Consider the following 57,671-nt stretch of genomic DNA (forward strand, 5'->3'; position numbering starts at 1 on the left):
ACCAGAAGTCAAATGACAAGCTATTGGTAAAACTAGATTGGAACATCAATAAGGATCACAACCTATCTCTACGTTACAACCGTTTGTCAGCTTGGAAAGATATCCTTCCTCACCCAGAGGCAATCATTGGTAGAGGCCCACAACCTTACCGTTTGCCATTCGCTAACTCTTCTTACACGATCAACAACAACATTGATTCGTGGATGGCCGAGTTGAACTCTCGTTTCGGTAACAAAGCTTCTAACAAAATGCAAGTGGGTTACTCAAGATTCAGAGATTTCCGTAGCCCATGGTCTGAGCCATTCCCAGTAATCGACATTTTCGACAACAACGGTAACTTGGCGATCACTGCAGGTTCTGAGATGTTCTCTACGAACAACGTGTTGGATCAGGATGTATTCCAGTTCAGAGATGACTTCACATACTACACGGCTAAACACACGATCACAGCGGGTACAAACATCGAGGTATTCAAGTTTAACAACTCATTTAACTTGTTCTACTACCCATGGCATATGTTCTTCTCTGTAGAGGACTTCTTGAATACTACAAAAGAAGATATGGACTTCAATGCTCAGGTAACTGCAGCTCAAGAGAACGATTACGCAATGGCTGAAGTAGATGTAGCACAAGCAGCATTCTACGTACAGGACGAGTTCCAGGCAACAGACAACTTCAAGTTGACACTAGGATTGAGAATGGATATTCCAATCTACCTAAGCGAGATTGCTTACGATGCTACTACTGCTGAGTTTGACGGATGGGTTGACGCAGAAGGAAATGCTGCGACAGTAGATCCATCTACTTTCCCTAAGGCTAGACCACTATGGTCTCCAAGAGTTGGTTTCAACTGGGATATCGCAGGTAACCAAACAAAACAATTGAGAGGTGGTTCAGGTATCTTTACTGGACGTATTCCATTCGTATGGTTGGGTAACCAAGCATCTAACCCGATGATCGCTCCAGGATATACATTCCAGGTGAACGATACAGAGGATAACTTCAAGTTCCCTCAGGTTTGGAAAACAAACATCGCTTACGACCACTCATTCGGTAAAGGATGGTTCGCTTCATTGGAAACAATCATCTCAAGAGACTTGAACGCAGTAGTTCATAGAAACTACAACATGTTGGCTCCTTCAGAAAATGCAGAAGGAACTGGAGATGACAGACCAATTTTCGCAGACTTCACTGAGCAAAACATCTATTCAAGCTCACCTGACGCAATCGGATTCCTTGATGCAGGTGCTATCGTATTGGAGAACGTAGACAAAGGTTACCAGTACTCTGTAACAGCTCAAGTGAAAAAGCAATTCCTATTCGGAATGAACATCATGGGTGCTTATACATTCCAAGAGTCTAAAGACTTCACGTCTATTCCTGCGGAGATCGCTGCGGATGCATTCCAGCGTAACCCTCAGGTAATGGGTCCTAACAACTCTCAGTTTGCACACTCAAGATATGGTCTTCGTCACAGATTCATCACTTCTGTAGACTATAGAAAAGAATATGCAGGTGGTAAATTGGCGACTTCAGTAGCACTATTCGGTGAAGTAGCAAAAGGTAACAGATACTCATTCACTTATGTAGGTGATATGAACAACGATGGTATCGCAACGAACAATGACTTGATCTACGTTCCTGCTGATCAAAATGATATCGTATTTGCTGATGCAGCTACTGCAGATGCACAATGGGATGCGTTGAACGCTTTTATCGAGCAAGATCCTTACCTAAGCACTAGAAGAGGTGAGTATGCAGACAGAAACGGTGCAATGCTACCTTGGTTCTCTCAGTTTGATATCAGAGTACTTCAGGATTACAACTTCACTGTTGCTGGTAGAAAGAATACACTACAGTTGTCATTGGATATCTTGAACGTAGGAAACATGTTGAACTCTGACTGGGGTGTAAGACAATTGCCTACAACAGTATCTCCAATCAACTTTGAAGGATACCAGGATGGTACATACATCCCTACCTTCTCTTTCGATACTAACTTGACAGAGTCATTCTCTAACGATGTATCAGTAATGTCTAAGTGGCAAATGCAGGTAGGTGCTCGTTGGATCTTCTAATCCATCGGACTAACAACCTATCTTAACAAATAGATCAAAAAGCCTTGCTCCTCATGTAGCAAGGCTTTTTTTATCTTCTTTTCCCCTTTATTTTTTAACACCTTTAAACACTAACACTTATTAAGGATAAAAAAAGACATAAAATGACCTTTTCTGAACCCTTAATCATTAGCAGTTATTACCACTCTCTCCCCTATTTAAGCATTCACTCTCAGCCCTCTCCTTCCAATAGATATTCTATAAAACCACTGAGACACCATATAATACAACTATAAGCATCTAAAAAACCTACAATTCCCAACGTCATCACCTTCCTATAACAAAATAAGAAATCTACAATACTCTTAGTAAAGAACATTCTTAAAACACCCTTTTACAAACAACACAAGGTATTCATTTTCAAATATTTACAAATTCACAATAGTATTATTTTAAGATCTTTTGACATATTTTTGCCCATGGACAAAACTCCAAAGAATTAAACTCTAACTATAATAAAGACGATGCACATTAGAATTTTACAATTCGCCTTTACTGTAATAGCCTTAGTCCATATCAGTGGCATGCAGGCATTTGCTCAAAATACCACTGCGGCAATTAACGGCGTAGTAACTGACAGAAATGGAGAGCCTTTACCAGGAGCGACAGTCATCGCTATCCATGGTCCATCCGGAACACAGTATGGTATCTCTACACTATTTGATGGTAGCTATACCTTAAGAGGTATGAGAGTTGGAGGCCCTTATAAGATCTCTATCTCATTTATTGGTTACCAAAAACAAGAACTAGATGGTGCTTTCCTTAAACTAGGGGAATCCAAAAAAATGAGCTTCGTACTTGTCGAAGATGCCGTTAATCTGGAAGAAGTAGAAGTCACTGCCAACGCTGGAGCCGACATTAACTCAGAAAGAACTGGAGCTTCTACCAGCGTTTCCAGCGAACAACTTAAATCCCTACCGACCATTAGCCGTTCTACCTCAGACTTTACTCGTCTGACTCCTCAATCCAACGGCAACTCATTTGGAGGTAGAAACAGCCTTTATAATAACTTCTCCCTTGATGGATCCATCTTTAACAACTCTTTTGGGTTGGATGCAGCCACTCCGGGCGGTCAGGCAGGCGCACAACCTGTATCACTGGATGCCATCGAACAAGTACAGGTATCCTTGGCTCCATTTGACGTAAGAGAAGGAGGATTTACAGGAGCAGGTGTCAACGCTGTAACCAAATCAGGTACCAACGAATTCAAGGGTACTGTATATACCTTCGGTAGAAATGAAAATATGATTGGTAACAAGGTTGCAGGTCAACAAATCGAAAACCTTGATTACTTCACACACCAAACAGGTTTCTCTTTAGGAGGACCAATCATTAAAAACAAACTATTCTTCTTTGTTAACGCAGAAGCAGAAAGAGCTAACGAAAGAGCACACGGCTTTGTTGCTAACCGAGACGAAGAAGTAGGTGGAAACATCACTTCTGTGAGCTATAACGATATCATGGCTGTCAAAAACCACCTATGGAATGAGTGGGGCTATGATGCTGGAGAGTTTGAGAACTTCAACCACCAAAAGTCTAATGACAAGCTATTGATCAAACTGGACTGGAACATCAATGATAGTCATAACTTCTCCCTAAGATATAACCGTCTGTCGGCTTGGAAAGATCACCTTCCTCACCCAGAAGCAATCATTGGTAGAAGTGCAACACCTTATCGTCTGCCATTCTCTAACTCTTCTTATACGATCAATAACAATATTGATTCTTGGATGGGAGAACTGAACTCTCGATTTGGCAATAAGGCCTCCAATAAACTACAAATAGGCTACTCTCGATTCAGAGATTTCCGTGATCCATGGTCAGAAGCATTCCCGGTGATTGATATCTTTGATACCAACGGACAGCTAGCCATCACAGCCGGATCTGAGATGTTCTCAACACATAACACCCTGGATCAGGATGTGTTCCAGTTCAGAGATGACTTCACTTACTATACTGCCAAGCATACCTTTACGGCAGGTACCAATATCGAAATATTCAAGTTCCGCAATGAGTTCAACTTGTTCTACTACCCATGGCATACCTTTGGTTCGGTAGATGAGTTCTTGAAGACAAGCAGAAATGATATCGACTTCAATCAGGAAGTAGCGGACGCCAATGCAAACAAGGAAATTGCGATGGCAAAAGTAGATGTAGCACAAGCAGCGTTCTATGTACAGGATGAATATCAAGCGACGGACAACTTCAAGTTAACGTTTGGCTTGAGAATGGACATTCCTATTTACCTTAACAAACTGGCTTACGATTCAACCACTGCCGAATTTGATGGCTGGGTAGATACAGAGGGAAATCCTGCAAAAGTAGATCCTTCTACTTTCGCCAAAAACAGACCATTATGGTCTCCAAGAGTTGGTTTCAACTGGGATATCACAGGGAATCAAGACAGACAATTGAGAGGTGGTTCGGGAATCTTTACTGGACGTATTCCTTTTGTTTGGCTAAGTAACCAAGCTTCCAATCCAAGAATCGACCCTGGCTATACCTTCCAGGTTAACGACACAGAAGAGGACTTCAGGTTCCCTCAAGTATGGAAAACAAATATTGCCTACGATCACTCATTTGGCAAGGGATGGTTTGGTACTCTAGAAGGTATTTTCTCCAGAGATATCAATGCAGTAGTTCACAGGAACTATAATATGCTGGCACCATCGCAAAATGCAGAAGGCACTGGAGACAATCGACCAATCTTCGCAGGACCGGAGGAAAATAATATCTACTCTAACTCTGAGGATGCCATTGGCTTCTTAGATGCGGGAGCAATTGTATTGGAAAACGTAGACAAAGGATATCAATACTCACTGACAGCTCAGTTGAAAAAGCAGTTCCTGTTTGGTCTGAATATTATGGGAGCTTATACCTTCCAGGAGTCAAAAGACTATACGTCTATTCCTGCAGAAATTGCTGCGGATGCCTTCCAGCGTAACCCTCAGGTAATGGGGCCAAACAACTCACAGTTTGCACATTCAAGATTTGGACTTCGTCACCGATTCATCACTTCTGTAAATTATAGAAAAGAATATGCTGGTGGTAAACTAGCTACGTCAGTTTCCCTATTTGGTGAGATTGCCAAAGGAAACAGATACTCTTATACTTATGTAGGAGATATGAACAGAGATGGTATTGCTACCAACAATGACTTGATCTATGTTCCTGCTGACAAAAATGATATCCTATTTGCTGATGCTACTACGGCAGATGCACAATGGGCAGCCTTAGATGCATTTATCGAGCAGGATCCTTACTTAAGCACGAGAAGAGGAGAGTATGCAGACCGTAACGGCGCTATGCTTCCTTGGTATTCTCAGTTTGATGTAAGAGTACTTCAAGACTATAACTTTAATGTAGCAGGAAGAAAGAATACACTTCAACTATCATTGGATATCTTGAACTTTGGTAACTTATTGAACTCTAACTGGGGAGTGAGAGAATTACCAACAACAACTTCTCCAATCACATTTGAAGGCTATCAGGAAGGTACAAATATTCCTACGTTCTCTTTCGATACCAGCCTGAAAGAGTCGTTCACCAACGATGTATCTATCTTGTCTAAATGGCAAATGCAGGTAGGAGCTAGATGGATCTTCTAATATTTTACCATTATTGTTGATCGCTTACAGGATCGTTTCAATCAATGTATTCGTAAGGGATAACAGATACGCTAAAAAGAGTCTGTTTCATAAATAAGTGAGACAGACTCTTTTTTTATTATATTCGTGGCCATCCAGACTTAATGATGGTCTAATCTATAGAAATACTGGTCAAAGAATATAGGTGAATCGTGAAGCAATATAGACTTTTTATAATCATATTAATTACTTTCTTGAACTCGGGAGGAAGCTTCTCTTTTGGACAAGAGCATAAAAAAAACTTTAGCCAATTATCTGGTAATACACAGAAAATGGCTAAAGCAGAGGCTAGATCTTATAAAAAAGAAGGCTTTCAAAATATTCCTGGAGACCCTTCCCTACAAACGCAAGTAGAAAATTTCTATCTGGCTTTAGACCGTCAAGGTCATTCCCTGTATGTCGCTCATAGCGAAAGTGATGACACACATTTTCAGTCCGCCAAGAAAAAAGCCCAACAAGCCTGTATACAAGAGATCTCCCAACAGATAGAGATGGTATTTCTATCCAAAATTGAACGAAATATTCAACGTTCTTCCCTACCTCAAAAAGCAGGAATACTCAAGGCATTGAATACCTACAAACAACAAACTTTACCAAGCACGGTACACCAGCACCTGGAGCCCATTCTTATCCTAAAAAAGGAAGGTATTGATACACTTACGCTATTGGTGGGGGTAAAAGCAGTCATGGAAAAGGTCCATCAACAAATCAATAAAGATCTTTTTGAGCAGCTTCATATGGCATATAACCTAAAAGAAGAAGAGTGGAAGAACATTGTTAAGTAACGGTAATTGTTTATTGCTTATCGGTTATTACCACAAATTAAGCGATAAGCAATAAACGATAAACTTATGTTCAATGAGGTATGTCCAGTTCTTTCCGCACCACCTTATTGATCACATCCTCTACCTCTGGTACCGCATCGTACAATTGTCTGTAAGAATTTATTACAAAGTAATGAGGCTGAAACTTATCCTTGATATAAGGAGTTCTCATAATCGCTTCCACATCAAAGGGAATTCGTTTAGGTTCCTCACTATGAAGGGAAAAATCGGACTCCCCTCTAGAAGATAATATCCCTGCCCCATAAATTCTCAACCCTTCAGGATTTTCAATAAGTCCAAACTCCACTGTATACCAATATAGTCTAGAGATCAACTCAATCACCCATTCATTGTCGATATGTTTCAGCGCTATTGTACTTAATCCTTGTAGAAAGTTGACAAAGTCTTTATTGGTCAATAAGGGAACATGTCCAAAAACATCGTGAAACATATCAGGCTCTTCCAGATAGTCTAGTTCACTACGTTTACGAAACCAAGTAGATGCTGGGAAGAACTTATTCTGCAGCAGCTCAAAGAATGATTGATTATCGATCAACCCTTTAACGACTTCCAGCTGCCATCCCGTTTCACTGAGTAGGACCTTATTCATTTCCTCAAAGTTTGGAATATGGTCTTTACGAAAGCCTATACACTTTACGCCTTTCATAAACGCCTCATCGGCCAACCCTGGCAAAAGTCCCATCTGTCGTTCAAATAGCAAGTTCCACACTTCCATATCCTCGGAAGTATATTTCTCGTATGCTTGTCTCATATATGATATTGATTGGTTAGTAAATATTCCTGTCAATGGAATACCATAAAAATAGTACAAAAAAAATAAAGAATAAACTAAAGCAATTACAAGTACCTCCAAGTTATATCACTGTGAAATTTATTATTTACAAAATAAAAAACTCATTCACAGTCATTGTAAGTATCTTCCATCTCAAAGCCCTTAATTAGAGATAACAAAATAAGAGACATATTACTTAAACCTAATAATCCATTTAGTCAACCTATTATACTCATGTAGATATCAAGAATTTTAATGATAGTGGTAAATTGTTTGTTCATTTGGAAACCTATCGCTCTTTGAGTGCTAGGTTTTTTTTCTATGGTAGATTCTTATATACCTCTAACATTCACTTTGATATTATGTTAATTCCGGAATAATTTATAATTTACAATTATTTAAACGTTCTTGTGGTTTGACATTACTTTACTTAGGTATAGCGCACAATTGCTTTACTTCAAGCATTGACAAACCTATATCAAGAGCATTTTTGATTAACTAAATAAAGTTTAATAACAAACTTCACAGACAGATAAATAGGCATACTTTGAAATTCAGTGAACTAAATCTTGACGAAGCACTTATCGATGCTGTAGAAAGCATGGGATTTGACGAAGCAACCCCCATTCAGGAGCTTGCTATTCCCGCTATTTTAAATGACGAAGATCTGATTGCCTGTGCCCAAACAGGTACCGGTAAAACTGCAGCCTATATTCTCCCTACTCTTCACAAGATTGCTGTTCAAGCGGAAGAAGGAGGTATTCATACGATTGTTATTGTTCCTACAAGAGAACTAGCATTACAAATTGACCAACAATTACAAGGATTTTCCTACTTTACCTCTACCTCTTCTATTGCGGTATATGGAGGTGGTGACAGTAACTCCTTTAGCCAACAGCGTAACGCATTAAAGCAAGGAGCTGATATTGTGATTGCTACTCCAGGAAAGTTGATTTCCCAATTACGCTCTGGAGGAATCAATCTAAGCCACTTAAAACAATTTGTTTTGGATGAGGCTGACCGCATGCTGGATATGGGATTCTTTGAGGATATTATGGAAATTTCTAGCTTTCTGCCGGAAAGCAAGCAGACTATCCTATTCTCTGCAACCATGCCTCCTAAAATCCAAAAGCTTGCAAATCAGTTATTGAAATCTCCTACAGAGATCAATATTGCAATCTCCAAGCCCGCCGAGAATATCACTCAAGGTGCTTTTCTACTCTATCCAAAACAAAAGGTAGAGATGATCAAGTACCTCTTACAGGATGACGATATCGAAAGTACCATCATCTTTACATCTACAAAATCCGCCGTAAAAGAAGTCGCTAAGGCTCTTCAAGGATTGGGACTAAAAGCACAAGGGATTAGTTCTGACTTACAGCAAGATGAGCGGGAAGAGGTATTGCGTCTATTCAGAGCGGGTATCACTCGTATTCTAGTGGCGACAGATGTAGTTTCCAGAGGGATTGACATCGACACCATTGAACTAGTGATTAATTACGATGTACCAAATGATCCAGAGGACTATGTACACCGAATAGGGCGTACTGCTCGTGCCAATCGAGAAGGTGAAGCGATCACTTTTATAAGTACTTCAGACCAGGATAAATTTCTCCGTATTGAAGAATTATTGGAAGCCACAATTCGAAAGGTCAAGAACCCTGCACATATTGGCGATGGTCCAGAGTATGCACCTAGAAAAAAGAGAGCTTCTTCATTCAAGAAGAAACCAAGAAGATCCTCAGGAGGAGGTAATTCTAGAAGAAAAAATAAATCCTAGCGTATCTTTTAAAGATACTACTCAAGCGTGTACTCTTATAAAAAAAAGCTCAATGCAAACGCATTGAGCTTTTAAATATATATTAGGAGAAAACAGATTACAAATCTACCGATTGAGTTATAGTCTCAATCTTGACATCATTAAACATCGGCATACTCTTCAACTGCTTGATCATATCTTCTTTTTCTAATAAAGCTCTCCTTTTATTAGAGATCTCTCCAAAAATATATTTAGAGTAGAACTGAAGATCATTAGGCTTCAAGCGGTACGTATTTTCATCCCCTCCTTTTCGCATGGAATAGGTAATAAATGCCTCCTTTCCACCGATATAAACATTATCTTTTGGTTGCTTGGTCTCTACATCATACAGATTTTCAAAAATCTTCTGTGCATACTTCTCATCGTTAAACCTCGTCAACTTAGATTCCCATATTCCTTTTTCTTGCTGGTCAATCACAGCAATCCCTTGATAATGCCCATCAAAATAGGCTCCATAACGCCCCTTCACATTATTCAACTTTCGGATATCTATACCTATCAATGTTCCTCCTCCCTGATAAGGAACCATATTGAAAAAGTCTGTCACCACTTTTTGAGACAAAATTGATTCCAAACCTCCCATTTTCTTTACAATCCCTTTCATTTTATTGATATCACTAGAGGAATGTTGTATTAATGCATAGTAATTATGCCTTTTATTCGCCAATAAAAGATATCGTTTGTACTCATAAGGTCTTGGAGAAACCACAACCAGGTAGCCATCCCATGTAATACTACCTTTAACTGTAAATTTCTCTGTCTTTTCAAAAGAGTGGCTTCCCGAGTTTAGGATACGAATAATGATCTTACTAAGCTTAAGCTCATTTTCATTTCCTTTGAACAAATGAATATCATAAGAATGTCCCGTCAATCGGTCTTTCATAGACGCCACCAACATCTTATCGACACTCTCTGCTATATCTTTTAACCGAACCCCTCTCGGCAAACGGAGATCCATACGCTTCATCGTAGGAATTTCACGATAATGCTCTTCATCTCCAGGAACAATCAAGGTAAAGTGTTCCAAAGACATAAAAGGAGTCATTGGTATCTGTCGACATAACTCTTCCAACGATTGCTCTAGTTGTATTTGCTTTTTTTTCTCCTCTCTCAAGACATCTACATCGTAAGGAATCACATGTTCCGTTTGTTTACTATAATTTGCGACTTCCAAACTCGTAATCCCCAAACGATCCGTATACTCTCTTTTGATGTACAATACTTCATCAATGCTATCAAATGCGCCTGTCAATACTTTGTACCACTTCCCTTCTTTAGGCTGATCGACACATATCACATAAGCGGGCACCCCCTCTTCCAGCAAGCGTTGCTTAAGACTCTCTGCCACCTCCCAATCTCTACTTTGACCAACCAAAATAGAAAAAGGTTCAATCTCATTGAACTGCCCCTCGCTAATACAAGACGTAAACAACAACAGCATTGTCCCTACCCGAACAATCATATTTCTAAAACACTCTTGTAGAAGTTTCCGTACCATTAGTTAGACTCAATCTAGTTTACACTACGACAATATACTATTGTGTAGTTCCAAAAAATACCTTCTCTAATTCGTTAAAATGTTACAATATAATCTTAAAAAATTAAAAAAATGGAAATTAAATAGGTAATAAAGTTTAATGAATGGTTTTAACAACTCAGTTATCAATTGAGGAAGTTGTTTTAACTTTAAACAATATATCATCAGCATTGCATGGCACCCATCAACATATTGTGACTATAAAAAGCCCGCTAATCTCACCTCATAAATCACATCTCCAATCTCCAGCATTCTAACGACTTCCAACCCTTTACTTACCTGTCCAAACATGGTGTATCTACCATCCAAATGTGGAGCAGGCATTGTCGTGATAAACCATTGTGCACTTTCTGCATCCTTACCAACAGAAGCCAAGCCTACGGTTCCTGTTTCAAACGTATGGGCCGTAAACTCTGAACGGGTCGTTTCATCCATACTTCCAAAGCCATCTCCTCTACTACAGCCTCCTTGCACAACAAAGTTAGGAACTACTCGATGAAACACCGTATTATCAAAGAACTGTTCCTCTATCAATTGGCAAATGTTCGCTACAGTACCTGGTGCTTCATCGACCAATAAAGTCACTTCTACTTCTCCCTTAGAAGTTGTAATGATTACTCTCTGTTGTTTTGGTATCTCTGCTACGTACTGCCAATCAATTGTATTCTGCTTATACTCATTAACAGGCGCCTGAAAAGGTTCTCCCTTAAGAGAAGCCCATGTCTTCTGTAATTCCAGATAAGCCTCTACATCTCTCGGCAACTGAAGCGCTTCCATTACTTGACGAATAAAGTCCGTATTTTCCAAATGCTTGTAATACTTATGTTTGGGATTTCTAAGCGCACGTGCAGCAAAATAAACGGCAGCGATATCTCTGCTCTCTATCGCTTCTTTCAGTAATATGGCAACTTCTTTTTCTACATCAGGACGTCTCTTCAAAAGACGCTTATATTGTGTTGAATGATTTACAAGCATCACCAATGATTCCATAGAGGCTGATAGCATAATAGGGTTAGTCGTTTCCTTAATGACCTTAACGATCAATTCATAATTCAAGGAAGAGGCAGCCATCGCCCTGAGATACATCCCTTGCTCATAAATATTGTTGCTCTCTTGATAAATTGCCAATAGGTAATCATTCACCTGCGTATTGGATGGATCTGTCGTCAATAATGCCCTTAAGTATAGTGCTTTGGCCCTGGCATTAGTAATTGATTTAGCATATCCTAAGAATGACTCTAGCTGACTAGAATCGATTCTTCCCTGAAAATATTCTGCTGCTACTACTTCCACATTTGGGTTTTGGCCTTTTAAGAGTGAAAGCATTTCTTCAAGGTAACTCTCCTCCTTATACACCTCTAGAGCTCTGATACAAGCAATTAGTAACTCATCTGACAAATGCCCTGATTTTAGTTGACTCAACAAAAAGTCAGATACTTTTTGATTCGGCAAAAGGCTCGCCATCGAAGTGATGATATTGGACTTGATTACGTCTTCTGTTTCTTGTAGATAAAGGCGTATCAATTGTGTCTCTTTATTTTGTAACCACGCCTTAGCTTTTACTCTTCCCAAATAATAGGCCGACATTAGCTTTAAATCGTAAGGTACCTCTTCTTTTAAGTAACGTATAGCCCAGTTTACCCCTCCTTCAGACATCAACCCCCTCAAAGCAGCACGGTATAAGCCCCTCATTCGGCCATAATCCAGTTGAGTATTTCCTGCTGAAGCATAACGCACCAAAAAATCCTCTCCTATACTAGAAGCACACTTCCCTATTGCCTCCAATACCTCTTTTTGTACCTCTGGATACTCCTCAAGCTTAGGTATCATGACAATCAGTTGACGTTCCGTTGGGACTCTTCCCATCTGCCCAATAGCAAATGCAGCAGCTTTTCTAACTTCTGGATCAGGGTCTTTTCTCAAAATCTCAAACAAAGACTCCTCCGCTTTAACATCTTGTATAGAAGCTAATGCATGTACCGCTTCTTTACGGTACAAGCTCTTTGGATGAGTCAAATAATAAAATAAAGAATCTGTTTCCCTACGATCCTTATGGGAATGTATTTTCTGTAAATTTCGATCAGAAAATTTATTACTCCCTCCCTGATACGAAAAATAATCCTTTACGGATGATGCTTTTGTACAGCTCCCTAATAACAAAGTAAGTAAGAGTAATCGTAAAAAGTGTTGAAGCATATTACTATATCTTATGATTGTTTGCTTTATAAACACATAAGTGATATTTAATAAGCAATGTTTATTTTAATAACAAATTAAATGAAATATAGTGGAATAGATTGTATCTTTGTACTTATCTAACAATTTCAAGTTAAAAAAATAATCCTGTTCTTCAATTGTTTTTAAGAAGTTGGAAAATTTACGAAAGATCATACATATTGATATGGATGCATTTTATGCTTCTGTAGAACAGAGGGATAATCCTGCTCTTAGAAATAAACCTATTGCTGTTGGAGGCTCCTCTGACAGGGGTGTAGTGGCTGCAGCTAGCTACGAAGCCCGAAAATATGGCGTACACTCTGCCATGTCCTCTGTAGTAGCCAAACGACTTTGTCCTGATTTGATCTTTACCAAAGGACGATATGAGGTATACGCTGAAGTATCTCGACAGATACGTGCTATTTTCTTTGAGTATACAGACCTAGTAGAGCCTTTATCTTTAGATGAAGCCTATCTGGATGTGACTGAAAATAAAAAGCATATGAAGTCCGCTATTGCCATTGCACGTAATATTCGTTCAAAAATCCAATCTCAATTACAACTCACCGCTTCTGCGGGAGTCTCTTACAATAAGTTTCTTGCCAAGACTGCCTCTGATTTAGACAAGCCCGATGGATTGTCCGTTATTTTGCCGGAAGAAGCTATGTCTTTTCTGGAAACCCTGCCTATTGATAAGTTTTACGGGATAGGAAAAGTTACTGCAGAAAAAATGAAACGTCTAGGTATTTTTAGGGGAAAAGAGCTAAAAATGTGGCCAAAATCAGACCTCCTGCATATGTTCGGAAAGTCCGGGCACTACTACTACAATATTGTAAGAGGTATCGATCATAGAATGGTTACTCCTCAGCGAGAACGAAAATCTTTCGGAATGGAAAGAACCTTTTCAGAAGACATTACAGACTTTATTACCTTACAAGAGAAGTTATTTCAAATGGGAGAACAACTTTGGGAGCGCTTCCAGAAAAGACAACAACAAGCAAAAACCCTAACCCTAAAAATTAAGTATAGCGATTTTCATCAAATTACTCGTAGCAAGACCTCTTTAGAGGTTATACCCTCACTGGAAGAAATAAAAAGCATGACAACAGAAATGCTCGCTGAGTTCAAGGAAGATGATTTCCAAATCCGATTGACTGGCATATCCTTAAGTAACCTCAGCTATACCGATGAAAAAAAAGAACCGCAACTCACGTTACGGTTCTAGATAGCATGGTACATATCCTATTAATGGCTAATTAGGATAAATGGTCTTATACAATAAGTGATAAACATCTGATGCAGCCACTTCTTCGGTCTCGAGATTAGAGGAAGCATAAATAGGCCAATAATCCTTAGACTGAGGACGTACTCCATGAGACCCCTTAACAAAGCTTCCTTCCAAAGGGATTACATCCAACAAGGTTCTAAAACCCATTTTCTTTAGCAATAATTTCCCTATTACTTTCGCCTTAGGATACTTGATTTCTGGGTCAATAAACAATTCTGCCGGATCATACCCAGGCTTACGGTGTATATCTACCGTTGGCGCAAAATCGGGCGCTTTTGCATCATTCAACCAATAGTAATACGTAAACCAAACATTTTCTTTAGCTATAGCAATCAACTCCCCTGCTCTATCATGATCAACGCCTAAACTCTTTTTCCCATCAGCATCCAGCACTTCTGCAATCCCTTCTTGTGCTTTCAGCAACTCCCTAACTATTGGGATATCCTTAGCATCTTTGACATAAACATGTGCCACTTGGTGATCTGCTACCGCAAAAGCCCTACTTGCACCCGGGTCTAGTAACTCTTTTCCCAACTCCTCTTTTACCGTAATAAACCCGTGTGTTCTAAGTAATCTATTTAAGGCTATAGTGGTATCTACATTCGTAATTCCATACTCTGACAGCACTACAACCTCTACCGATAGGCTTTCAAAATAAGTAATCAACGAGTGCAGTAACTCATCCAGCTCTTTCAAGTCTTGAGCAATTTTCTGATAATCATGCCCATATTTTTGTAAACAATAATCTAAATGAGGAAGATAAATAAGATTCAAAGTTGGCGCATGCCACTCATCCACCAGCATAGCCGCTTTTGCGATCCATTGACTAGAATTAATCGAGGTATTAGGCCCCCAAAACTCAAAAAGAGGAAATCTTCCTAGTTTTTTCTGTAATCGATCCCTAAGTGATAAAGGATTGGCGTATACATCTGGGATCTTTCTTCCATCCGCTGTATATATCGGACGAGGTGTTACAGAAAAATCTGCTGAAGAGTACATATTATACCACCAAAACATATTGGCACAGGTAAAAGAAGGGTCCTCTTCCTTCAAGCGTTCCCACAACGTAGTTTGTTGTACAAGGTTTGCTGACTGTCTCCAAAACTTCACTTCACATTCCTCACGGAAATACCAACCATTTCCTACGATGCCATGCTCTTTTGGAGCACATCCGGTTAAGTAAGTATATTGAGCTGTGGTGGTAACAGCAGGAAATGCCGGTTGCACTTTTGCATACTTATTATTATCCAGCCATTGGGATAAAAAAGGCATCATGGCTAAAAGATTAGATGAAAGCCCTACGACATTCAATACGGCAGTTCTATTCATAACTATCTATTTTCTGCAGTTCTACATGTTCCAATACCCATTGGATTTCTTTCGCTATTGAAGTTTCCAAGGATATTTTCATATCATCTGGCAAAACACTCCAAGTATAAGTCTCCACCTCTAAATGAGAGCAGAATGGTTCCTCTAACCATAATTGTAATACTGTTATTACCTCTTGCTGAGTGGATTGAAGCAATCCTTTATTTTCAAAAAATAAGGGGACGTGATAATGAATTCTCCACTCCTGTGGTATAGGCATGACACTCCGCTCTTCTGTCAATACTTCAGGAAGATCTTTAAATGCCAATACTTTTCCGGTAGGCCCTTGTACCCTCACCTGATGTAAATACGTATCCTCACGATATGCTCTGAGCTGATCCAATACACTAGAGAACTCTTCCTGCCTTCTAATAACTGCCCCAAGTGCTGCACTTAATTGTATTTTCCCCACCTTAATCTCCTCCATCTCCAATAAAGTCAGTACTTTTTCTGGCTCTTCAAAGACTAATGCAAAATGACAGACATCATAACAAACACGAATATAGTCTTTTACCCATGGGCGAAAGGCAACAGAAGCCTTAGGAAGCAAATACTCATTGAAGAAGTGAATGATTTCGGAAGTGTTTTCCAGTATACCATCTGGTTCCGGTTCAATATCAATATGTATCTTCTTTCCTGTTGCCTTATAGGCTTGATGGCAATACTCTGCCACACGCAAGAAATGTATCGCAGCATTCTCTTTTGCTTGAGTCAGCGCCTGTTGTTCTGGATAGTTATATCGATATGCAATCGGACAAGTAGAAATACTACCCTCTTCAACTTCTTCTGGTAAAAGTGCTAACAAAATATCCACTAACTGTAAGGTATACGCCAACCTATCTTCCGTAGTCCAATCAGGGGCATATACCTTGTCCTTGACAATAGTCTGATGGAATTGACCATAAGGAAAACCATTAATCGTGTAAACGTATACATCCTGTGCTAGCATCCAGGTTTTAAATACTTGCAGATGATCATCATTTAACAAAGTGGCTGCTGCTTTAGCTGAAAGTCTAAGTCCTATTCCAAAAGACTTATCAGGAGCACACTCTTGCTTTACTTTTGGAATATATTTTTGAAGGGCCTCAAAAGTCTCTTCCCAAGTTTCTGCCGCATGAATATTCGTACAGTAAGACAAATGCCCTTTCTCTTTTATCTTCATAATAATGAGTTAATTAATATTTTTCAGCTAATTCCTTTTCTGCATATTCTCTCAATCTATTGATCGCCTTAATTAATAAAGGTGTATCCATACAGTGCACTTCTACTCCCCTTCCGATCTGCTCCAGTAACATAATTGTCAACTCCCCTCCCAAATGCTCCTGAAATTCCTGTAACCCTTCCAATACCAAAGGGAAATCATCCTCCACCAACTTCTCTTCCAAGGCTTTATGATAAATCGGTAATTGCAATACCTGCAACACTCCCATAATTCGTTCCCACTCCTGCTCTGATAATCGTTCTGTAAGGTAAGAGTAAGTGACATCCAAAGCGATCCCTATGGCTACAGCTTCACCATGTCGCAACTGATAATTCGTCATTTGCTCTAACTTATGCGCTGCCCAATGGCCAAAATCCAAAGGTCTAGAAGTTCCTTTTTCGAATGGATCTCCACTCCCACCGATATGCTCCGAATGCAACTCTGCGCATCGATATACCACTCGTCCCATAGCTCCCAAATCTCGATTAACCAATGCTGGAGCTTCTTTCTCAATTTGCTCAAAGAACTCTCTATCCTTGATCAAGGCTACTTTTACAGCCTCTGACACACCTCCAAACCAATCCCGATCACACAAGGTCTTTAGGAACAATGTATCATTAATTACTGCTTGAGGAGGTGCAAAGGCTCCTAGAAAGTTCTTTTTGCCAAAAGCATTAATCCCATTCTTCACCCCTACACCTGAATCATCTTGGGACAATACAGTTGTAGGAATACGGATATGACGCACTCCTCGATGTGCTACAGCTGCAGCAAACCCCACTGCATCAAGAACTGCTCCGCCACCAATGGCAATTACGTAAGCATGTTTATCGATAGCGTAATCATTAATTGCTGATAACACCGTTTTCAGGGGTGATAAGGAATTCTTCACACCTTCTCCACCTTCCAATAATAATATTGGTGCAAGCAATTCCATATGATCATCATACTGATCACAATAATCCATAATTCTTTGCTCTAACTGGGGATGAGCCTCCGCCACTCCTGTATCTACCACAAAAAAGACCTTTGCCGGTTGATCTTTTTGTAGGCTTTCAAATAGTTGACAGAGTAACTTATTGGATATGGAAAATAAATCGTTGGTAAAGATAACTGGGTAATCAAACCTTACATCAAATTGTTGTTGAATGATCATCATGGGTTATAAAGTTTTATATTTCGATCTCGTGAGTAAGTGCTTATTTGAAATCAGAAGAATTTCATTGTAAAAGATATAGTTCTGACGAACTCTAAGTAATAGAAAAGTACTTCCCTAAAAGGTATACTACCGGTAAAAGTGCTATTATGATTAAAGCATGTGTCATAGAGGAAAACCCTGCGACCAAAGCAGCATCATATACCATTAATCCCATAATCCCCATCTTTACTGCCTTTCGAAAGTTCATAGGCACTGGTTCAACAAACGCACCAATCAACGGTAACCCTAATACATAAGTCAGCAACACAATAAAGGGAGATGCTTTCACTAAGCTAAAAGAAGTGAAGAAAGGCATAAATAGTAAATTGAGGAAGATGATCGCAAATACAAGGATTGCTTTTCGAATAGCACCTCCCTGCTTATCCACATATACCTCACTTTGACTGAGCATCGTCACTGCTCCAATGTACGCTAAACTCATCAATGGCAACAATACAGGCCACTCAAAGGAAATAATAAGTGCACTCATGCCAAGCCATAAATTCAAAGCCCTACAAGTCCCCATCAAAAGAGGCCCCCACCATTGATGATGCTTAGCCCATGCATTATAAGCTGAAGCGGAAACAACAATCATCATTGCTAATAGTCCTGATACCATACTAGCCGAAAATGCCGTCATCACTCCAAAAGCCATAAGCGTAAATGCCAATAACATTGCATGCTCGCGCTTCACCTTGCCACTAGGAATGGGACGCTCAGGGCGCTCAATACGATCAAGATCAGCGTCCAATACATCATTCAAGACAATTCCACCTCCATACAATCCTATCGTCGATAGAATCAAATAGAAAAAAGTGGTCCAATGCTCTTGCCCTCCTCCATAAAGACTCTCAGCAATCCAATACCCCGCCAATATATCCGCTACCGAGGTAACAATATTGGCGGGCCTCATCAAAAGCAAATAAGCCTTTAACTGTTTCATCACACGGAAGGGTTTTCAATTTCTACTTTAGGAGCTTGCCCTCTCAACACACTATTTTCCTGATATAATGTGCGTTGATCAATCGCTGACCTGTTTTCCCAATCCTGAGGGTTAAATTGTCCACTCTGTCCATAAGCAGCTATGGCATTTTCATAACATACTTTACGAACATCCTCCATCGGAATACCTCTTTCCAACATTAAAGCCGCGGTTTTAGGTACTGCCATGGGGTCACTGACTCCCCAATCTGCCGAGCTATCTACGATAATGCGGTCTGAACCAAACTTACGTACAACTTCCACCATACGCTCATTCCCCATTTTGGTACGCGGATAAATTGTAAATGCAGCCCAGAAGCCTTTATCCAACACTTCTTGTACCGTCTCTTCATTATTGTGATCAATTACGACCAACCCAGGGTCTAGATTATGCTCTAAACACACTTGCATACTTGTATGTGTGCCTCTGGTTTTGTCTCGATGTGGCGTATGCACTTGTACTGGCAAACCTGCTTCCTTAGCAAGATCCAACTGCATACGAAAGTACTTATCTTCTGCAGGAGTTTGATCATCATAGCCGATTTCTCCAATTCCAACAACCCCCTCTTTATAAATATAGCGAGGAAGTAACTCCATCACCTCTTCTGCCAACTCTTCATTGTTCGCTTCTTTGGAGTTTAATCCTATCGTACAATAATGCTTGATCCCAAACTGACTTGCTCGGAACCGCTCCCAACCAATTAAGGTGTTATAGTAATCTTTAAATGATCCTACAGATGTACGTGGTTGTCCTAACCAGAATGAGGGTTCAATCACCGCTACGATTCCGGCTTTAGCCATTCGCTCGTAATCGTCTGTAGTTCTGGAAATCATATGGATATGTGGATCAATTAAAGGTAGGTTCTCTATCTTATTCATAGGTCAATGGTTTTAGTAGGTTAAATAAAAATAAGCTGGTTTATATAAGCAGGTACCCCAAGTTCCTTAGCGTATATCTATTTCAGTATAGCCGCTACCTGTTTGCTGATAGCCTTTTCGTTTGGGTTTCGCTTTATGGTATGTTTCTCCCAGCTGATCCCAGTTCATCTGAAATGAACGAATCTGCTTAGGACGTAAATCTTTCAAGCCTCTCACTTTTGTCTGAGCACTAATAATGTAAGCAGCTAACTCATCAAAGCCTTCCTTATCCAGTAAGCCTTTGAGAAGAGGAAGATGTTTTTTTCTAAGATAAGGCACTGTAAATCGCCAAAGTTCTGGTGTTACATTTCGAGCCGCACTCCAGCGTTCCATGACATAATCCCTCAACATTTCAAACAAAGTGAAATTGTGTCGTTGATCTACTCCATAGATTTTATACATGGGACGCTCCATGAAAATAGCTTTCAGGATCATCTGATTCCATTGATGATCTTCAAAAAACAAAACAGGGTAAGGGTTCTCCAACGCAACAGCATCAAACACAGTCGTCATATTGGTTCTTAGTCCTTCGACGGCTTTATACACATAACGTGATGGATTGGGTAAAAAAGGCAATGCTTTATACAAAGCGACAAACTCTTTCTCATCGGCCGTATCAAAAAGCATACGGATAATCGTGTCGCTCCTATCCGTGTGGATTGCCTGATAGCGCACCAAAAAATACACTCTTGCTAGCTCCAACAGGGTCCAATTATTGACCCAACTAAAGGTTGGAATGGCAATTTGCTCATCCCCATTCTCTAACATCTTAGGAAGCGTAGAGAATATACGGTAAAACATAGAATCTCTCTCCTGAGATTTCAGCACCTTCCACTTCTCCTCAAAAGATGTCCAATGACCAGGTGATACATGTGCCTTGAGGGTATTACCTAATACCTGTAATGTTTCTCCCTCTGTTGGTAATATTTGTAGTGGTTGCATGAGTTGTGGGTTAATAAGTACGAACAATTGGAACCATACTTATAATTTATGCAACACACTCAGGCAGAAGTGTATAAAAACTGACAATAAATCTAAATGGGAGAACATTACATAAGTTCTCCCCATACATTTCATTACAACTTGCCGTTCTTGGCTTTTTGCTTCATTTCATCATTGGCATAAATAGCCATTTCCACTCTTCTATTCTTTTCCCGATTCGCTTCATCATTAGGATATTTAGGCTGTGTTTCTCCATACCATTTCTCTGACAAACGAGCCCCTGCGACCCCTTGACTTTGTAGATACTGAGAAACTGCTAATGCTCTCTTTTTGGACAATTCCATGTTAAAATCCTCTGGTCCTGAGTCATCAGTATGTCCCTCAAGTAGAATATTCGTATCCTCATATTTCTTTAAAACTTCTGCCACATCCTTTAACTCTGCTTTATAAGCCTCGCTAATTTCTGCCGAGTTAATCTTGAAAGTCAAGCCAGCATCAAAAGTCATATTAATTCCTTCATCTACACGCTCTACCTCTGCGGTAGGAACGGCTTGCTTTAGCTCCTTGGCCTGCTTATCCATTTCCTTACCAATCAGATTTCCCGCAGTACCTCCAATCGCTGCTCCTGCAATAATTCCCCAAGCACTTCCTTTAGATACCGCAGCACCTATAGCTGCTCCACTGGCCGCACCTATGGCTGTTCCTTTTTGCTGATTATTCCAGGATTTACATCCTAAACATAGCGTTATGGCTAAACCTATAGCTAATATGTTTTTCATATCTATTTTGGTTGAATCATTAAATCGAATTCATTAACATGGAAAGTTATTTACAAATCATCGTTGCAAAAAGATCTTTATCCATAGCCTCCCAACCCATACTTAAAGCCTTTTGCAAATCAGTACAGGTTAACTGCTTTTCTTCCTCTGTCATTTTTTGCTTCAACTCCCTTGCCTCTGTGGTACCATACTTATGCTGCAGCATCTTCAAGCGGGCATTACTCCGGATAATGTACATTTCTAAATCTTCCTTCCCCATGGCTACCGCTTTATCATACCCTTCAGTAAAAGCCTTATCGTACTCATCACTATACACATACATATCACCTTTCTGAATATAGAAATTGGGATTATTTGCATCTAACTCCATCGCTTTCTCCAAATACATGAAGGCCGAATCACGCTCTCCCAATTGTCGGTCATAAAGGGCTGCCATCAACGCATAATTGGAAGCCTTTTCTGTAGTGTTCTGATTCTCCTCTGTTAACTCAATTACTTTATTCAAGGAGGACTTTGCTCCTTCAGCATCTCCTACCCCTTCCAATGCTATCGCCTTTTGAAAATGGCCTCCAAGACTTCTGTCTTTGGTCGCTTTCAATGCCTTATCCGCTTCTTCTACCGCTTGATCATATTGTTTTAAACCATTATAGGCTTCAGCCTTAGCGATAGCACCCTGTTCTTTAGCATCTTTTGTTTTACAATCTCCTGAGAAATCTTCCAATACTTCTAACGCTCCTGAATAGTCTTTACTTTCTAAGGACATACGTGCCTGTTCTAACTTCTCCTTACACTTTTTTCCCATAGTAAAGGTTTGGGCAGAAAGATATTGTGTGAGTAAAAAACTAAGAAGTAATAGCGTAATCTTCTGATATCTCATAATGAATAACCTGTTAACAGATTTAAATATTATTACTATCATAAAAGTGCTTTAAGCAGCTAGTTGGTTCCTTTTGATTCATGTTTTGATGATTCAGAAAAAGGATTCATCAACACTACTTCTTTTGATACGGATACTTTTTTCCTTTTCCCTCTCTATAATATGCTCCCACCGCTATCATAGCTACGACTCCAATCGTTACCCATACAAAATCTGGAATAGGCAAAGGATCCCCTGCCGCATAGGAATGCAGTCCTGAAAGGTAATAATTCACCCCAAATGAGGTCATCACAATGGAAGAGAAGGCAAGTACACTGGCAAGATTGAACGCATATAAACTTCTCAAAGACGGAATTAGCCTCATATGTAATACTATCGCGTATACCATTATGGAAATCAAAGCCCAAGTTTCCTTAGGGTCCCACCCCCAATATCTTCCCCAAGACTCATTGGCCCAAACTCCTCCCAGAAATGTTCCTGTGGCCAACATATACAATCCAATTGTCATGGATAACTCACTAATCATCGACAACTCAAGAATGCTCTTACGAAAACGATCATCCTGAACAATCATAAAAATCAGGCACAAAGCCCCTAGAAGGGCCGATAATGCCAAAGGCGCATAGCTACTGACAATGATCGCTACATGGATCTTTAACCAATACGATTTCAATACTGGCACCAGAGAGGTAATTTCCGGATTAAGCCAATCCAAATAAGAAACAAATAACAAGGTTCCGGTAAACAAGGCTACTACTGGAATGATAAAGTCACTTCTTCTTTGAAATAGAAAGCCGAAAAGCAATAAGGCCCATGATACCAGTATCAGCATCTCATAACCGTTGCTCCACGGAGGATAACCTCCTGCATACCATCGCAACCCCATATTGACTGTTTGCGCTATAAACCCAAGCCATACCCCTAGCAAAGCCAAACGAAAAACCCATTTCAACCACTTTCCAAAATAAAAGCGTTTCAGTATCGCCAATACTAATAATGTGATTCCTAAAAGCCAGTACACAGGAAATAGTCTGTTATATATATTCAGCTGATTATATAATAATTCTGCCTTCAATCTATTAGGGTCAGGGATCAACTTCTCCCCCATCACTTCCTGAAATGTCTTTAGGTATGTCAATTTACTATTAGCCACCGTCCAGTCTCCTGTTCGCTGCGCCTTAGCAATATCCTGATAATAAACAGGGAGGATATTCCGTACAAATACCGCGTCTTCTTGCTTGAACCCCGTACTCCCTGCCGCATTAAACCATGTATCCGAAGGATCATCCGGTAATGGAAATATCTTCAGGTAGTTCCCAGAAAGGGCCTGATAGAGAATATTGAAGCGCTCATCTACCTTTATCAACTCATTATCTTGCTCAGAACGCTCGGCAGGCTTTTTCTGCTGTGCACGGCCCACTAATTCCACTAGACGATAATTCCCTTGTTCATCAAGTAAATCTGTGAATGCCAATAATGATTTTGGTTCAATATTCAAGGCCTCGAAAATAGGTTGCCCTTTTTGCAGGTCTATTTTGATCACCTCTATAGACTCCCATAAAACCGGCGCTTGATTAATGGAAAGAAATACCTGATCAGCGTTCAATGTTTCTCCGGAGGCAGGCAAGGTATAAGAGGTTTTACGGGTCAGCTTTCTCAATAACTCAGAAGCCAAGGTATTGATTGGCTTGATTCGTCCATCCATATCCTGGACCAATAACTGTCCAAATACTTCTGCATGTTGTCGATCTACAATAAGAAGAGACGTTTCTGCAGGAGATGCTGCTTTTAGTGTGATAGGTAATACTAAGAGCACAATGATGGGTGCATATTGTAGCTTTTTCAATTGACGACTCACCGCAACAAATCGGGAACCCTTTCCAAAAAAGCTAAATAACATTCCCAGCATCATTAGAAAATAGCCCACATAGGTCACTCGTGTACCCCAATAATCTTGATTGACAGAAAGTACCGTTCCCAGCTCATCCAGATCATAGGATGCCTGAAAAAATCGATATCCCTTATGGTCCAGTACATTATTCATTGAGATCCTAACAGGAAACTCTCCTTCCTCAGGGTCTTTGACAATCAACTCACTGGCATAAGAAGACGGACTTACAGACCCTGGATATCTCTGTAGTTGAAAGTCCGATAAGTATAAATCAAAAGGCAACAGTTCCAATCTAGGGCCATAAGCTATTTGTAATGACTGATCTCCTACCTTGATTTGCTGGGGTCTACTCATTACCCCATCAACTGCTGGGAGAATAATTTTTCGGAACTGATCCCCATCACTAATGGTCAAGAAAAGCAGGTCTGCTGCTTCTTTCTTCAACTCCTTGTCCTCAGTAGACTGATAGCCTAGTTTTTTTCCTTCATATACCTCTTTGACTACAAAACTCAAGTCTCCCGAACGGTACAAGGCCCTCAACTGTAAGGTATCTTCCTGAGTATGTAATAGCCTTCCTTGTTGCTGAGTAGCCATCACCATATATTCAAAATCCTTTGGTGATTCTATAAAATATGCTTCTCCTTTTTGATTGAGGTTCACCGCATTCTCCCTAGGGTTATTCAAGGTAAACGCATACCCATTAATGTAGACAACTCCTTTATTTTCCAGGAAAAAACTCTTTCGATTGCCCTCTGCTACGGCGACAAGTTCTATTACTTGGTCTTCTTTACTTCCCTCCTCTACTCCTTGCACAGCATCGGGCACAAAACGGTCCAGATGAATACTCAACGACCTTTGGGTAAGACCAAGGTCAATTGTTTTATCAAGATTTTGTTCCTGAACGTAATGTAATGGTACTTCTAATACCTTCGTGCCTTCCTCAGACTGAGTATGGATAAACAACCCTCTATCCTGGGCTATCATCACATTGGAACTTTGCCCTTCCCTGATTCGGATCAAACCTTCCTGCCCAAAATAGCGAGTAATTCCAGCTCCTATAATCATCACAATAAAGGCAAGGTGAAAAGTAAGTATACTCCACTTTTCTTTTCGATAGAGTTTATATCTGAAAATATTGGCAAAGAAATTAATACCCAGTATTAGCATTACGCCTTCAAACCACCAGGTATTATAGACTACGTTGCGAGCATATGGGGTGCCAAAATCATTTTCTAAAAAGGTGGCATAGGCCATCGACACGGCAAAAACCAATAAGGCCACCAATGTGAGTTTATTGGATACGATCAGTCCCCATACTTTATTTTTAGGTTTGTTACTCATTGATCGGGTATATTCAATTAGGGTACAATAATACATTAAGTAGAATTGTTCCTTTGTCTGCGAATATGCTAGAGGAACAATTCTACTAAACGTCTGTTACTTCATGGAGACTTTCTCAACATCTCGCTGTGACTCTCTTTTCTTAGCCTCCTCTAACCATTTAGGAATAATATTCTCTTTGAACACTTCTTTCTCCTTCTCTAACTTTTGCATATCCAACCCCACATACTTTTGAGCCTTCTCTTTCGTAGAAATATCTGGAAATGGCACTTCTCCTTTATGTCCAAGCTTGGACAATAACCTCGCTAACTTGATACGAGCCTCCTGTGCTATTCTTGTGGCTGTCGATACAATTCTACTCACCTCTACTGGAGAGTGGAACGATCCACCATGAGAAGCTACCGAGTAATCCCATCGCCACTGCGCATGTCGTATATCTTGCAGAATAGGTTTCATTTGCTCCTCTGTTGCTCCTAACTCCCACGCTTTTCCTGCTTCTACATGTGCTCTTACCAGTAACTGTTCCAATTCGTTCTGTGTGCTCTTAATGCGTCGTTGTCTTTGATAAACATCCTCAATCAAGTCATCTTTTTCTTGTCTATGACACACCTGGCAAGAATTAGCCACATTGGCCAATGGAGAGCGAATCTGATGATCCGTAAATTTCTGACCACCTTCTGCCTTGTAAGGCATATGACAATCGGCGCAGGAAACTCCTCTAGCAGCATGTACTCCCGTCATAAATAACTCATAGCCTGGATGCTGCGCTTTCAGCATAGGTGTTTTACTGATAGCATGCGTCCAATCTGAGAAGTTCATACTATCATAGTAAGCTTCCATGTCTTCTACCCTCGTACCATTTTTCCAAGGGAACGTTAAGTATTGAGAACCTCCCCCAGGAGCCTTTTTATTAAAGTAATACTCCACATGACACTGTGCACAAACCAAGGTACGCATCTCCTGATGGGTAGCATCATTAATATCTTTTCCCATTGCCTCAAAGGCTTCTTTCAAGGCTGGACGGGAAATTTGCAAAGACATGGTTTTGGGATTATGACAATCAGCACAACCAATAGGGTTGGTAATCTCAGCCCCTATATCTGCCCACTTACCCGTATAAAACTCCTGAATTCCTATTTCATTCATCAAACGAGGTACATCCGGGCTCTTACACGTCCAACAAGTACTAGGCATGGGACCTGTTCCCGGGCCAGTTGGTCCTCCTGTACGTAGGGTGTTATAGATATCCGTTACGGCATAAGCATGCCCTCTAGGTTGATTATAATCTTTGGAGAAACCATAGCCTGCCCAAAGTACAATCAAATTAGGATCTTCCTCCAAGGCATCACGCATGGCAGAACCGTTCAGGTAACTGACAAAGGAAGTATCCCTGGTTCGCATAAATGACTGGTATTGCCTTGGAAAATTCTCTCCCCAAACCTCATTCCGGGATTCATGTTCATCAATATTCACTTGGGGCTGATAAGCAAACTGACTTTCAGCTTTCCTGTTGATAATGTTATTGAGAAGAAGACTCAACAACAACACGACAACGACCGTGGCTGCAAACAGCAACCAGTTTTTCTTCTGACTCATGGTGTTGGCTTTTTGGATTCAGTGGCTTTTTCCAGCCATTCAGGTACGAAAAGTTCTTGTTGTTCCTTGATGGGAAGAGGTTCCACATGATAGCCTACTGCGGTAAGGCTTTTCACCCTACCATGGGGCGTTTCCCTATGACATTCCCAACAGGTTCTATCCAAGCGATCACTTAAGTGTGAATCAACCCAAGACACGCTCTTGGCATCAGTTACCTGCTCTTTATGACAACGAATACAATTGTTTTGTACAGCTTCCTGTCCTGCCTCATGCATAATAATCGCTTGTGGCTCTGCCCTTAATGTATAAATCGTAGCATGATACAGTCCATCCTTTGCTTTAAAAGCATATTTCTTAAACACATTATCATGAGGTACATGACAATCATTACAAGTAGCCACTCCCCTATGAGAACTGTGCTGCCAGGTAATATACTCTGTGGTCATCACATGGCAATTAATACATGTTCTTGGATCATCCGAAAGATAGGACGTCACATTCGCCACCTTAGCCGTATATAATCCCAAAGCAACAATAGCTCCCATGAGTACAGCGACCACAGGCTGCCATTCTTTTGGAGGAAGTATTTTGCGTAAAAAACCCATAGACAATCTCTATCTTGAAAAACACAAAGCAGTCCATCTATATTTAATCTCCTGCTTTTCAGATATTATTACAACAAATGTTAAAGGGAAAACAATTTACTTATGACGAATAAAAAATAATTTCCTCCCATCCTGAAATGAAAAAACCTTCTAAAAACCCTTTTGAATGAAGGTTTCTAGAAGGTATCCTCTAGTTTATCACTCCAAAGTGATTTATATACTTGTTTTCCCTTATGAAGTTCTTTAGGTCCTCAACATTAACACTCATTAACCCCAAGCTCATTATATAACCTTATCATCTGTAAAATTCACTTTAGATCACTAAACCACAACCTTAAACCCCCTACACTTATGCCTTTCAAGAGTATCAGTATTGACGCTTACATCACACAGCAAAAACAATTACACCCTACTATCGACACCCTTCAACTAAAAAAAGATGTCGAAACAGCCTTGAACGACTTTCACGCTGACAAAAAATGCTCCTGCGGCAATGACATTTGGGTGTTAGGCTCAGTCGGAAAAGAGAGAACCTGTTTCTCTTGTATGCTTGGAACTACTCCCACAACAAATGACCTAGAAATTGAAGGAGCAGAATACAAGGGATTTAATTGTCGAACAGGCAGGCATATGGATGACGCTCCCCTCGAAGAGTTAAGTGGGTATTTTGATGATGATGGATTTGAGTTGAATCCTGATATAGCTCCCAAACCGACCCTATGTTCCGGGTGTATTCATGATGGACATCCATTTAGAGGCATTGTATGTAAACTTTTTAGAATGGGACAAATAGGAGGTGAGGAATTCCAATGTTGTGATTTTCAAGCAGACAAATAGTCTACTTTTTTCTTTAGAGCTTGTTCATATAGAAGATGAAAATGATTCCTTCAAAAAGTAGTATATTCTCACCCTAATCATAATTTTTTTAGAGATCATATAATCCAAAAATCAAGCAAATAAAACCACACACGATCAACAACAAACAGCATGTATATCACAGAATCATTTCAATATGAAGAAGTATTAGGTTTTAAATTTGGCTACCAGCCTATCGGAAAGCCTAATATGTTTTCCCATATTTATTACGTGGATGGACTACTTATTGACACAGGACATCAAAGAGTAAGAAAAGCCGTAAAGAAAACGGTTCAAGAACTGAATGTGGAGCAAATTTTCATTACCCATCATCATGAAGATCATACTGGCAATATTCTTCCCTTACAAGCAATATATGGCTGTGAGGTATATGCGTCTGAAATGTGTTGTGAGTTGATGAAAAATCCCCCCCAATTAAGCTTTGCTCAAAAAATCACTTGGGGAGACCGAGAGGCCTATCAGCATCTTACCCCTATAGAAAATGTGATTTATACTCCTAATTATACTTTTCAGATTATTCCTATACCGGGACATGCTCCTGATATGGTAGCCTTATATGAACCTAATAAAAAATGGCTCTTCTCTGCTGACCTGTTTATCAATACCTATATAGGTTATTTTATAGAAGATGAGAGTATTCGTGAGCAAATCAACTCCATTCAAAAAATTATAACGCTTGATTTTGAGGTGCTATTCTGTAGTCATAACCCTCAACTCTCCCATGGCAAAGAGCGATTGGTGAAGAAACTCCATTTTTTGGAAAGCTTCTTTGAAGAGGTCGCTTCTCTTCATAAGAAAGGTTATTCTCCTGATGAAATTTTCAAACTATTAGAATTAAAAGAAAACTGGATGGTCAAGATACTTTCCGGAGGAAAGCTCTCTAGGTTAAATATGGTAAGATCTGTCGTCAGAGATCTGGAAAGATCCCTGATAAACAAAGAATAAGAGTGACTTATTCTAATTTTTTATTTTTTTACCTAAACTACCCCTTGTACCTAGCAATAACCCATAAAATCTAAGATGAAAAACCTTTTAAGTACCTTCCTTGTACTGATTATCACTTATAATACCCTATCTGCCCAAACTAATGACAGTACAAAAATTTTGGATAGGTTCTTTATGTCCTCCATACAATTGGGCTATATCAACAATAGGTCAGAGCAATTGTCTGCCGGTTTGTTTATACAAGCATCCGCAGAGTATAGAACCCCTAAAGGCCTCTTTGTCAGAGTAAATTTCGATGACTTTAACTCCAATTATGAATTGAGATACCCTCAGGGAACCATTAATTTCTTGAGTGGTAGAGTAGCATTTAACGAGTTGATTGGTGGACTTGGGTATCGCTATGCCTACAAAAAACATAACTTTCTCATCGCACTACAATCAGGCATACGTTTTTATGGGTATCCATTTATTGAAAGTTCAGGGAGTAACCTTTCAGTAGATACTGACAACCGAACAATAGGAGTTTTCAAGTATAGTATAGGCTATGAATACGCCATCGATATTAAATCACTAGTGGTTGTAGAATTATTCAGCAGTAATGTTTTTGAGAAAAAAGACTTCTGGGAAGATCACAATGGTGCTTTTGGTTTCACGGTAGGGATCAATAGAACGATCTTTTAAAGCCTGTTTCTGTTTTGAATCAAACCATTGCATTTCATGTTACCCCTTAGCAAAGCATCTTAATAAATAATTTATAATGCTTTGCAGGAATAGATATAACCCATAAAACGAATAGCATGAAAACGTTAGTAAGTGTATTGTTTGTTTTGGTATTTCTAGGGTGTAACCAGAAGTCAAGTGATAAGACCGAAGAACAAAATCAAGAAGCAAAAGAAGTCACTGCTGAAAATTTCATTCGGGCAGAAACAGACAATATGTTTGCCCAAATGATCGGTAACGCCGGTGGTACTAATCAATTCTTTCATTTTCGAACCCCAACCCCTCTCGATAAACAGACGGTGATTCGAATGAATCGGGATGTACTATATTCCGGTGGTGTTTTTGATGCCCGAGAAGGTCTTGAGATCACTTTCCCGGAAATGCCGGACGATCGCTACGCCTCTATTTACATACTTGATAATGATCACTATGTAGAGGAAATAATTTACGAACCTGGAGATTATACGGTTGAGAGCAAGACTGATTTTGTCTACATTATTGTACGCATTCAGGTATACAATGCGGATGACACGGAAGAGATTAAAATGGTTAATGACCTACAGGATCAATTTATCGTAAAGTCTGTATCTAATCAGGAGTTCCCCGATTTCAGCTGGGACAAAAGTTCATTGGATTCTTTACGAGCTGTGTATAATGCGGAAAGTGCCCAATATGAAAGCTGGGAAGGAATGCAAGGCAAACGAGGAGAGGTCAATGAAGAAACACGTCATATTGCTGCCGCTGCTGCATGGGGCTTGTTACCAGAAGAGGCCGCCACTTATCTTAATTACAAACCTAAAGATACGAAAGAAAACGTTTGTTATACCGCTACTTATGAGGTACCCGACAATACCGGCTTTTGGTCTATCACAGTATATGGAGATGATGGATATATCAAAACGGAAAACTGCCTTCTAAATGGCTCTAACGTGAAGCTCAATAAAGACAGCACCTTTACGGTCCATTTTGGAAGTGAAGAAACTTGCGGGGATGTACCTAACCGACTAGATGCGCCTGAAGGGTGGAACTTCTTGTTTAGGGTTTATCGCCCTGGGAATTCAGTGCTAGATGGAACGTTTAAGTTACCTGAGGTGGAGGCGAAGAAGTGAGGTGTTGGTTATCGGTTATCATAACCATCCGAATTTAATGAAGAATGAGGAATGAAAAATGAAGAATTATGAGGTACTGGTCGTAGCGTCCACGCTACGACCTAAAAGCGCTTTCGGCGAGCGTCCACGCTCGGGTGGAGGTTGGTGATGGATTGATAGATCGAATAAAAAATCACCTTGTTTCGTAAAGTGACGGGATGAATCCCGCCCCTATGTGATATCACCCTTTCAGGGTTTAGGTAGCATACAATTCAGTTATCTTTGCTAGGGATGGAACACCAAAGTATGTTAGTTCAAGGATATCCTTGGACTAGAAATGACGGAAGCATTTGCTTCCGAATTGTCGTGAAATAAGCGACTCGAAAGCAAATGCTTTCGTCATTTTGGGTACAAGATGAATCTTGCACCAACAAGCTTTATATATGAAAATGGAAGGCTAATTGTAAGTAGAGAGCCTTCTAATATTCATTCGTACATACTCTTTTATTACAACCATTCCTTAAAGCTTGTTTAGAATACATCAACCTATATTGATGGCGTAATATGAATAATTATATAAAGTAAAACCACTTCTTCCCATTCAGGAAGAAGTGGTTTTAAAAATCCTAACATATAGAACACACTACTGACGCAGTGCTGTTCACTTAAGGATATGGTAGACACTGGTCTTTGCGTCCTCGCAAAGACCCTATCATAATGGGAGCGTCCTCGCTCCCGATCTGTAAACTTGAGCGTGGACGCTCAATTCATGTTAAGGTCTTCGCGAGGACGCGAAGACCAGTTTCTACCTTTTTACTTTCGGCTTAAGTTGACCTCATTAGTCTCTAATTCACGGCCAAAAACCGATAAGATATCATTAAGCTTGCTCCTCAATCCACTTTCTAGCATTCACGAATGCCTCGATCCAAGGAGATACCTCATGCGCTTCTTTACCAGGATAATATGCCCAGTTCCAAGGGAAGATTGCTCTTTCCAAGTGAGGCATCATCACCAAGTGACGACCATCTGCAGAACATAGTGCCGCTGCATCGAAGTCAGAACCGTTAGGGTTTGCAGGATAGTTGCTATAGCTGTACTTACCAGCGATATCATACTTATCAGCACCGTAAGGAAGGTCAAACTTACCTTCACCGTGTGCTACCCATACACCCAGTCTTGATCCTTTCAAGGACTGTAGCATGATCGACTTTGTATCCTCTGCAATGCTCATGTTTACGAAACCAGACTCGAATTTATGAGAGTTGTTATGCAACATGCGTGGTTTTTCCTCGTGCTCAGGAACTACCAAATCCAATTCTACCATTGCCTGACAACCGTTACATACACCCAAAGACAACGTATCCTTACGAGCATAGAAGTTATCCAATGCTGCTTTCGCCTTTTCGTTGTAAAGGAATGCTCCAGCCCATCCTTTTGCAGAACCCAATACATCAGAGTTAGAGAAACCACCTACGAAAACAATCATGTTTACGTCGGAAAGATCCTCTCTTCCTGCAATCAAGTCCGTCATATGAACGTCTTTCACGTCAAATCCTGCAAGGTATAAAGAGTAAGCCATCTCACGGTCACCGTTCACCCCTTTCTCACGGATGATCGCTGCCTTCACACCTGAATTACCCTCACGGTCTTGTGTCAGACCAAGATCTGCCAACTTACCCGTAAATCCTTCAGGGAACGTATATTTCAATGGAGTCTTGTCATAGTTCTCGTAACGCTCTAGCGCTAGTTCGTCTCCAGACTGCTTTCTATCCAATAGGTAAGAAGTCTTTGTCCATACATCTCTCAATGCTGGGATATCGAAGCTGTTGGCTGTTCCGTTCAAGACCACTGAAAGGTCTGTTCCTTCTACTGCCTCACCAATCTCGTGGAAAGTAACCCCTGCTGCAGTCAATGCACTGCTTACTACTTCTGCATTGTTCGCCTGAATCAATACCGATGGCTTCTCGGAGAATAGTACGCGGATCAGGTCTTCCTCACCCAACGCAGAGATATCGATATTCATACCTACGTTCTGCTCTGCAAAACACATCTCCAATAAAGCGGTGATCATACCCCCTGCCGAGATATCGTGTCCTGCTACAATCTCTCCTGCTTCGATTAGTTCTTGCAGTGTGTTGAATACAGTCTTGAAGTAAGTAGCATCCTGAGGTGTAGGAACCTCTGTACCTACTTTATTCACGACCTGTGCCAATGTAGAACCACCCAAGTGGAACGCATCGTTTGCGAAATCTACATAGAATACTTTCTTACCTACTTGTGCTACCGGCTCAACGATTTTCTTCAAGTCACTTACTTCTCCTACTGAAGAAATAATCACTGTACCTGGAGAGTATACTTTGTCATCTCCGTACTTCTGTGTCATTGAAAGGGAATCCTTACCAGTAGGGATGTTGATCCCCAACCCACAAGCGAAGTCAGAACATGCTTCCACTGCTTTGTACAAGCGAGCGTCCTCTCCTTCGTTCTTACAAGGCCACATCCAGTTTGCTGACAACGATACATTCGCCAACTTGTCTGTCAATGGAGCCCAAACAAGGTTTGTCAATGCCTCAGCAATCGCATTCTTAGAACCTGCAGCAGGGTCTACCAATGCCGCTACCGGAGCGTGACCAATTGTTGTTGCGATCGCATGCTTACCACGGTAATCTACCGCCATCGCTCCTACGTTGTTCAATGGCAACTGTAGTGCACCTGCTGTTTGCTGCTTCGCTACACGTCCTGTTACCGAACGGTCTACTTTGTTTGTCAACCAGTCCTTAGAAGCAACTGCCTCCAATTGCAATACCTGGTTCACATACTCATTTAATTTATCTGCCTCATAGCTTACGTCCTTGAACGTATTCGCTATTGTTTTATCATCCAATACTGTCTTTGGTGCTTTGCCAAAGAAGTTCTCCAACGGAAGATCGATTGGGTTCTTACCCGTCTTCTCGTCTTTTACGGTGAAGTGTAGATCGTTTGTCGTCTCTCCTACGATATACATAGGTGCGCGCTCACGCTCTGCTACACGCTTCAACGTGTCAATGTTTTCTTGCTTGATCACCAATCCCATTCTCTCCTGAGACTCGTTACCGATGATCTCTTTTGAAGAAAGTGTTGGATCTCCTACCGGAAGCTTGTTCAGGTCGATTACTCCTCCTGTTTCCTCGATCAACTCTGACAGGCAGTTCAAGTGTCCACCTGCACCGTGATCGTGAATAGAAACGATAGGGTTCTCATCAGACTCTACCATCGCTCTGATCGCGTTATACACACGTTTCTGCATCTCAGGGTTAGAACGTTGGATAGCGTTCAACTCAATCGAGTTAGAGAACTCACCAGTCGCTACAGAAGAAACGGCACCACCGCCCATACCGATGCGATAGTTATCACCACCCATTACGACTACTTTGTCTCCTGCGTCTGGCTTGTTTTTCAAGGCATGCTCTTTTACCGCCATACCTACACCACCAGCCATCATGATTACTTTGTCGTAACCAAATTTCTTCGCTTCCTCAAAGTGCTCGAAAGTCAATACTGAACCAGAGATCAATGGCTGACCAAACTTGTTACCGAAGTCAGAAGCACCATTTGAAGCCTTGATCAGGATCTCCATTGGAGTTTGGTACAACCAAGGTCTTTCTTCTGTTGCCTGCTCCCATGCTCTATCCTCTTCCAAACGAGAATAAGAAGTCATATATACTGCAGTACCTGCCAAAGGAATAGAACCTGTACCACCCGCAAAACGGTCACGGATCTCACCTCCTGAACCTGTTGCAGCACCATTGAAAGGCTCTACAGTCGTAGGGAAGTTATGTGTTTCGGCTTTAAGGGATAATACGGAATCAATTTCCTTAGGAGAGAAGAAGTCTGGCTTGTCTTGTGTTTTTGGAGCGAACTGCTCCGCTTTTGGTCCCTTTACAAACGCTACGTTGTCTTTATAGGCAGACACTAGGTTATCAGGGGATACTTGTGATGTTTTCTTAATCAACTGGAACAGAGATGATGGTTTTTCCTCTCCATCCACAATAAAGATTCCATTGAAAATCTTATGGCGACAATGCTCTGAGTTTACTTGTGCAAACCCGTATACTTCTGAATCCGTCAACTTACGTCCCAACTTCTCACTTACCTCTTTCAAGTAAGCTACTTCGTCTTCGCTCAACGCCAATCCTTCGGCAGCATTGTAAGCATCGATATCTTCAATGTACTGTACTGGTTCTGGCTCCAGATCGATCTGGAATACCGTTTGGTCCAGCCCTTCATACAACGCTTGTAGCATCGGGTCAAAATCAGCCGTCTTGTCTGATTCTACCTTGGTGAATTCCTCCATACGAAGCAATCCTTCAATTCCCATATTCTGGGTAATTTCCACAGCATTGGTACTCCATGGCGTCAGCATCTCTTTACGAGGGCCTACAAACCAGCCCTCAAGCGTTTCCGCCTCCAGCTTTTCTGCATTTCCGAACAACCATTTAAGACGAGCGACATGCTCTTCAGTAAGTGTGTTGGTGGCATGAACTGCGAATACGTTATCATGAGCACCTTGAAAGAATAAGATCATTTTAAATGAATGATTTGTTAATTAGCCATCACAATTTTGCGGCAAAATTAAGGGAAAATTGGACAGGAACAATTTTATGAAGAGATAAAAGGTAAAAAACTATTTTCAATTATTGATTAATACGGTTAAAAAGGATTACTCCCTGCCCCACTCCACCTCCTGCTTTCCCTTATCTAACATTGCACTATCCTTAGAAACGATTTTATATTTACAGTTGTTTAACCTTAAGCTGAGTTAATTTACGATGTTATGAAGCTAAGGCAACTTATTCTATTCTCTATTTTACTACTGTATGGCTGTACTGAGGCATTTGATTTCAGCACAGTATCCACAGAACTGGATCAACGTTATCAAAACACGATTCAGAAGCAACTTGCTGCCTTAGAAGAAGGTGAGAAAAATACGAGAACCCTTGATTTCCCGATCTCCTTTGCGCTTTTCAGTGACACTCATATGTCCTTCAATAAACTGGATAAAGCAATACAGATTGTAAATGCTAATCCCGACATACGCTTTATTATTCATGCGGGAGATATTGCAGACAATGGCATTCTAAGGGAATATATTTTATTCCATAATACGATGAAAGGCCTATCGGCACCATACTTTACTGTCATCGGAAATCATGATTACTTATTGAATGGAGAAGATATTTATACACAGATGTTTGGTCCCATTAACTACTCAATAAAAATCAATGGGTTATATATTATATTCTTTGATAATGTACGATGGGAAAGTGGACAAGAACCCGATTTCGAATGGCTGGACAACACCTTGAAAACTATTCCTTCAGAAGCAAAAAAACTAGTCGTCAGTCACCTCCCCCCTTGGTCTGGAGAATTGGATGAACCCCAACAACAACGCTATATCAATGCCATGAGAGAAGCTGAAACTACCTTATCCTTACACGGACATATTGGAAAGTTCACTTTTGGCACTCCTTACCAGGACGATATCCCTTACCTAACAGTAGATATGAATGAGACCGACTATTTTGCGGTTATCCATATTTATGCCGATAGTTTACAAGTCGAAAAAATCCCAATCCCTTAAAATATGTCAGTAAGCTGCTCTTCTTTTATAAAAAAATATCTGCTTCTGTTGTTCTTTCTGGCATTATGGCTATTAGGAAGCAACTCCGTTCAGGCACAAGATCGAAAGTGGTATATTCCCAGTCATGCCAAAGTACAATATGCGGGAATTACTGGTTGGCTTGCTGTTGGTCCGGGGTATGAGATCGGGAAGAAGAACTGGTGGCAAATAGACGCATTATACGGATATGTTCCAGAAAGTATTGGAGGACAAAGAAGCCATCACCTCTCCCTCAAAAACACCTTCAAGCTTATCCAACCTCAACTGAGTGAAAAGTTCAAGCTCTTCCCTACTTTGGGGCTGACTACCAGTTTTGATATCAATGGGGATGCCGATTGGCAATTAGCTTCTCTATTTTACCCAGGGTATTATGACATTACTAATGCCATTGTATTTTACCCCTTTGGAGGTATAGGTGCCGAATATCAATTGTCAGCAAGCTTTATTGATCATATAGGATTCTTTGCCGAAGGAGGAGCCTATGCACCACATCTACAAGATCTATTTATCGGGAATGTCAAGGCCAAAGAAATTTTCAGTTTAGGATTAGGCATCAATCTTTTTTTCTAAAAAATCGCACGTAATAAATCTTTACTATTCTCTTATTCTTCAGGTAAGAGAAGACTTTTTCAACACAACCTTACGAGGCTTTTTTCAAGATTATTTAGGAGACAACTCATAAGACCACTCCTCTAACTGCCCCCTCCCTAAGCCCTTTATAGAAAGACCTATTTCCTCTAAAAAAACTTACACCGTATTATTTTTTGAACGATTAAAGAAAATGATTCTTCGTGGAACAGTGGAACATTTCTGTCAAAAACCAATTGAATTAAATGCCTTAATATTGATCAAGTCATCGCCAACAAACTATTAAATGATCACGAAATTTAACTTCTGGAACTATGAATCATCAACTTCAATTAACCCTATTATCCTGTTTTGGTGAAAAAGTAGCAGAACTGGAGCTTCCTAATTGCTTTTTGGAACTATACTGCTGTGAAGGCTACCTCTTAGAAATAGAGTATGATGAACATAAAAAAGAGATCAAACATATACGAGAACAAACAGACCTGGATTGGCTACTTGCCTATGTGAATAGCCTGCAGCTTCCGTTAGCCTACTAATGTTCATGTTGTTTAGTTGAGCTTCGCTCGTTCATGATGTTTAGTTGAATTGTTGAATTGAGCTTCGCTCCATTACATGGCGTATTAATTAGAGTTGATCTTGGTTGTTTACATATACAATCAACGATTCAACTCAAATCAACGGTTCAACTCAATACAAAGTATTGAAATTCAACGATTCAACATAGATTAACGAGTACTACTATAGCAATAATAGTCATAAGCTGCTTTAACCTTCTAATTTTTCTTGTTGGGCTTTTTATTCAAAGAAGGTTAACATTTTTATACTATACAGCCCTTTCTAACGGGAGTCAAGAAAGGGCTGCTTTTTCATCTCTTAGAGCTTGTTTAGAACACTGATTCAGACAAGTTCTTATTATATTTTAGAAGGCATTTCCTCCAAAGCTTGATAGGTTGAAGTCTTCTGACTGTTGTGCTCTAAGCTATAAACATTACAGCAAGCCCCAAACACTAAAATATCATCTGTCTGGTCCTCATCTCCTTTCCATTGTAGATGTAAACGATCAAGTTCCTGGAATTGTCGTTGCATCGGTAAGTGATGAATCTTCTCTATCACCTTTCGGAAACGACGAGAAAGGAGTTTCTTTCCTCTTCTTCCTCCAAACTGATCTTGATACCCATCAGAATACATATAAAACGTTAAATCTGTACTAAGATCAATCTCATGCACCACGTATTTCCCTTTGTTCTTCTTCAGCAGGTCAAACTTGGTCTTGTCCCCTCTCAACTTGCACATGGTATTCCCTCTAAAATAGATTAATGGAATACCCGAAGATGCAAACCTTAACACACCCTTTTGTCGATTAATCACACAGATTCCCATCTCCATACTATCGAAACTTTTGGTTTCTGTAGGCTTTAGATGCTCTTCCAGTACTTCCCCTACCTTCATTAAGATATCACTAGGATCCTTGAGTTTCTTCTGGATAACACTTTCCCGTAAAATACTATTCCCTAAAACACTCATAAAGGCACCAGACACTCCATGCCCTGTACAGTCCGCTACCACGAAGAAGTCCAGGTGCTCTCCATCAATTTCTTCTGTATGCATCCAATAGAAATCTCCACTCACGTATTGCATGGGTTTGTAAAGGATAAAGTGCTCAGAGAAGCACCCTTCTATATCCCTCTCCAATGGAAGAAGAGCCGACTGTATTGTACTGGCATAGCTTAAGCTATCCTCCAAGTCCTCCTTCTTGATCTGTAGCTCCCGACTGACCTCTTGTAAATGTTGTTTTTGTTCCAACAGTAACTGTTGCTTTTCCTGCAAGTCAATATTGGTGCTACTCAATTCCATATTGGCGATACGCTTTCGTTTATTCTCCAAGTATAATACTAAAGCAAATACACAAAAGATCAGTAAAGAAAAGACAACAATATACCCCAATACCTTTTGCCAAAAGATCACAGACTCCTGTTCTTTGTTCTCCTGTTTAAGGTCTTTATTCTCTTCTTCCTTTTGCTCCAACTGATAAGTATTCTCCAACTTTCGGATTACCCCTTCTTTTTCCTTTGTATAGAGACTATCATTAAGCACTTTAAGTCGATGTAGATACTCAAAAGCTTTCTCATAATTATTTGACTTATGATACAGGTGGTATAAATCATCATAAGCAACAGGCAACAATTCAATCATTTTCGCCTCTTCTGCGATAGCCAATCCTGACTTTAACAATCTCTCACCCTTAGAGATCAGTCCCATTTCACGATAGCACTGTCCAAGAGCGATATCAACTGCAGCCATTCCTCTATTAAAGTGAATTTCCTGCGCTCCCTGCTGAGCTATACGGAGATGCTGTAATGCCAACCGATACTCTTCTCTTAGTCGATATGCATTCCCCAGCTTATACTCCGCCCATACCTTACCATACGTAAACCCATCTTTCCCCCAATAGTCTAAGGCATTTTCAAAACGCTCAATAGCCTTCAGGGTACTATCCTGCATCAGGAACATATTCCCCATATTCACACTAACGGTGGCAAGTGACTGTAAATCTCCCAGTCTTTGGGCAACCTTCATCCCCTTCATATAATAACTCTCTGCCAACATATAATTGGCCCTCACCAAAAATACATGCCCTAGCCCATTATAAGCAGACATAAACTCCTTATCATCAGGTAAGTCCTGACACATCCTCAAAGCCTTATAATGACTTTTTTGGGCTTCGACATGACGCCCTGTGACCCTGTAGAGATTACCTAACAAGTTGTAAGCATGTATTTGAACACTATCTACCGGCCCTTTACCGTATAGTTCCAGTCCCTGTTTCAATAATCCAATTGCCCGATCTATTTTCCCTAGCTTAAACTCCGCCATACCCACCTGTATATGCCCCATGAGTTGACCCTTTTTCCAACCGTGGGTCTCCGAATAAGCAATAATACGTTTACCGTGATAAATACTAAGGGAAGGATTGAACGTAACGTCTACATTTGTTTTCTGATATACAGTATAGACATCAGCCGTATCAAGAATAGCCAAAGAGTCTGCCTTCACCCCTCCAAAAGAAGGGAAGTTTTTCATTAACAATAAGATAGTCAGAACGATTAGTTTTGAATAACTATTGATACGCATTAGGCCATTCTACATTTAAGATAAAAGAAAGGAATATGGAGATGAAATAATACAAAAAAATATTGAAAACCTAATATGACTCACAAAGATTACAGTGATTTATTAAATAAAAACTTATGAAAAAGCCCACAATTTCAAATTTACAATTTCTCTCTGATACATTGTTGTAAGGCATTCTGAAGAATTTTTTCATCACCCTTAGAGAATCTCACCTGTATCGGCTGATAATACATAGGAATATCTTCCAAAATACTCTTATAGGTAGGATTCTGTAATTTCACAGCATCTTTTTCCGTGGTGAGCACCACCGGATTTCTCTTCTTAAACTGCTCGTAAGTATCCTTAATCTTATTGACAGCAGTCACATCATAATGGAAATGGTCATAATACTCTATATGTTCAATAATCCGATACCCCATCGCTCTCAAATCTTCAATCAAAGGGCGAGTATTGGCGATTCCCGACACCAAAATCACATTCTTCTGTATTTCTTCCGGTAGGTCATTCCCATGATAAAGTGGTACCCAACCGCTGTAAACAATACTACTGAAAATCACAGGTACCTCTGAACGGGTATACGCTCCTACAGCATTAGAAATATCTTCCTTTTGCTCATAAGTCAGAGAGGTTGGACATTTGGTAACAATCACCAAGTCTGCTCTTTTAGCACCGGCCCTTCTTTCCCTTAAGCGTCCAGCCGGCAATATATAGTCCTCAAAAAAAGGCCTGTTATATTCTGTCAATAGAATATTAAAGTCCCTATGAATCATTCGATGCTGATAAGCATCATCCAACAACAACAGCTGTAAATCTGTCCAATGCCTTAGCATTTCTGTGGTGGCCAGTGCTCTTTTTTCTCCCACTGCCACTCTCACCTCCTTACCAAACTTCATCCAATATTGCATAGGTTCATCCCCTATGGTCAATGCAGAAGCATGTTCATCGGCCATCCTCACGCCTCTTGTTTTCCTACCATATCCTCTACTTAACACGCCTATTTTATAGCGGTCTTTAAGCATTCTGATAAGGTATTCCACATGGGGGGTCTTGCCCGTTCCTCCCACGGATAAATTTCCCACACTAATAATAGGAATGTGAAAATCTTCCACATCTCTCCATCCTATATCAAAAGAATGATTACGGGTATGTGTGGCAGCATCATATAAGGCTGAAAAGGGGAGTAATATTTTTTTGAAAAGGCGATGCATAGCTTTAGCGATTTGTTTGATTGTAATTACGGAAATAAAATAAGGAAGCCTGTTTATTCATACAAATAAACAGGCTTCCAGAAACTTTATTTCTATCAATCAGAAAAAGGATTAAGCTAAAGCAGCTTTTACTTTCTCTGCTGCTTCTTTCAACGTAATCGCTGACGTTACTTTCAATCCAGACTCGTCAATGATTTTTGCTGCTTCTACAGCGTTGGTTCCTTGAAGTCTTACGATGATCGGAACATTGATGTTACCGATGTTTTTGTAAGCCTCAACAACACCATTTGCAACACGGTCACATCTTACGATACCACCAAATACGTTGATAAGGATTGCTTTTACGTTAGGGTCTTTCAGGATAATTCTGAAACCAGCTTCTACCGTTTGAGCATTTGCTTTACCTCCTACATCAAGGAAGTTGGCAGGATCTCCACCTGAAAGCTTAATCATATCCATGGTAGCCATTGCAAGACCAGCACCGTTTACCATACAACCTACGTTACCATCTAGCTTCACGTAGTTCAAACCAGCTTCAGAAGCTTCTACTTCCGTAGGATCCTCCTCTCTAGTATCTCTAAGTGCAGCCAAGTCCGGGTGACGGTACAATGCGTTCTCATCGATAGATACTTTCGCATCTACTGCCATGATCTGATCGTCTGAGGTTTGAAGTACAGGGTTGATCTCGAACATTTCCGAGTCAGAACCCAAGAAAGCACTGTAAAGTGCACTTACAAACTTCACCATTCCTTTGAAGGCCTTACCTTCCAAACCTAGGTTGAATGCAACCTTTCTAGCTTGGAATCCTTGCAAGCCTACTTTAGGATCAACCTCTTCCTTGAAGATCAAGTGAGGAGTCTTCTCGGCAACCTCTTCGATATCCATACCCCCTTCTGTAGAGTACATGATCATGTGACGGCCAGTCGCACGGTCCAACAATACAGACATATAGATCTCGTTTGGCTCGCTCTCTCCTGGATAATAAACATCCTGCTGAATAAGTACTTGGTGTACTTTTTTACCTTCAGCACTTGTTTGAGGAGTCACCAATTGCATACCGATGATCTCTTCTGCTTTCTCTCTCAGTTTGTCGTAGCTAGGAGCAAACTTCACTCCTCCACCTTTACCACGGCCACCTGCGTGCACCTGTGCTTTTACTACCCAACCTTCTGAGCCAGTTTCTTCTGTCAATTTTTTTGCAGCTTCAACAGCTTCATCGGGAGTAGTTGCCAGATATCCTGCTGGTACGTTTACACCGTATCCTTTAAGAATCTCTTTTGCTTGATATTCGTGAATATTCATAATCTATGTTGCCTTTTGGCTTGATTTGTTAACTGTGAGTTTAATTCATTATTCAGGAGCGAAAATGCTCAAGCAATTGCATGTATCAATTCCTGAAGGCAAGTTTAAAGAAAAGTAAACCAAAAACATAATCGCTTAAACGAATTTAAAAATAAGCTTGCCTTTAAAAAAAAATCTATCGCTTGTAAATGGCTGAGAATCCCTTTGTGAGAGGGATTCTATTTTTTCTTAGCCGTTGTTGTTTTACGAGTCGTCGTTTTCTTTGCTGTCGTAGTTTTCTTTGTCGCTGTTTTCTTCGTAGCCGTTTTTTTCTTGGCTTTTGGATCAGGAGCCTCCTCAATCAATTTAATACAATCCCCATAAGTCAACTTCTCAGCTTCTGTTCCTTTTGGAATCTTATAATTTTTCTTTTTATAAGAAATATAAGGTCCCCAACGCCCATTTAATACTTGCAGATCCGCATCCTGCTCAAAGCTTTTGATCAACTTCTTCGCATCTGCTTCCCTTTTCGTCAAGATCAAGGCAATCGCTTCCTCTTCTGTAACGGTTTCTGGGGCTAGTTCTTTTCCAAGAGAGGCAAACTTTCCATCATGTCGTACATATGGACCAAATCGTCCTACATTCGCCGTGATTTCTTTCCCTTCAAACTCTCCCACTACTCTTGGTAGCTTGAACAACTCCAATGCTTCCTCCAAGGTAATATTCTCAATATATTGCCCTTTGCGCATAGAAGCATACGTCTTGTCCTCATCCTCCTGCTCTCCCAACTGTACAATAGGACCAAATCGTCCTAAACGCGCATAAATGTTTCTACCAGTCTTTGGATCTTCCCCTAACAGTCTAGCTGCAGATACATCTGCACGCTCTACTTCTGAGGTATCTTCCACTTTCTGATGGAAAGAACCATAGAAATCTTTGATCATCTGATTCCACACTAACTTTCCATGCGCAATCAGATCAAATTGCTCTTCCACTCTAGCCGTAAATGAATAATCAACGATTCCAGGGAAATACTTCACCAGGAAGTCATTTACAATCATTCCTGTATTGGTCGGGAATAATTTATTTTTCTCAGCTCCTGTAATCTCTGTCCTGGTCTCCTCTGCAATCTGCCCTTTGGTCAAGGTAATTTCTTTATAATCTCTTTCTTTCCCTTCTCTAGGCTCCTTCACTACATAGTCCCTTTTCTGGATAGTAGAAATAGTAGGCGCATAGGTGGACGGTCTTCCGATACCCAGTTCTTCTAATTTCTTTACCAAGCTGGCTTCTGTGTATCTTGCAGGAGGACGAGAGAAACGCTCTGTAGCGACCATCTTGTTCAGGTCAAGCGATTGTCCTACTGAAAGTGGCGGCAACATCCCTTTTTGCTCCTCATCTTCTTCCTCATCCGTAGATTCAAGGTATACTTTCAGGAAGCCCTCAAACTTGATTACCTCTCCAGATGCCTGTAACGTATAATCATACTCTCCTTCTGCAGGAGAATCTATCGAAATATAAGCAGTGGTTTTCTCTAGCTTGGCGTCCGCCATCTGAGAAGCGACTGTACGTTTCCAAATCAAATCATATAATTTGGCTTCACGACTATCTATACCTTCTAATGTATGAAACTGGAAATTGGTAGGACGAATCGCCTCGTGTGCTTCCTGAGCTGATTTGGATTTACTCTTATAAGCTCTGGTCTGAACGTAATCTTCTCCGTAAGCTTTTGAAATCTCCGCGGATACTGCTGCGATTGCATCATCTGAAAGATTTACGGAGTCTGTTCTCATATAAGTAATATGACCTGCCTCATACAGTTTTTGAGCCACTGACATGGTCATAGACACAGGAAAACCTAGCTTACGGCTGGCCTCCTGCTGTAATGTAGAGGTTGTGAATGGTGCTGCAGGTGTACGCTTTCCAGGCTTCACCTTCAAATCCTGTATACTATAAGCAGCCTCTTTGCAATACTCTACAAAAGCCCTAGCTTCTTCTTCTGTCTTTAGTTTCTTGGATAAATCTGCCACCAACTGCTTACCACCTTCCAGATCAAATACAGCTTGTACTTTATAAGCACTTTCAGGTGTAAACTCTGAAATCTCTCGCTCTCTCTCTACCACAATTCGTACGGCAACGGACTGTACCCTACCCGCAGACAAACCTGCCTTTACCTTTTTCCAAAGGACAGGAGACAGCTCAAAACCCACCAATCGGTCCAGGACTCTTCGGGCCTGCTGTGCATTGACCAGGTCCAAATCCACCTCTCTTGGATTATCTATAGCTGTTAGAATCGCTTTCTTGGTAATCTCCCGAAAGACGATTCGTTTCACTTTCTCATTCTTTAATTTAAGGGTCTCCAGCAAGTGCCAGGAAATCGCCTCTCCTTCGCGGTCGTCGTCCGTCGCGAGCCAGACCACATCCACTTCTTTAGAAAGTTTTTTCAACTCTGACACTACCTGCTTCTTATCAGAGGATATTTCATAGACAGGAGCAAAATCCTGTTCTATATTAATGGCATTATTACCCTTTGGTAAGTCTCTCACATGTCCATAGCTGGACATTACCTTGTAGTCCTGACCCAAATATTTCTCAATGGTCTTGGCCTTGGCAGGAGACTCGACTATTACTAAATTTTTAGACATTTTTGGTCTCTCAGTTAAACAGCTAAATCATATACGACAACGCCAGCGGTGGTTTTATACTACAGATATAAAGGTGGACTCTCTGTTCATACTGTTTAATTGAGCTTCGCCCATTCATATTGTTTAGTTGTTATGGTTCTTTATTACCAATAACTATGATAAGCCGCTCATCTATCGATGAGGTTAAACCTTAAACCGTTCTGTTTTATTGTTGAGCCGCTGAACTACGTTTCACTCATTACACCCATCATGATATGCTGTATGATGGCTCACTGAAACACATTCACATCGATTCTACAATAACCGTAACAGTTAAATTCCAACCTAGAATAATAAACAACAGGATCTCCCTGAATAACTATATACCATAGAACTATATAGCGTTTCTATATAGTATAAATGCTCGCGCACGTTTTTAATATAGGGGAACTTTTTTCGTTTATCCAAGAGAATTTGTAATTCTATCCATCTTTTATAGGTTGTAGCGCTGAAGTTCAAAGAAATAATTTTTCAAATTCGAAGCTGCACTGCCTGTATTTACTGAGGAAGAAAACATTGAACTTTAAGGAGAAGGAGGGGCGCCCCTTGTGGTCGTCCCAGAGAAAGGAGAAAGGAGAAAGGAGAAAGGAGAAAGGAGAAAGGAGAAAGGAGAAAGGAGAAAGGAGAAAGGAGAAAGGAGAAAGGAGAAATTTAATGGCTGTTCATCAAACACCCAATACTTTTTTACCTTTTACTTCTTACCTCTTACTTTTTACTTCAAAAACACTGTGTAGCTCTTACGCTTATCTCCATCAACTTCCTAGGCTAAAGAGGGTTTCTAAATGAATGAAAATTCAATATTCGCTAAAACGAATATGCGATAAATTTGAACCCATTCATTTACAATGACTTACGTCAATGTTCTTATTTTTACTCTCATGGAAGGGGGAAGAATGATTGTAAAAAAAAAAAATTTGAAATATATTAGGGCAACTTTTACTAAATCCAAGATTTTCGGACGGTGTATTAACACTTTTAGGGAATCTGAAAATCATATAGACACAACACTTGTCCATAGTAATGAGTTAAACCTAGAACGATCAACAAACAATATAACCGTTATAAAGAGAAATGGAGAAAACAGCACAATTACACTACGAAGGAAAAGTGTACGAACTACCAGTTATTGAAGGCACAGAGGATGAGAAAGCGATTGACATCAGCAAGCTAAGAGCGCAATCGGGTTTAATCACCATGGACGTTGGCTTCAAAAACACAGGCTCTACAACCAGTAACATCACTTTCCTTGACGGGGAAAAAGGTATCCTAAGACACCGTGGTTATTCTATCGAAGATTTGGCAGAGAAAGCTTCTTTCGTAGAAGTTGCTTACTTGCTAATCTATGGTCACTTGCCTTCAACAGAGGAGTTGGATGCATTCCAAAGTGAGATCAGACGTCACACATTGGTGCACGAGAATATTAAGGACATCTTCCAGGGCTTCCCTGCTTCAGCACACCCAATGGGCGTATTGTCATCTTTGGTTACTACACTTTCAGCATTCCATCCTGAATCATTGGACCCACATAGAGATGCGGAAGCAGTAAACTTGACAATCATCCGTTTGCTTGCTAAGATTCCTACATTAGCCGCTTGGTCTTACAAAAACAGCCAAGGACACCCTCAACTATATCCTGATAACAAACTAGGATATGTAGAGAACTTCCTAAAAATGATGTTCGGTCTTCCTACAGAGGAATATAACATTGATCCTGCGTTGGTAGAGGCACTAGACAAGCTATTGATTCTTCACGCTGATCACGAGCAAAACTGTTCGGCTGCTACAGTAAGAGTAGTAGGTTCTTCTGAAGCTTCACTATATGCTTCTATCTCTGGTGGTATCAACGCCCTTTGGGGAGGATTGCATGGTGGTGCTAACCAGAAAGTAATCGAGATGCTAGAGATGATCAAAGCAGACGGTGGTGACATCCAGAAATATATCGACAAAGCGAAAGACCCTAACGATCCATTCCGTTTGATGGGCTTCGGACACAGAGTATACAAGAACTTCGACCCTAGAGCGAAGATCATCAAAAAGTACTGTGATGTCGTATTGGACAAACTAGGCGTACAGGATCAGACTCTTGATATTGCGAAGAAACTAGAGGAAGCTGCATTGAACGATGAGTACTTCATCAACAGAAAGCTATTCCCTAACGTAGACTTCTACTCAGGTATCATCTACAGAGCAATGGGATTCCCTGTAGAAATGTTTACGGTATTGTTTGCAATTGGTCGTCTTCCAGGATGGATCGCTCAGTGGAAAGAGTCAAGAGAAATGAAGCAAGCAATCTCTCGTCCAAGACAAATCTATACAGGTCCAGCATTGAGACCTTTGGTAAGAGAAGAAGAAGCGGTTACTGCTGAGAAGTAATTCTTCGCATAATTAGCTATTCCAATAACAAGCCTCTGAAGAACGATTCTTCAGAGGTTTTTTCATTATTGTTGAATCATTGATTCGTTGAATTTCACCTTCGGTGAGTTGATTGAATAATGACCAGTAAACAATTCAACACGAATCAAGACACTATGTAACGGATTCAACAAAGCTGGAAGAATCCCTTTCTCAGTAAACTTTAAATAATACAAAGACTGTTACCCTCATAGAGTATTCAAATACCAAGTACATTCATAAAAAAGGCCAAAACATCCTCTTTTTATGAAAATTTAGCATAAGGTATTTGTACAAGGCCTTAAAATTGTTGTCTTCTTTTTATATTACCGTTTTGAGAGAACTCACAGAATATATCCAACATTTTTAAAACCATAAATCTAGTTCATTATGTACAAGGTGAAACACGTAGCCAATCAACTTCTACTTTTTATCGCTATCCTTAGCATTGGTTTAGCGAGCAGCAGCTGTGGTAAAAAGAAAAAACTAGCCGAGGAGCAGTTACGCAATGAAACTGTATTGGTTGAAAAAAGTAAAAGTCAATTAAAAGAACTTTTAGCCAAAGAAAATAAAACGCTTGAAGAGGTGGAGGAAGACCGCAAAGCATTAGACCAGATCAAAGGTGGGTTGATGAACATAGAAAATGTTCAATTGAAAGATGAAGAACTAAAAAGCTTGATCGCTAAAGAAGAAGCTAAACTAGACCAAGAGGCGGTAGAGATTGAGAAGCGTATGGCAGAACTAGCCCAGATTGAAGCAGAAAAAGCACGTAGAGCGGCTATCCGTGAGCAAATGGAGAGCAAGGAAAATAAAGACATCTACTACTATATGGACCGTATCCCTACAGCAGCAGACACTCCTTCTGCCAATAAAATGATTACGGAAACACTTTCATTGTTTAGCTCCCCTGAAGCGACTGTTCTGATTGAGGTGTACAATGATGGCAGTGTAGTGGATTATGACGAGCCAACCACAATCATCCGCTACCTTAACCTATTGAAGGATACTGAAAAATCCCCTTACAAAGTAAAATCTTTCAAGAAAGATGAAGCGGGTAAAATCACTAAGCTTATCGTAACAAAAGTACAGTATTAACCCCAGGTACTTTCTATCGTAGCTAAACCTGATCCTTTCGTAATCAATTTCGATTGACCGTAGATAGCTTTAGCATTCACCTAAAGCAGGTTAGCTATACTATTTAATAGAGACTTCACTAGACTTTAACATATCATTTGTTATGAAAAAATATGCAATTATCCTTTTTGCCCTTTCAATGGCATTTTTCAATTCATCTGCCTTTGCTCAAGGCCCTACACTACCTCCGGGAAGAAAAGCCGCTATTGACTCTCTGGCATTGGAAAAAGTCAATGACCTTAGTAAATACATCACTAAGATTGGAGATAAAGAAACTTCTTTTTCTGAAGCCAACCGTGTGATTGAACGTGCTCTGGAATTATTCAACGAAGAGGCTCAAATTGGCGTATCCTCTCTTAACCGTAAAAAAATCCGTTATTACACGGTTCGTAAGTATTTAGAGACACTCAACCGACTGAACTATAAAAGTGTAAAAATTCAGTGGTTTGATATCCAATATATTTCTGATTTGGAAAGACAGCCTGACGGCACTTATGTAGGGGTTATTACCATTTACCAAAGCTTCGAAGGTACCACAGAAGATGGCCTGACGTATAAGGACACTACAAAAAAGGATATTACGGTATATGTAAAACGTAAAGAAATCCAGATTGACGGGGAAACTATCGGCTTCTGGGATGTATTGCTAGGAGATATCCGTGTGGCAGAGACCAGAAAAGGATAAACGTCTGCTTGGAATACTGATTTAGAAGTAAGCCAATTTAAAGTGTAGAGTGTAGAGTGTAACGTGGTGTATCTACTTTATACTTTACACTCTACACTTTTACACTCCCAAAACGCCAACATGGAACAATTCCTGTTCTTATGTTTATCGTTCTTACAAACATTAGCCTCAACACCTTACCTTTTTGAATATTAAAATAAAAGACCTTCTATGAAAAACTTCTTTGTCCTCCTCTTTCCTTTATTGACACTCTGCACTACTGCCTATACCCAAACCCAACATTATATGGGAGATGAATCTATGATGTATGCTGAGACCAAACAAGTCAATCAGTTTATCAGACGATTCAATCACGAAGAAGATCCTTCCGGCAAAAAATACGCTCCTTCCTCTAAAGAGTATCGTAATAATGCCGAACGAAAAAAGTACCTTAAAGCCCTCTTTGACCGTCGCAACAACCTAATCTCTAACCGCACCAAGGAGCGTTTTATGGAGAGTGTACTCGATAGTAATAATCCCCAGTTTATAGAAACACATGAAGATGAATGGTTCGCAGAAGTTGTCGCAGACTTTATCTGGAAAGGTTCTCCTGTGAAGATTAACTTATTCTTGGAACTAGAGGAAGATAACGGAGGATATAAATGGGTCTTATCCAACCTCTACTTCTCTCCTTTTGTACGTGCGATGGAAAATGCACCAGAGAAGAAATTTATGCACCCTATGAGTCACGAGCTAGACTTTATGAACCTTATCAAGGCACTCAATGATAAAGATAACCTTCCGGACTATGCACAAAAGGAGTTTAAAGCAGATTACCTAACGCTATTCTTCTACGAGATTCAAAACAACAACTTAAAATTTGATAATATTAGTGAGGTGAAATTCCACTTCTTCCAAATTGAAGGGTGGTATTTTGAAATTACAGAATTCAATCGAAATGACTACAACTCAGGCTGGTTGATCTCTAATCTTACTGATCTTTCTGATGCCAACAAGGACGTCATGTTGCGTTATATCCTAAAGCAGGCATATTAAGGTTTATTACCTTACTAAGAAATTTCATTATTTTCGTAACTTCAAGTTAGTGAACGGAACGAAAATTTTCTCTTGAGAAATACTCGTTTCCCTATACATCAAAGACACTTTAGACTATACTGATTGAACATGAAACTTGGTCAAATCTTTTTAACTGTTCTTCTTATTTTTTTAGCAGGAACTTCCACTTTCGCACAAGATAATCCAAAAGAAAATGTGCAGTCCGCCGAGCGGATCAAAGAATATAAAGAAGAAATCACTTATATGATTACTTACCTTCAGGAGACTTTTAACTTCCTGGGGTCAGCAGAAGAAATCGCTGCAGATAAAAGCATTATCATTAACGAAACCTACCTAAAGCTTTTTAGGGATGAAGAAGTACAAATAGAAGATGACTTGGACCCTAACCGCCAAGTCCCTACCAATAAAGATGTTCAAGCCTATCTAAAAGATATAGAGTTTTTCTTTGATAGCGCGACCTTCGAGTTCAGAGTTGAGGAAATCAACCACGGAGTGACAGATGAGGGGACATTGTTCTTCACCGTCAATATGCAGCGTATTCTACATGCTACAACAATTGAAGGAGAAACAATCGAAGATACAAGGGATCGATTTGCTCAAATCAACCTAGATCCCTATGCCGAGGAGCTAAAAATCGTAAGCTTATACACCACTAAGCTTAAGCAAGAAGAAGAAAAAGCGAACTGGTGGAACGGCTTACCCCAAGTATGGAAAGACTTTTTAGGGCAAGAGAAGTACTTACAAGACTCTGTGAGTATGCAAGATGTCCTGGCCGTTCAAGATACGCTATTGTTGCTCAAGGACAGCAGTCAGCTCCCTCTATCCGAGCAGTTCTTTGCTTATATAGATGAGATACGCTCTCAGGAAGAATTAGACTTGAGTACTCACAAGGAGTTGGAAAACTTAGAGCCCGTTAGCAAAATGCGTAAGCTGAAGAAGCTTAACATTGACGGTCTAGCGGTAAAAGACTTGGTTCCTTTAAGAAGCCTGACGCACTTGCAATACCTCAATTGCTCCAATACACAAGTAAGAGACCTCAGTCCTTTGCAATACTGCAATAGCATGGTTTCCTTGAATATTTCTAATACCCTACTTTACGATCTATCAGCCTTAGTACACTTGTCAGAGTTGGAAGAACTTAATATTTCTTACACGCCAACTACCGATCTAAGTCCTATTGCTGCCTTGATCAACCTTCAGAAATTGAATATCTCTGAGGTTAATGCAGATGACCTTAGTCCTCTTAGTAGCCTAACGGTACTAAAGGAATTAGACCTTTCTGGTACTGCCGTAAATACACTTAACGAAGTTGGTAAGGTTCCTTCTTTAGAACGCCTGGACATAAGCCGTACCGGAGTAAAAGACTTATTTCCTATTCAAGCTCTAAAGAATCTAAAGCAACTATTTGCAGACCATACCTCTATAGAGGATCTAATGCCTTTGCAAAATCTTACTGACCTTGAGCGTATTTATTGCGATGGTACCTATGTCGGAAACCGTATGGCGCTTCAGTTTATGCGTCAACAACCTAAAACGCTGGTAATCTATGATTCCCAACAATTAAGAAGATGGTGGAATGACTTATCAGCTCCCTGGGTAAAAGTATTTGCTGATACTTACCAAGAGAACACTGGCGTAGCATTACAAGACTCTTTAACGAAAGAAGCCTTACAACGTATTGCTAATTTCTCTAGTATAGACCTCTCCAACAACAAGGAGATCCAAAGTCTTGCGCCTTTAAGTAACCTTGTCAACCTAAAAGAACTGCATATTGACAGTACCTCAATTAGCAGCCTCAGAGGCATTGAAGGTCTATACTCTCTGGAAACCATTACAGCTAACTACAGTCAAATCAAAGACCTTTCAAGCATCCGTACCTTAACGGACTTGAAGATCCTAGAAGTTTCCAACACTTTAGTGGATGACCTACAGAGCCTAAGGGTAATGTCAGAACTAGAGCAACTTAACGTTTCCAATACCAAGGTATACGACATTATGCCTCTTGTCACCTTGCAAAAACTTAAACTACTTAACCTGGAGGGCACTGAAGTAGTGGAAAAACAAGCTGAGCAATTTGCCATTAGTCACGAACAATGCCTGGTATTATACAGGGAAAAGGCCCTGACAGATTGGTGGAGTAAACTTTCACCTGAATGGAAAGCCATTTTCCAAAAGAAGTACAGCTTAGACACTCCTCCTACGAGCGTACAACTACACCAAATAGGCATGACTCCTTCCCTAGACTTGGGGTACACCAACCTTAAAGATATTTATCCATTAGGGATGCTTCCTAACCTCAGAAAGCTAAACCTTACAGAGCTAAAGCTAACCGATATTTTAGTGATTGCTCAACTTAAGGAGTTGGAAAGCCTTATCTGTAGACGATTGTCCGTAGAGGACCTATCCCCTATCGCGCAACTTCCAAAACTCAAAACATTGGACGTTTCAGAATGTGGAATAGATGATCTGGATTTTGTATCGAGCTTATATACATTGGAAGAGCTAAGGGTATCCGGTAATAACGACCTTAGTTCCTTAAAAGATTTAAAAAACCTTAGGGATCTAAAGAAGCTGGATTGTTCTAGTACCAATGTCAAAAAACTAAAATACCTGTATGAACTGACACAATTGGAGTCTATTAAATGTTATAACAGCAGAGTGAGCAGTAGCCGTGCGGCAGACTTAAAGGCAGCGATTCCTGCATGTGAAGTTAGCTTTTAAGCGTAGGCTTTTTTGTCAAGTCTACAGATTTATATTTTGGTTATCGGTTATCGCTTACACGTAATAAGCGATAACCGATAAACCTTTAACACAGGGTACGTCTTTTCTCTTTTAGAGAAAGAGGTACTTTTCTAATTATTAATAATAACAAATGAGTAATTACTTTTCAGAACAAGAAGTCTCTACCCTAAAAAGCTTAGAGGGTACCCCTATAGAGCATGTGATTTATCATGTATGGACCAATGTGGCTCAAAAAGGAGAACTCTTCGAAAGCCTGGATTGGCTGGAACTACGTTTTCCTAATCAAGAAAGAATATTCCTTAGTGGGGGTATGGAAAGCGATAGTATTAAGCTGGTAGACTTTGACTTACGAACAGAAAAAGAAGCGATTGAAAAACAGTTCAGTGGGCAGGTAGAGATCCGTAGCTATATTGTTAACGAGATGGAGCTATGGAAACCTGCTGTCAACAAACCTATCCGAGAAATCCGTCTAAGCGGTGCTGGAGGGCACTTCTTAAATGACGAGTTCATTATAACCGTAGACAGTGAAGAAGAGGATGAAGAATTTTATCATCTAATGATCTCTTTAAGCTCTGAAGAAGGACTTTTGGTAGAGCTTCATGAAGATATATAACTAATAAACGATTTAATAAAATAACTAACACTTAGCGTCATGCTAATTATTTCTTATGGAAAATCATATAACACAACCACTTAAGCTGGATTTTGAAAAAAGAGGAGGACTCTTACCTGCCATCGTACAAGACATTGACACCCAAAAAGTATTGATGCTAGGATATGTGAATGAAGAGGCAATTAAGAAAAGTATTCTAACGGGATATGCCACCTTCTACAGTACTTCTCGCCAAGAACTATGGACCAAAGGAGAAACCTCAGGAGATCTTCTAGCCGTTACTGAGATTCGTGTAGATTGTGATCAGGATGCTATTCTGATGATGGTCCGCATGCTGGGCACTGGTGCTTGTCATACTAAGAAAGAAGATGGCTCACACCGAGAGTCTTGTTTTTATCGCAAAGTAGCAGATATCGAAAAAGGATTACTCAGCATTTTGGAAGGAGAGGAATAAGATGGAAAAAGCAATTGTTGAAATTCGATATTGTACGCTATGCCAATGGCTTTTTCGGGCCACTTGGATGGCGCAAGAACTGCTAAATACATTCTCTCAGGAATTGGGACAAGTACAGCTTACTCCTGTACAAGGGGGAATCTATGAAATCTGGATCAACGGTACGTTGGTCTTCTCTTTCAAGGAGGAAAGACGCTTTCCTGAGCCTAAAGAGATCAAGCAGATGGTGAGGGATGTGATTGCTCCAGAAAAAAATCTCGGGCATTCTGATAAAAAATAAAAGGTAAGAGGTAAAAAGTAAAAGGTCTTTTTACCTCTTACTTTTCGCCTCTTACCTATTACTTTTTACCTTTTACCTGAAAAAGCCTTATTCAGCATGTAACCATGCTTTCTTTGCCAGTAGTTCATCTTCTTCCTCTACATAGTCAGGATCATCCACACAACAGTCCACCGGACAAACTGCCGCACATTGTGGCTCTTCATGGAAACCTACACACTCCGTACACTTATCAGGTACGATGTAATAGAATTCATCCGATACTGGCTCTTGAGCTGCCTGCCCATCAATACTTGAGCCGTCTTCCATCTCAACTGTATCCAAAGCAGTACCATCTGCCCATGTCCACTCTACTCCCGGTTCATAGATTGCCGTATTTGGGCACTCTGGCTCACATGCGCCACAGTTGATACACTCATCAGTGATAATAATCGCCATAACTCACTCTCTTTTTTTTAATAATTCAATTTGTTCGGCTTCAGTTCCGACAAATATACATTGTCTGTCTCGAAAGATAAATATCTTATCTCAGTTTTATTACAAAAATAAGATTATTACCCTATAGACTTTGTATAGTTTTAATCTTTTTACAATTATTTTTGAAATAACCTAAATATAAGGACTCTCCTAGTATAGGTTTCTAGATTATAACCTTCCAAAAAGAAAACAGTTTAGGGTATAATCCTTATTTTTGTCAAAAAATAGGAGAACTATCATACTTATAGATAAAGCCATTATGACATTAGAACAGAGAGTACAGGCATTTGTGACATTAGGAGAAAAAATTTCCACTCTCCCAACCTATGATATCGATTACCTGGTAAGAGGAGCATCTTCAGAAAATGGATGGTTTGATGAAGAAAGCGTAAAAGCAGCCTTGAAAGGTATCAGTGTCATTCTAGAAGCATCTACTCTTGAGGAATGGGTGAACAAATATACCTTATCCAATACCTTTACCGACAAACACATCCTGGTGATCATGGCCGGAAACATCCCCTTGGTTGGATTCCACGATGCTTTCACCACCCTATTAAGTGGACATAAATTACTGGCTAAACTTGGCTCCCAAGATACTTTCCTGATGAAATGGATCTTGAGAGAACTACAAGAAATTGCTCCTGATTTTACTTCTCAGATCACCTTCCTGGAAGGAAAAGCAGAACAAGTAGATGGCGTTATTGCTACAGGCTCAGATAATAGTGCCCGTTACTTTCAAAGCTATTTTGGGAAATATCCTAATATTATCCGTAAAAACAGGACTTCTATCGCGGTCATTAAAGGAGATGAATCCGCTGAAACACTAGGTCGTTTACAAGAAGATATTCTTCGTTACTATGGTTTGGGGTGTCGAAATATCTCCAAAATCTACATTCCAGAAGGATATGACCTTAAACCACTTCTAGGAGCATTGGAAAAACCGGCAATGAACTGTATCCAAAATCATAAATACAGTAACAATTACGACTATAATAAGTCGGTATATCTCGTCAACAAAGTTCCCCACTTGGATAACGGCGGACTAATGATGAGAGAAACCTCTGAGCTAGTCTCCCCTATTGCCGTAACATTCTATGAAACCTATCAAAATGGGGCAGAGCTAAAGCAAATACTGGACACTCAGAAAGAGAAAATCCAGTGTATTGTTACTGATGGACAATGGTTGGCAGGCAGCTATAACTTTGGAGATGCCCAATACCCCAAAGTAGATGACTATGCCGATGGAGTAGATACGATGGCCTTTTTGCAATCTTTATAAAAGTATAGCCGCTATAAAAGTACGGCCGCGCCACTGGCGCGGCCGTACGTGTTATATAAGCTTTGAAAGTATCATGGCTTTAGGTAGGTAGAAAAAAAGAATTTTAACTATCTTAATAGCTTCATTTTTTACGATCATCAATACCTCATTTTTATGCTAAAATCTATTTTTTACTTTTTAAACAGCATTGGGCTTTTACTTTTTTTGACCTCGACAGCTGTTTCCCAAGAAAACATCAATCCTAAAAAATTAACCGGTAACTGGTACGGAGACTTTGTGTTGGCATCCGGCAATGGGCAGCACCAAATGTTGCTCTCCATAACCGATTATGACAAGAAAGCAAAGGAACTGAAAGGAACAATCCTTTGGCCTGATTATCATTATAGTAAAACTTCTTTTACAGGAGAACTCAAAGAACAGGAATTGATTATTACTGAAGACCACCT

Annotated in this window: 42 protein-coding genes (2 of these 42 cut by a window edge); 22 read left to right on the plus strand and 20 right to left on the minus strand. The window is 40.1% G+C overall.

Going from position 1 to position 57,671, the window contains the following annotated elements; all coding sequences use genetic code 11:
- The 3 genes from ABD985_RS10775 to ABD985_RS10785 form a co-directional block, all read left to right on the plus strand.
- Positions 1–2,078, plus strand: partial view of a TonB-dependent receptor plug domain-containing protein gene (locus ABD985_RS10775; RefSeq protein ID WP_345371613.1) — the 3' portion only. It extends 1,063 nt beyond the left edge of the window; only the last 2,078 of its 3,141 coding nucleotides appear in the window; its start codon lies off the left edge, out of view; it ends in the stop codon at positions 2,076–2,078.
- A gap of 503 nt (positions 2,079–2,581) precedes the next feature.
- Positions 2,582–5,725, plus strand: a complete 3,144-nt coding sequence (locus ABD985_RS10780; RefSeq protein WP_345371614.1) for a TonB-dependent receptor plug domain-containing protein — start codon at positions 2,582–2,584, stop codon at positions 5,723–5,725.
- Positions 5,726–5,916: 191 nt separating this feature from the next.
- Positions 5,917–6,549, plus strand: a complete 633-nt coding sequence (locus ABD985_RS10785; protein WP_345371616.1) for a hypothetical protein — start codon at positions 5,917–5,919, stop codon at positions 6,547–6,549.
- A 70-nt stretch (positions 6,550–6,619) separates the two neighbouring features.
- Here ABD985_RS10785 and ABD985_RS10790 read toward each other — a convergent pair whose 3' ends face one another.
- Complete coding sequence (locus ABD985_RS10790) at positions 6,620–7,360, minus strand: phenylalanine 4-monooxygenase (RefSeq protein WP_345371618.1); 741 nt, start codon at positions 7,358–7,360, stop codon at positions 6,620–6,622.
- 568 nt (positions 7,361–7,928) lie between these two features.
- Here ABD985_RS10790 and ABD985_RS10795 point away from each other — a divergent pair.
- On the plus strand, positions 7,929–9,161 hold the full coding sequence (locus ABD985_RS10795; protein ID WP_345371620.1) for a DEAD/DEAH box helicase: 1,233 nt from the start codon (positions 7,929–7,931) through the stop codon (positions 9,159–9,161).
- A 97-nt stretch (positions 9,162–9,258) separates the two neighbouring features.
- Here the strand turns inward: ABD985_RS10795 and ABD985_RS10800 are convergent, their stop codons facing one another.
- Together ABD985_RS10800 and ABD985_RS10805 are read right to left on the minus strand one after the other, a co-directional pair.
- Positions 9,259–10,698, minus strand: a complete 1,440-nt coding sequence (locus ABD985_RS10800; protein ID WP_345371622.1) for an SPOR domain-containing protein — start codon at positions 10,696–10,698, stop codon at positions 9,259–9,261.
- 237 nt (positions 10,699–10,935) lie between these two features.
- Positions 10,936–12,933: a peptidylprolyl isomerase gene (locus ABD985_RS10805; protein ID WP_345371623.1), complete on the minus strand. Its 1,998-nt coding sequence runs from the start codon at positions 12,931–12,933 to the stop codon at positions 10,936–10,938.
- 172 nt (positions 12,934–13,105) lie between these two features.
- On the opposite strand from ABD985_RS10805, the gene dinB reads away from it, so the two are divergent.
- A complete protein-coding gene (gene dinB / locus ABD985_RS10810) occupies positions 13,106–14,179 on the plus strand; it encodes a DNA polymerase IV (protein ID WP_345371625.1) in 1,074 nt (357 codons plus the stop codon).
- A gap of 27 nt (positions 14,180–14,206) precedes the next feature.
- On the opposite strand, the gene ABD985_RS10815 is transcribed toward dinB, so the two are convergent.
- The 11 genes from ABD985_RS10815 to nrfH all read right to left on the minus strand — a co-directional run bounded on the left by ABD985_RS10815 (position 14,207) and on the right by nrfH (position 27,939).
- On the minus strand, positions 14,207–15,571 hold the full coding sequence (locus ABD985_RS10815) for an alkaline phosphatase family protein (RefSeq protein ID WP_345371626.1): 1,365 nt from the start codon (positions 15,569–15,571) through the stop codon (positions 14,207–14,209).
- Complete coding sequence (eboE, locus tag ABD985_RS10820) at positions 15,564–16,772, minus strand: metabolite traffic protein EboE (protein WP_345371628.1); 1,209 nt, start codon at positions 16,770–16,772, stop codon at positions 15,564–15,566. The genes ABD985_RS10815 and eboE overlap by 8 nt, the downstream gene beginning before the upstream one ends.
- Positions 16,773–16,785: 13 nt before the next feature.
- Positions 16,786–17,970, minus strand: a complete 1,185-nt coding sequence (locus ABD985_RS10825) for a 3-dehydroquinate synthase (protein ID WP_345371629.1) — start codon at positions 17,968–17,970, stop codon at positions 16,786–16,788.
- Between the two features lie 91 nt (positions 17,971–18,061).
- The gene (gene eboC, locus ABD985_RS10830) at positions 18,062–18,952 is read right to left on the minus strand and encodes a UbiA-like protein EboC (RefSeq protein ID WP_345371630.1); all 891 of its coding nucleotides are present in this window, start codon (positions 18,950–18,952) and stop codon (positions 18,062–18,064) included.
- Positions 18,952–19,869 carry a TatD family hydrolase gene (locus tag ABD985_RS10835; protein WP_345371632.1) on the minus strand — a complete coding sequence of 306 codons (918 nt, stop codon included), beginning with the start codon at positions 19,867–19,869 and terminating at the stop codon, positions 18,952–18,954. Before ABD985_RS10835 ends, eboC begins: the two co-directional genes overlap by 1 nt.
- A gap of 66 nt (positions 19,870–19,935) precedes the next feature.
- A complete protein-coding gene (locus ABD985_RS10840) occupies positions 19,936–20,850 on the minus strand; it encodes an EboA domain-containing protein (RefSeq protein ID WP_345371634.1) in 915 nt (304 codons plus the stop codon).
- 134 nt (positions 20,851–20,984) lie between these two features.
- A complete protein-coding gene (locus tag ABD985_RS10845) occupies positions 20,985–21,629 on the minus strand; it encodes a YiaD family glycine zipper/OmpA-like lipoprotein (RefSeq protein ID WP_345371636.1) in 645 nt (214 codons plus the stop codon).
- A 46-nt stretch (positions 21,630–21,675) separates the two neighbouring features.
- Positions 21,676–22,506 (minus strand): tetratricopeptide repeat protein, encoded by an 831-nt coding sequence (locus tag ABD985_RS10850; RefSeq protein WP_345371638.1) that lies wholly within the window; start codon positions 22,504–22,506, stop codon positions 21,676–21,678.
- Positions 22,507–22,621: 115 nt separating this feature from the next.
- Positions 22,622–25,738 carry a cytochrome c biogenesis protein gene (locus ABD985_RS10855; RefSeq protein ID WP_345371640.1) on the minus strand — a complete coding sequence of 1,039 codons (3,117 nt, stop codon included), beginning with the start codon at positions 25,736–25,738 and terminating at the stop codon, positions 22,622–22,624.
- A gap of 96 nt (positions 25,739–25,834) precedes the next feature.
- Positions 25,835–27,334: an ammonia-forming cytochrome c nitrite reductase gene (nrfA, locus tag ABD985_RS10860; protein WP_345371642.1), complete on the minus strand. Its 1,500-nt coding sequence runs from the start codon at positions 27,332–27,334 to the stop codon at positions 25,835–25,837.
- Positions 27,331–27,939 carry a cytochrome c nitrite reductase small subunit gene (gene nrfH / locus ABD985_RS10865; protein WP_345371644.1) on the minus strand — a complete coding sequence of 203 codons (609 nt, stop codon included), beginning with the start codon at positions 27,937–27,939 and terminating at the stop codon, positions 27,331–27,333. Before nrfH ends, nrfA begins: the two co-directional genes overlap by 4 nt.
- A gap of 351 nt (positions 27,940–28,290) precedes the next feature.
- Here nrfH and ABD985_RS10870 point away from each other — a divergent pair, with 351 nt between their 5' ends.
- The 4 genes from ABD985_RS10870 (at position 28,291) to ABD985_RS10885 (ending at position 31,589) form a co-directional block, all read left to right on the plus strand.
- Entirely contained in the window at positions 28,291–28,776 is a 486-nt protein-coding gene (locus ABD985_RS10870) for a hypothetical protein (RefSeq protein ID WP_345371645.1), read from the plus strand.
- A 150-nt stretch (positions 28,777–28,926) separates the two neighbouring features.
- Positions 28,927–29,760 (plus strand): MBL fold metallo-hydrolase, encoded by an 834-nt coding sequence (locus ABD985_RS10875; protein WP_345371647.1) that lies wholly within the window; start codon positions 28,927–28,929, stop codon positions 29,758–29,760.
- Between the two features lie 75 nt (positions 29,761–29,835).
- On the plus strand, positions 29,836–30,441 hold the full coding sequence (locus ABD985_RS10880; RefSeq protein WP_345371649.1) for a hypothetical protein: 606 nt from the start codon (positions 29,836–29,838) through the stop codon (positions 30,439–30,441).
- Between the two features lie 116 nt (positions 30,442–30,557).
- The gene (locus ABD985_RS10885; RefSeq protein WP_345371651.1) at positions 30,558–31,589 is read left to right on the plus strand and encodes a DUF1254 domain-containing protein; all 1,032 of its coding nucleotides are present in this window, start codon (positions 30,558–30,560) and stop codon (positions 31,587–31,589) included.
- An 856-nt stretch (positions 31,590–32,445) separates the two neighbouring features.
- Here ABD985_RS10885 and purL read toward each other — a convergent pair.
- Positions 32,446–36,132, minus strand: a complete 3,687-nt coding sequence (purL, locus tag ABD985_RS10890; RefSeq protein WP_345371653.1) for a phosphoribosylformylglycinamidine synthase — start codon at positions 36,130–36,132, stop codon at positions 32,446–32,448.
- A gap of 249 nt (positions 36,133–36,381) precedes the next feature.
- On the opposite strand from purL, the gene ABD985_RS10895 reads away from it, so the two are divergent.
- The 3 genes from ABD985_RS10895 (at position 36,382) to ABD985_RS10905 (ending at position 38,351) form a co-directional block, all read left to right on the plus strand.
- Positions 36,382–37,188, plus strand: a complete 807-nt coding sequence (locus tag ABD985_RS10895; RefSeq protein ID WP_345371655.1) for a metallophosphoesterase family protein — start codon at positions 36,382–36,384, stop codon at positions 37,186–37,188.
- Between the two features lie 3 nt (positions 37,189–37,191).
- Positions 37,192–37,797, plus strand: a complete 606-nt coding sequence (locus ABD985_RS10900) for a hypothetical protein (protein WP_345371657.1) — start codon at positions 37,192–37,194, stop codon at positions 37,795–37,797.
- Positions 37,798–38,129: 332 nt separating this feature from the next.
- Complete coding sequence (locus tag ABD985_RS10905) at positions 38,130–38,351, plus strand: hypothetical protein (protein ID WP_345371659.1); 222 nt, start codon at positions 38,130–38,132, stop codon at positions 38,349–38,351.
- A 376-nt stretch (positions 38,352–38,727) separates the two neighbouring features.
- Here ABD985_RS10905 and ABD985_RS10910 read toward each other — a convergent pair whose 3' ends face one another.
- From ABD985_RS10910 to topA, 4 genes are all read right to left on the minus strand, one after another.
- Positions 38,728–40,896, minus strand: coding sequence for a SpoIIE family protein phosphatase (locus ABD985_RS10910; protein ID WP_345371660.1), 2,169 nt, complete (start codon positions 40,894–40,896; stop codon positions 38,728–38,730).
- A 191-nt stretch (positions 40,897–41,087) separates the two neighbouring features.
- On the minus strand, positions 41,088–42,155 hold the full coding sequence (gene lpxK / locus ABD985_RS10915) for a tetraacyldisaccharide 4'-kinase (protein ID WP_345371662.1): 1,068 nt from the start codon (positions 42,153–42,155) through the stop codon (positions 41,088–41,090).
- Between the two features lie 111 nt (positions 42,156–42,266).
- Complete coding sequence (gene sucC, locus ABD985_RS10920; RefSeq protein ID WP_345371663.1) at positions 42,267–43,457, minus strand: ADP-forming succinate--CoA ligase subunit beta; 1,191 nt, start codon at positions 43,455–43,457, stop codon at positions 42,267–42,269.
- 218 nt (positions 43,458–43,675) lie between these two features.
- The gene (gene topA / locus ABD985_RS10925; RefSeq protein ID WP_345371664.1) at positions 43,676–46,078 is read right to left on the minus strand and encodes a type I DNA topoisomerase; all 2,403 of its coding nucleotides are present in this window, start codon (positions 46,076–46,078) and stop codon (positions 43,676–43,678) included.
- A 1,110-nt stretch (positions 46,079–47,188) separates the two neighbouring features.
- On the opposite strand from topA, the gene ABD985_RS10930 reads away from it, so the two are divergent.
- From ABD985_RS10930 to ABD985_RS10965, 8 genes are all read left to right on the plus strand, one after another.
- Entirely contained in the window at positions 47,189–48,490 is a 1,302-nt protein-coding gene (locus ABD985_RS10930; protein WP_345371665.1) for a citrate synthase, read from the plus strand.
- Positions 48,491–48,898: 408 nt separating this feature from the next.
- On the plus strand, positions 48,899–49,603 hold the full coding sequence (locus ABD985_RS10935; protein WP_345371667.1) for a hypothetical protein: 705 nt from the start codon (positions 48,899–48,901) through the stop codon (positions 49,601–49,603).
- Positions 49,604–49,745: 142 nt separating this feature from the next.
- Positions 49,746–50,327 (plus strand): hypothetical protein, encoded by a 582-nt coding sequence (locus ABD985_RS10940; protein WP_345371669.1) that lies wholly within the window; start codon positions 49,746–49,748, stop codon positions 50,325–50,327.
- A gap of 210 nt (positions 50,328–50,537) precedes the next feature.
- On the plus strand, positions 50,538–51,362 hold the full coding sequence (locus ABD985_RS10945) for a hypothetical protein (RefSeq protein WP_345371670.1): 825 nt from the start codon (positions 50,538–50,540) through the stop codon (positions 51,360–51,362).
- Between the two features lie 129 nt (positions 51,363–51,491).
- On the plus strand, positions 51,492–54,104 hold the full coding sequence (locus ABD985_RS10950) for a leucine-rich repeat domain-containing protein (RefSeq protein ID WP_345371672.1): 2,613 nt from the start codon (positions 51,492–51,494) through the stop codon (positions 54,102–54,104).
- 151 nt (positions 54,105–54,255) lie between these two features.
- Positions 54,256–54,738, plus strand: a complete 483-nt coding sequence (locus ABD985_RS10955; protein ID WP_345371673.1) for a hypothetical protein — start codon at positions 54,256–54,258, stop codon at positions 54,736–54,738.
- A gap of 55 nt (positions 54,739–54,793) precedes the next feature.
- Positions 54,794–55,192 (plus strand): phosphoribosyl-AMP cyclohydrolase, encoded by a 399-nt coding sequence (gene hisI / locus ABD985_RS10960; protein WP_345371675.1) that lies wholly within the window; start codon positions 54,794–54,796, stop codon positions 55,190–55,192.
- Position 55,193: 1 nt separating this feature from the next.
- On the plus strand, positions 55,194–55,472 hold the full coding sequence (locus tag ABD985_RS10965) for an Rdx family protein (RefSeq protein WP_345371677.1): 279 nt from the start codon (positions 55,194–55,196) through the stop codon (positions 55,470–55,472).
- Positions 55,473–55,559: 87 nt separating this feature from the next.
- Here ABD985_RS10965 and ABD985_RS10970 read toward each other — a convergent pair whose 3' ends face one another.
- Positions 55,560–55,907, minus strand: coding sequence for a 4Fe-4S dicluster domain-containing protein (locus ABD985_RS10970; RefSeq protein ID WP_345371679.1), 348 nt, complete (start codon positions 55,905–55,907; stop codon positions 55,560–55,562).
- Positions 55,908–56,205: 298 nt separating this feature from the next.
- Here ABD985_RS10970 and ABD985_RS10975 point away from each other — a divergent pair, with 298 nt between their 5' ends.
- Both ABD985_RS10975 and ABD985_RS10980 read left to right on the plus strand, forming a co-directional pair.
- Entirely contained in the window at positions 56,206–57,225 is a 1,020-nt protein-coding gene (locus ABD985_RS10975; RefSeq protein WP_345371681.1) for an acyl-CoA reductase, read from the plus strand.
- 153 nt (positions 57,226–57,378) lie between these two features.
- On the plus strand, positions 57,379–57,671 hold the start of the coding sequence (locus tag ABD985_RS10980) for a tetratricopeptide repeat protein (RefSeq protein ID WP_345371682.1). Its footprint extends 1,924 nt past the window's final position; 293 of the gene's 2,217 nt are visible here — the first part of the coding sequence; its start codon is at positions 57,379–57,381; its stop codon lies beyond the right edge, outside the window.

Source organism: Algivirga pacifica (genome assembly GCF_039543525.1).
Classification (GTDB): Bacteria; Bacteroidota; Bacteroidia; order Cytophagales; family Flammeovirgaceae; genus Algivirga; species Algivirga pacifica.

What these genes read in the sequence shown, in the direction of transcription:
- ABD985_RS10780 (WP_345371614.1), top strand. Translation starts at nt 2,582, where the DNA reads ATGCACATTAGAATTTTACAATTCGCCTTTACTGTAATAGCCTTAGTC.
- ABD985_RS10790 (WP_345371618.1), bottom strand. Translation starts at nt 7,360, where the DNA reads ATGAGACAAGCATACGAGAAATATACTTCCGAGGATATGGAAGTGTGG.
- ABD985_RS10800 (WP_345371622.1), bottom strand. Translation starts at nt 10,698, where the DNA reads ATGGTACGGAAACTTCTACAAGAGTGTTTTAGAAATATGATTGTTCGG.
- ABD985_RS10805 (WP_345371623.1), bottom strand. Translation starts at nt 12,933, where the DNA reads ATGCTTCAACACTTTTTACGATTACTCTTACTTACTTTGTTATTAGGG.
- ABD985_RS10815 (WP_345371626.1), bottom strand. Translation starts at nt 15,571, where the DNA reads ATGAATAGAACTGCCGTATTGAATGTCGTAGGGCTTTCATCTAATCTT.
- eboE (WP_345371628.1), bottom strand. Translation starts at nt 16,772, where the DNA reads ATGAAGATAAAAGAGAAAGGGCATTTGTCTTACTGTACGAATATTCAT.
- ABD985_RS10825 (WP_345371629.1), bottom strand. Translation starts at nt 17,970, where the DNA reads ATGATGATCATTCAACAACAATTTGATGTAAGGTTTGATTACCCAGTT.
- eboC (WP_345371630.1), bottom strand. Translation starts at nt 18,952, where the DNA reads ATGAAACAGTTAAAGGCTTATTTGCTTTTGATGAGGCCCGCCAATATT.
- ABD985_RS10835 (WP_345371632.1), bottom strand. Translation starts at nt 19,869, where the DNA reads ATGAATAAGATAGAGAACCTACCTTTAATTGATCCACATATCCATATG.
- ABD985_RS10840 (WP_345371634.1), bottom strand. Translation starts at nt 20,850, where the DNA reads ATGCAACCACTACAAATATTACCAACAGAGGGAGAAACATTACAGGTA.
- ABD985_RS10845 (WP_345371636.1), bottom strand. Translation starts at nt 21,629, where the DNA reads ATGAAAAACATATTAGCTATAGGTTTAGCCATAACGCTATGTTTAGGA.
- ABD985_RS10850 (WP_345371638.1), bottom strand. Translation starts at nt 22,506, where the DNA reads ATGAGATATCAGAAGATTACGCTATTACTTCTTAGTTTTTTACTCACA.
- ABD985_RS10855 (WP_345371640.1), bottom strand. Translation starts at nt 25,738, where the DNA reads ATGAGTAACAAACCTAAAAATAAAGTATGGGGACTGATCGTATCCAAT.
- nrfA (WP_345371642.1), bottom strand. Translation starts at nt 27,334, where the DNA reads ATGAGTCAGAAGAAAAACTGGTTGCTGTTTGCAGCCACGGTCGTTGTC.
- nrfH (WP_345371644.1), bottom strand. Translation starts at nt 27,939, where the DNA reads ATGGGTTTTTTACGCAAAATACTTCCTCCAAAAGAATGGCAGCCTGTG.
- ABD985_RS10870 (WP_345371645.1), top strand. Translation starts at nt 28,291, where the DNA reads ATGCCTTTCAAGAGTATCAGTATTGACGCTTACATCACACAGCAAAAA.
- ABD985_RS10875 (WP_345371647.1), top strand. Translation starts at nt 28,927, where the DNA reads ATGTATATCACAGAATCATTTCAATATGAAGAAGTATTAGGTTTTAAA.
- ABD985_RS10880 (WP_345371649.1), top strand. Translation starts at nt 29,836, where the DNA reads ATGAAAAACCTTTTAAGTACCTTCCTTGTACTGATTATCACTTATAAT.
- ABD985_RS10885 (WP_345371651.1), top strand. Translation starts at nt 30,558, where the DNA reads ATGAAAACGTTAGTAAGTGTATTGTTTGTTTTGGTATTTCTAGGGTGT.
- purL (WP_345371653.1), bottom strand. Translation starts at nt 36,132, where the DNA reads ATGATCTTATTCTTTCAAGGTGCTCATGATAACGTATTCGCAGTTCAT.
- ABD985_RS10895 (WP_345371655.1), top strand. Translation starts at nt 36,382, where the DNA reads ATGAAGCTAAGGCAACTTATTCTATTCTCTATTTTACTACTGTATGGC.
- ABD985_RS10900 (WP_345371657.1), top strand. Translation starts at nt 37,192, where the DNA reads ATGTCAGTAAGCTGCTCTTCTTTTATAAAAAAATATCTGCTTCTGTTG.
- ABD985_RS10905 (WP_345371659.1), top strand. Translation starts at nt 38,130, where the DNA reads ATGAATCATCAACTTCAATTAACCCTATTATCCTGTTTTGGTGAAAAA.
- ABD985_RS10910 (WP_345371660.1), bottom strand. Translation starts at nt 40,896, where the DNA reads ATGAAAAACTTCCCTTCTTTTGGAGGGGTGAAGGCAGACTCTTTGGCT.
- lpxK (WP_345371662.1), bottom strand. Translation starts at nt 42,155, where the DNA reads ATGCATCGCCTTTTCAAAAAAATATTACTCCCCTTTTCAGCCTTATAT.
- sucC (WP_345371663.1), bottom strand. Translation starts at nt 43,457, where the DNA reads ATGAATATTCACGAATATCAAGCAAAAGAGATTCTTAAAGGATACGGT.
- topA (WP_345371664.1), bottom strand. Translation starts at nt 46,078, where the DNA reads ATGTCTAAAAATTTAGTAATAGTCGAGTCTCCTGCCAAGGCCAAGACC.
- ABD985_RS10930 (WP_345371665.1), top strand. Translation starts at nt 47,189, where the DNA reads ATGGAGAAAACAGCACAATTACACTACGAAGGAAAAGTGTACGAACTA.
- ABD985_RS10935 (WP_345371667.1), top strand. Translation starts at nt 48,899, where the DNA reads ATGTACAAGGTGAAACACGTAGCCAATCAACTTCTACTTTTTATCGCT.
- ABD985_RS10940 (WP_345371669.1), top strand. Translation starts at nt 49,746, where the DNA reads ATGAAAAAATATGCAATTATCCTTTTTGCCCTTTCAATGGCATTTTTC.
- ABD985_RS10945 (WP_345371670.1), top strand. Translation starts at nt 50,538, where the DNA reads ATGAAAAACTTCTTTGTCCTCCTCTTTCCTTTATTGACACTCTGCACT.
- ABD985_RS10950 (WP_345371672.1), top strand. Translation starts at nt 51,492, where the DNA reads ATGAAACTTGGTCAAATCTTTTTAACTGTTCTTCTTATTTTTTTAGCA.
- ABD985_RS10955 (WP_345371673.1), top strand. Translation starts at nt 54,256, where the DNA reads ATGAGTAATTACTTTTCAGAACAAGAAGTCTCTACCCTAAAAAGCTTA.
- hisI (WP_345371675.1), top strand. Translation starts at nt 54,794, where the DNA reads ATGGAAAATCATATAACACAACCACTTAAGCTGGATTTTGAAAAAAGA.
- ABD985_RS10965 (WP_345371677.1), top strand. Translation starts at nt 55,194, where the DNA reads ATGGAAAAAGCAATTGTTGAAATTCGATATTGTACGCTATGCCAATGG.
- ABD985_RS10970 (WP_345371679.1), bottom strand. Translation starts at nt 55,907, where the DNA reads ATGGCGATTATTATCACTGATGAGTGTATCAACTGTGGCGCATGTGAG.
- ABD985_RS10975 (WP_345371681.1), top strand. Translation starts at nt 56,206, where the DNA reads ATGACATTAGAACAGAGAGTACAGGCATTTGTGACATTAGGAGAAAAA.